Annotated in this window: 47 protein-coding genes and 1 pseudogene; 21 read left to right on the forward strand and 27 right to left on the reverse strand. The window is 63.6% G+C overall.

The window, feature by feature from the left end:
* Nucleotides 1-222: pseudogene (locus AAE027_RS36005) on the reverse strand (hypothetical protein); the annotation flags it as partial.
* A gap of 21 nt (nucleotides 223-243) precedes the next feature.
* Here AAE027_RS36005 and AAE027_RS36010 point away from each other — a divergent pair.
* The 4 genes from AAE027_RS36010 (at nucleotide 244) to uraD (ending at nucleotide 2,856) form a co-directional block, all read left to right on the forward strand.
* Nucleotides 244-522 carry a hypothetical protein gene (locus AAE027_RS36010; RefSeq protein ID WP_370989786.1) on the forward strand — a complete coding sequence of 93 codons (279 nt, stop codon included), beginning with the start codon at nucleotides 244-246 and terminating at the stop codon, nucleotides 520-522.
* 89 nt (nucleotides 523-611) lie between these two features.
* Nucleotides 612-1,025, forward strand: coding sequence for a DUF3830 family protein (locus AAE027_RS36015; protein WP_014493672.1), 414 nt, complete (start codon nucleotides 612-614; stop codon nucleotides 1,023-1,025).
* On the forward strand, nucleotides 1,026-1,961 hold the full coding sequence (puuE, locus tag AAE027_RS36020; RefSeq protein WP_370989780.1) for an allantoinase PuuE: 936 nt from the start codon (nucleotides 1,026-1,028) through the stop codon (nucleotides 1,959-1,961).
* 7 nt (nucleotides 1,962-1,968) lie between these two features.
* Nucleotides 1,969-2,856 carry a 2-oxo-4-hydroxy-4-carboxy-5-ureidoimidazoline decarboxylase gene (gene uraD, locus AAE027_RS36025; RefSeq protein ID WP_370989779.1) on the forward strand — a complete coding sequence of 296 codons (888 nt, stop codon included), beginning with the start codon at nucleotides 1,969-1,971 and terminating at the stop codon, nucleotides 2,854-2,856.
* A 200-nt stretch (nucleotides 2,857-3,056) separates the two neighbouring features.
* Here the strand turns inward: uraD and AAE027_RS36030 are convergent, their stop codons facing one another.
* Both AAE027_RS36030 and AAE027_RS36035 read right to left on the reverse strand, forming a co-directional pair.
* Nucleotides 3,057-5,783 (reverse strand): molybdopterin-dependent oxidoreductase, encoded by a 2,727-nt coding sequence (locus AAE027_RS36030; RefSeq protein ID WP_370989778.1) that lies wholly within the window; start codon nucleotides 5,781-5,783, stop codon nucleotides 3,057-3,059.
* A complete protein-coding gene (locus AAE027_RS36035) occupies nucleotides 5,780-6,607 on the reverse strand; it encodes an FAD binding domain-containing protein (RefSeq protein WP_370989777.1) in 828 nt (275 codons plus the stop codon). Before AAE027_RS36035 ends, AAE027_RS36030 begins: the two co-directional genes overlap by 4 nt.
* A gap of 153 nt (nucleotides 6,608-6,760) precedes the next feature.
* On the opposite strand from AAE027_RS36035, the gene AAE027_RS36040 reads away from it, so the two are divergent.
* On the forward strand, nucleotides 6,761-8,110 hold the full coding sequence (locus AAE027_RS36040; RefSeq protein ID WP_370989776.1) for an 8-oxoguanine deaminase: 1,350 nt from the start codon (nucleotides 6,761-6,763) through the stop codon (nucleotides 8,108-8,110).
* A 94-nt stretch (nucleotides 8,111-8,204) separates the two neighbouring features.
* On the opposite strand, the gene AAE027_RS36045 is transcribed toward AAE027_RS36040, so the two are convergent.
* From AAE027_RS36045 to AAE027_RS36060, 4 genes are all read right to left on the reverse strand, one after another.
* Nucleotides 8,205-9,281, reverse strand: coding sequence for a BMP family ABC transporter substrate-binding protein (locus AAE027_RS36045; RefSeq protein ID WP_370989785.1), 1,077 nt, complete (start codon nucleotides 9,279-9,281; stop codon nucleotides 8,205-8,207).
* A gap of 79 nt (nucleotides 9,282-9,360) precedes the next feature.
* Nucleotides 9,361-10,278 carry an ABC transporter permease gene (locus AAE027_RS36050; RefSeq protein ID WP_370989775.1) on the reverse strand — a complete coding sequence of 306 codons (918 nt, stop codon included), beginning with the start codon at nucleotides 10,276-10,278 and terminating at the stop codon, nucleotides 9,361-9,363.
* Complete coding sequence (locus tag AAE027_RS36055) at nucleotides 10,265-11,356, reverse strand: ABC transporter permease (protein ID WP_370989774.1); 1,092 nt, start codon at nucleotides 11,354-11,356, stop codon at nucleotides 10,265-10,267. Before AAE027_RS36055 ends, AAE027_RS36050 begins: the two co-directional genes overlap by 14 nt.
* Entirely contained in the window at nucleotides 11,340-12,911 is a 1,572-nt protein-coding gene (locus AAE027_RS36060; protein WP_370989773.1) for an ABC transporter ATP-binding protein, read from the reverse strand. The genes AAE027_RS36055 and AAE027_RS36060 overlap by 17 nt, the downstream gene beginning before the upstream one ends.
* A gap of 560 nt (nucleotides 12,912-13,471) precedes the next feature.
* Here AAE027_RS36060 and AAE027_RS36065 point away from each other — a divergent pair.
* Complete coding sequence (locus AAE027_RS36065; protein WP_370989772.1) at nucleotides 13,472-14,575, forward strand: hypothetical protein; 1,104 nt, start codon at nucleotides 13,472-13,474, stop codon at nucleotides 14,573-14,575.
* A gap of 77 nt (nucleotides 14,576-14,652) precedes the next feature.
* Here AAE027_RS36065 and AAE027_RS36070 read toward each other — a convergent pair whose 3' ends face one another.
* Genes AAE027_RS36070 through AAE027_RS36095 form a run of 6 tightly spaced genes read right to left on the reverse strand, consistent with a single transcriptional unit; the run spans nucleotide 14,653 to nucleotide 20,525 of the window.
* Nucleotides 14,653-15,138, reverse strand: coding sequence for a nucleoside deaminase (locus AAE027_RS36070; protein ID WP_370989771.1), 486 nt, complete (start codon nucleotides 15,136-15,138; stop codon nucleotides 14,653-14,655).
* 13 nt (nucleotides 15,139-15,151) lie between these two features.
* On the reverse strand, nucleotides 15,152-16,684 hold the full coding sequence (locus AAE027_RS36075; RefSeq protein ID WP_370989770.1) for an ABC transporter ATP-binding protein: 1,533 nt from the start codon (nucleotides 16,682-16,684) through the stop codon (nucleotides 15,152-15,154).
* A complete protein-coding gene (gene biuH, locus AAE027_RS36080; protein WP_370989769.1) occupies nucleotides 16,681-17,364 on the reverse strand; it encodes a biuret amidohydrolase in 684 nt (227 codons plus the stop codon). The genes AAE027_RS36075 and biuH overlap by 4 nt, the downstream gene beginning before the upstream one ends.
* 11 nt (nucleotides 17,365-17,375) lie before the next feature.
* Nucleotides 17,376-18,302: an ABC transporter permease gene (locus AAE027_RS36085; RefSeq protein WP_091897131.1), complete on the reverse strand. Its 927-nt coding sequence runs from the start codon at nucleotides 18,300-18,302 to the stop codon at nucleotides 17,376-17,378.
* A 1-nt stretch (nucleotide 18,303) separates the two neighbouring features.
* On the reverse strand, nucleotides 18,304-19,416 hold the full coding sequence (locus AAE027_RS36090) for an ABC transporter permease (protein WP_370989768.1): 1,113 nt from the start codon (nucleotides 19,414-19,416) through the stop codon (nucleotides 18,304-18,306).
* Entirely contained in the window at nucleotides 19,413-20,525 is a 1,113-nt protein-coding gene (locus tag AAE027_RS36095) for a BMP family ABC transporter substrate-binding protein (RefSeq protein ID WP_128938953.1), read from the reverse strand. The genes AAE027_RS36090 and AAE027_RS36095 overlap by 4 nt, the downstream gene beginning before the upstream one ends.
* A 410-nt stretch (nucleotides 20,526-20,935) precedes the next feature.
* Here AAE027_RS36095 and AAE027_RS36100 point away from each other — a divergent pair, with 410 nt between their 5' ends.
* The gene (locus AAE027_RS36100; protein WP_370989767.1) at nucleotides 20,936-22,219 is read left to right on the forward strand and encodes an allantoate amidohydrolase; all 1,284 of its coding nucleotides are present in this window, start codon (nucleotides 20,936-20,938) and stop codon (nucleotides 22,217-22,219) included.
* Nucleotides 22,220-22,292: 73 nt separating this feature from the next.
* On the forward strand, nucleotides 22,293-23,666 hold the full coding sequence (locus tag AAE027_RS36105; protein WP_370989766.1) for a hypothetical protein: 1,374 nt from the start codon (nucleotides 22,293-22,295) through the stop codon (nucleotides 23,664-23,666).
* Nucleotides 23,667-23,783: 117 nt separating this feature from the next.
* Here AAE027_RS36105 and AAE027_RS36110 read toward each other — a convergent pair whose 3' ends face one another.
* On the reverse strand, nucleotides 23,784-24,005 hold the full coding sequence (locus tag AAE027_RS36110; protein WP_128932527.1) for a hypothetical protein: 222 nt from the start codon (nucleotides 24,003-24,005) through the stop codon (nucleotides 23,784-23,786).
* Between the two features lie 354 nt (nucleotides 24,006-24,359).
* Here AAE027_RS36110 and AAE027_RS36115 point away from each other — a divergent pair, with 354 nt between their 5' ends.
* Nucleotides 24,360-24,542: a hypothetical protein gene (locus AAE027_RS36115; protein ID WP_370989765.1), complete on the forward strand. Its 183-nt coding sequence runs from the start codon at nucleotides 24,360-24,362 to the stop codon at nucleotides 24,540-24,542.
* Between the two features lie 25 nt (nucleotides 24,543-24,567).
* On the opposite strand, the gene AAE027_RS36120 is transcribed toward AAE027_RS36115, so the two are convergent.
* The 3 genes from AAE027_RS36120 to AAE027_RS36130 form a co-directional block, all read right to left on the reverse strand.
* Nucleotides 24,568-25,944 (reverse strand): vWA domain-containing protein, encoded by a 1,377-nt coding sequence (locus AAE027_RS36120; protein WP_370989764.1) that lies wholly within the window; start codon nucleotides 25,942-25,944, stop codon nucleotides 24,568-24,570.
* 5 nt (nucleotides 25,945-25,949) lie between these two features.
* Nucleotides 25,950-26,897 (reverse strand): AAA family ATPase, encoded by a 948-nt coding sequence (locus tag AAE027_RS36125; RefSeq protein ID WP_370989763.1) that lies wholly within the window; start codon nucleotides 26,895-26,897, stop codon nucleotides 25,950-25,952.
* A 147-nt stretch (nucleotides 26,898-27,044) separates the two neighbouring features.
* Entirely contained in the window at nucleotides 27,045-27,245 is a 201-nt protein-coding gene (locus tag AAE027_RS36130) for a hypothetical protein (RefSeq protein WP_091897156.1), read from the reverse strand.
* A 224-nt stretch (nucleotides 27,246-27,469) separates the two neighbouring features.
* Between AAE027_RS36130 and AAE027_RS36135 the strand changes: the two genes are divergently transcribed.
* Nucleotides 27,470-28,444 (forward strand): quinone oxidoreductase family protein, encoded by a 975-nt coding sequence (locus AAE027_RS36135; RefSeq protein ID WP_370989762.1) that lies wholly within the window; start codon nucleotides 27,470-27,472, stop codon nucleotides 28,442-28,444.
* Between the two features lie 40 nt (nucleotides 28,445-28,484).
* On the opposite strand, the gene AAE027_RS36140 is transcribed toward AAE027_RS36135, so the two are convergent.
* Both AAE027_RS36140 and AAE027_RS36145 read right to left on the reverse strand, forming a co-directional pair.
* The gene (locus tag AAE027_RS36140; RefSeq protein WP_370989761.1) at nucleotides 28,485-28,760 is read right to left on the reverse strand and encodes a hypothetical protein; all 276 of its coding nucleotides are present in this window, start codon (nucleotides 28,758-28,760) and stop codon (nucleotides 28,485-28,487) included.
* Nucleotides 28,761-28,860: 100 nt separating this feature from the next.
* Nucleotides 28,861-29,469 (reverse strand): S24 family peptidase, encoded by a 609-nt coding sequence (locus AAE027_RS36145; RefSeq protein ID WP_035705094.1) that lies wholly within the window; start codon nucleotides 29,467-29,469, stop codon nucleotides 28,861-28,863.
* 166 nt (nucleotides 29,470-29,635) lie between these two features.
* Here AAE027_RS36145 and AAE027_RS36150 point away from each other — a divergent pair, with 166 nt between their 5' ends.
* Together AAE027_RS36150 and AAE027_RS36155 are read left to right on the forward strand one after the other, a co-directional pair.
* Nucleotides 29,636-30,169, forward strand: a complete 534-nt coding sequence (locus AAE027_RS36150; protein WP_370989760.1) for a GcrA family cell cycle regulator — start codon at nucleotides 29,636-29,638, stop codon at nucleotides 30,167-30,169.
* A 61-nt stretch (nucleotides 30,170-30,230) separates the two neighbouring features.
* Nucleotides 30,231-30,806 carry a hypothetical protein gene (locus tag AAE027_RS36155; RefSeq protein ID WP_370989759.1) on the forward strand — a complete coding sequence of 192 codons (576 nt, stop codon included), beginning with the start codon at nucleotides 30,231-30,233 and terminating at the stop codon, nucleotides 30,804-30,806.
* 33 nt (nucleotides 30,807-30,839) lie between these two features.
* On the opposite strand, the gene AAE027_RS36160 is transcribed toward AAE027_RS36155, so the two are convergent.
* Nucleotides 30,840-31,196 (reverse strand): hypothetical protein, encoded by a 357-nt coding sequence (locus AAE027_RS36160; RefSeq protein WP_091897171.1) that lies wholly within the window; start codon nucleotides 31,194-31,196, stop codon nucleotides 30,840-30,842.
* 727 nt (nucleotides 31,197-31,923) lie between these two features.
* On the opposite strand from AAE027_RS36160, the gene AAE027_RS36165 reads away from it, so the two are divergent.
* Together AAE027_RS36165 and AAE027_RS36170 are read left to right on the forward strand one after the other, a co-directional pair.
* Nucleotides 31,924-32,109: a hypothetical protein gene (locus AAE027_RS36165; RefSeq protein WP_130216251.1), complete on the forward strand. Its 186-nt coding sequence runs from the start codon at nucleotides 31,924-31,926 to the stop codon at nucleotides 32,107-32,109.
* Between the two features lie 140 nt (nucleotides 32,110-32,249).
* Nucleotides 32,250-32,591: a phasin gene (locus tag AAE027_RS36170; protein ID WP_091897174.1), complete on the forward strand. Its 342-nt coding sequence runs from the start codon at nucleotides 32,250-32,252 to the stop codon at nucleotides 32,589-32,591.
* Between the two features lie 194 nt (nucleotides 32,592-32,785).
* Here AAE027_RS36170 and AAE027_RS36175 read toward each other — a convergent pair whose 3' ends face one another.
* The 3 genes from AAE027_RS36175 to AAE027_RS36185 all read right to left on the reverse strand — a co-directional run bounded on the left by AAE027_RS36175 (nucleotide 32,786) and on the right by AAE027_RS36185 (nucleotide 36,178).
* Complete coding sequence (locus tag AAE027_RS36175) at nucleotides 32,786-33,109, reverse strand: c-type cytochrome (protein WP_370989758.1); 324 nt, start codon at nucleotides 33,107-33,109, stop codon at nucleotides 32,786-32,788.
* A 292-nt stretch (nucleotides 33,110-33,401) separates the two neighbouring features.
* On the reverse strand, nucleotides 33,402-34,232 hold the full coding sequence (locus AAE027_RS36180) for an alpha/beta fold hydrolase (RefSeq protein ID WP_370989757.1): 831 nt from the start codon (nucleotides 34,230-34,232) through the stop codon (nucleotides 33,402-33,404).
* A gap of 149 nt (nucleotides 34,233-34,381) precedes the next feature.
* Nucleotides 34,382-36,178: a ShlB/FhaC/HecB family hemolysin secretion/activation protein gene (locus AAE027_RS36185; RefSeq protein WP_370989756.1), complete on the reverse strand. Its 1,797-nt coding sequence runs from the start codon at nucleotides 36,176-36,178 to the stop codon at nucleotides 34,382-34,384.
* Nucleotides 36,179-36,308: 130 nt separating this feature from the next.
* On the opposite strand from AAE027_RS36185, the gene AAE027_RS36190 reads away from it, so the two are divergent.
* Together AAE027_RS36190 and AAE027_RS36195 are read left to right on the forward strand one after the other, a co-directional pair.
* Complete coding sequence (locus AAE027_RS36190; RefSeq protein WP_370989755.1) at nucleotides 36,309-37,499, forward strand: FecR family protein; 1,191 nt, start codon at nucleotides 36,309-36,311, stop codon at nucleotides 37,497-37,499.
* Between the two features lie 63 nt (nucleotides 37,500-37,562).
* The gene (locus AAE027_RS36195; RefSeq protein ID WP_370989754.1) at nucleotides 37,563-40,304 is read left to right on the forward strand and encodes an EAL domain-containing protein; all 2,742 of its coding nucleotides are present in this window, start codon (nucleotides 37,563-37,565) and stop codon (nucleotides 40,302-40,304) included.
* Between the two features lie 24 nt (nucleotides 40,305-40,328).
* On the opposite strand, the gene AAE027_RS36200 is transcribed toward AAE027_RS36195, so the two are convergent.
* On the reverse strand, nucleotides 40,329-40,589 hold the full coding sequence (locus AAE027_RS36200) for a hypothetical protein (RefSeq protein ID WP_370989752.1): 261 nt from the start codon (nucleotides 40,587-40,589) through the stop codon (nucleotides 40,329-40,331).
* Nucleotides 40,590-40,855: 266 nt separating this feature from the next.
* On the opposite strand from AAE027_RS36200, the gene rocF reads away from it, so the two are divergent.
* Together rocF and AAE027_RS36210 are read left to right on the forward strand one after the other, a co-directional pair.
* Complete coding sequence (gene rocF / locus AAE027_RS36205) at nucleotides 40,856-41,833, forward strand: arginase (protein WP_249756838.1); 978 nt, start codon at nucleotides 40,856-40,858, stop codon at nucleotides 41,831-41,833.
* A 126-nt stretch (nucleotides 41,834-41,959) separates the two neighbouring features.
* Nucleotides 41,960-42,244 carry a hypothetical protein gene (locus AAE027_RS36210; protein WP_370989784.1) on the forward strand — a complete coding sequence of 95 codons (285 nt, stop codon included), beginning with the start codon at nucleotides 41,960-41,962 and terminating at the stop codon, nucleotides 42,242-42,244.
* Nucleotides 42,245-42,269: 25 nt separating this feature from the next.
* Here the strand turns inward: AAE027_RS36210 and AAE027_RS36215 are convergent, their stop codons facing one another.
* Together AAE027_RS36215 and AAE027_RS36220 are read right to left on the reverse strand one after the other, a co-directional pair.
* Complete coding sequence (locus AAE027_RS36215; RefSeq protein WP_370989783.1) at nucleotides 42,270-43,517, reverse strand: NRAMP family divalent metal transporter; 1,248 nt, start codon at nucleotides 43,515-43,517, stop codon at nucleotides 42,270-42,272.
* Nucleotides 43,518-43,843: 326 nt separating this feature from the next.
* A complete protein-coding gene (locus tag AAE027_RS36220; protein ID WP_091897192.1) occupies nucleotides 43,844-44,029 on the reverse strand; it encodes a hypothetical protein in 186 nt (61 codons plus the stop codon).
* 555 nt (nucleotides 44,030-44,584) lie between these two features.
* Between AAE027_RS36220 and AAE027_RS36225 the strand changes: the two genes are divergently transcribed.
* Together AAE027_RS36225 and AAE027_RS36230 are read left to right on the forward strand one after the other, a co-directional pair.
* On the forward strand, nucleotides 44,585-45,367 hold the full coding sequence (locus AAE027_RS36225; protein WP_370989750.1) for a nucleotidyltransferase family protein: 783 nt from the start codon (nucleotides 44,585-44,587) through the stop codon (nucleotides 45,365-45,367).
* Nucleotides 45,368-45,371: 4 nt separating this feature from the next.
* The gene (locus AAE027_RS36230; RefSeq protein ID WP_370989749.1) at nucleotides 45,372-46,094 is read left to right on the forward strand and encodes a metallophosphoesterase family protein; all 723 of its coding nucleotides are present in this window, start codon (nucleotides 45,372-45,374) and stop codon (nucleotides 46,092-46,094) included.
* 72 nt (nucleotides 46,095-46,166) lie between these two features.
* Here the strand turns inward: AAE027_RS36230 and AAE027_RS36235 are convergent, their stop codons facing one another.
* Nucleotides 46,167-46,418: a hypothetical protein gene (locus tag AAE027_RS36235; protein ID WP_370989748.1), complete on the reverse strand. Its 252-nt coding sequence runs from the start codon at nucleotides 46,416-46,418 to the stop codon at nucleotides 46,167-46,169.
* A gap of 11 nt (nucleotides 46,419-46,429) precedes the next feature.
* Between AAE027_RS36235 and AAE027_RS36240 the strand changes: the two genes are divergently transcribed.
* On the forward strand, nucleotides 46,430-46,705 hold the full coding sequence (locus AAE027_RS36240) for a hypothetical protein (protein WP_370989747.1): 276 nt from the start codon (nucleotides 46,430-46,432) through the stop codon (nucleotides 46,703-46,705).
* Nucleotides 46,706-46,972: the final 267 nt, after the last annotated feature.

Raw genomic sequence — 46,972 nt, forward strand, 5'->3', positions numbered from 1 at the left:
GTCATTGCGAGGAGCCCTTGCGACGAAGCAATCCAGAATCTTGCCGCGGAGGGATTCTGGATTGCTTCGCTGCGCTCGCAATGACGGCGTCGAAGCAGTTGCGTTCCCCGAATTCGTCTTGGCCCCCGCCCAGAGTGTTAGGCGCATGTCGGCTAAATATTCGGCAATCGTGCCCGCGGCGCCGATGGACTTGACCGCTGCAATCCGGTTCAATGGGGCCAATTGAGTTTCCAGGCGACAATGATGTCGAGATATCTGCTGGTCCTGCTGCTGATCGCCTCACCGGCGGCGGCGCAAGTGAAGATGACGCCGAAGACCACGGCGGCGCATCCCGACCCCTGTGCCCCGATCGGGCGTACCGCGGACGGCAAGCTGGTCTACTCCATGAAATGCGAGACCCTGCTGGCGCCGCCCCCGCCGCCGCAGGCGGAACTGAAGGAGATGCCTCCGACGGCGACCGCGGAGCCGGAGCCGGAGGTCCGGCGGAGCGGCATTTTCGGCTGGTCCTACGACCGCAGGTGAGGGCCGCGCCCCTTGCGCGAAGCCCGATGGAATGCTCTTTGCCGAGGAATCCACCGTGGGGCCCATCGCCCCCGACCCAGAGAGATGAGATGAGCAAACTCGTTATCCGCGCCGGCGATTTCACCTTCGATGCCCGCTTCGAGGAGCAGCTGGCGCCCAAGACTGTCGCCGCGTTCCGCAAGGCGCTGCCGTTCGAAAGCCACATCATCCATGTGCGCTGGAGCGGCGAGGGGGTGTGGATGCCGCTCGGCGACCTCGATTTCGGCGTCGGCTACGAGAACCACACAAGCTATCCCGCGCCCGGCCAGATCATCCTCTATCCCGGCGGCATCAGCGAGACCGAGATCCTGCTCGCCTATGGCGGCGTGCACTTCGCGAGCAAGATGGGCCAGCTCGCCGGCAACCATTTCATCACGCTGACCTCGGGCCTGGAGAATCTGGCAACGCTGGGCAAGAGCGTGCTGTGGAAGGGCGCCCTGCCGATCCGCTTCGAGGAAGTCTGAGTGACTGAGACCCGCTACCCGCGCGATCTCCGCGGCTACGGCCGCAACCCGCCGCATCCGCAATGGCCCGGCAATGCGCGGGTCGCGGTGCAGTTCGTCGTCAATTTCGAGGAAGGCGGCGAGAACAACATTCTGCACGGCGACCGCGCCTCGGAAGCCTTCCTGTCCGACGTGCTCGGCGCGCAGCCGTGGCCGGGCCAGCGCCACGCCAATATCGAATCGATGTTCGAATATGGCTCCCGCGCCGGCTTCTGGCGGCTATGGCGGATGTTCGGCGAACGCAACTGGCCGACCACCGTGTTCGGTGTCGCGACCGCGCTGAAGCGCAATCCGGAAATCGTAGCTGCGATGAAGGAGGCGGGCTGGGACATTGCCAGCCACAGCCTGAAGTGGATCGAGCACAAGGACATGACCGAGGCGCAGGAGCGCGCCGAGATCGCGGAAGCGATCCGCGTCCATACCGCGGCGACCGGATCGCGGCCGCTCGGCTGGTACACCGGACGCTCCTCGATCAACACCAACCGCCTCCTGATGGAGGAGGGCGGCTTCCTCTATCTCTGCGATTCCTATGCGGACGATCTGCCCTATTGGGTGAAGGGCGCGAACGGCAAGCAGCTCATCATTCCCTATACGTTGGACGCCAACGACATGCGCTTCATCAACCCGCAGGGGTTTGCCGAAGGCGAGCAGTTCTTCACCTATCTGAAGGATGCCTTCGACGTGCTCTATGCCGAAGGGCAGACCGCGCCGAAGATGATGTCGGTCGGCTTGCACTGCCGCCTCGCCGGCCGGCCCGGCCGCGCTGCGGGGCTGATGCGCTTCCTGGATTACATCGGCAAGCAGGAGCGCGTCTGGGTGCCGACGCGATTGCAGATCGCGCAGCACTGGCACGACAAGCACGCGCACCTTGCGGCCGATGCATTCGAGATCGGGTGAGTGAGCGATGTCGCAGATCTCGCTGGCCGATCTCAACGCTGCAAGCAAAACCGATTTCGTCGCGGCGCTCGCCAACGTCGTCGAATATTCACCGTGGATCGCCGAGCAGCTCGCCGGGAAACGGCCGTTCAACGGCATCAACCAGTTGCATGCTGCGCTGATGGCGGCGATCCAGAGCGCCGAACCGGACGTGCAGTTGGCATTGATCCGGGCGCATCCCGATCTCGCCAACAAGACCCAGCGCGCCGCCGGCCTCACGGCAGAATCGACCGACGAGCAGAACAGCGCCGGCCTCGACCGGCTGTCGGACGCCGAATACGCCGCGTTCGAGCGCGTCAACACCGCCTATCGCGACAAATTCGGCTTCCCCTACATCGTCTGCGTGCGTCGTCACACCAGGGATTCCATCCTGCGTGACTTCGAGACGCGGCTGCTCAACATCGTCAAGACCGAGATAAGGCGCGCGATCGAGGAGATCGGCCGCATCTCCGCGCTGCGGCTCGATCAGCTCGTCATGGCCGAGGACAAGCTGAAGGTGCACGGCCGGCTGTCGACGCATGTGCTCGACAATCACACGGGCAAGCCTGCGCGGGGCATCCCGGTTGAGCTGGTCGAGCTCGCGCGCCTCGGCGAGAGCCGCGTCATTGCCCGCACTGTCACCAACGCGGACGGCCGCACGGATCAGCCACTGATCGGCGGTCGCCCGATGCCGATCGGCCGCTACGAGCTCAGGTTCAGCGTTGCCAGATATTACGCCGAGCGTAACGTGCCGTTATCCGACCCGCCGTTCCTCGACGAGATCCCGCTACGTTTCGCCATCAGCGAGCCGGAGGGACACTATCACGTGCCGCTCCTGGTCACTCCATGGAGCTATTCGACCTATCGCGGCAGTTAGAGCATGTAGGTTCGGCGGGCTGTCCGTGGTTCACCTCTCCCCAAAGGGGAGAGGTCGGATTGCTGTGGCGCGCAATTGCGCGCCTGAGCAATCCGGGTGAGGGGCTGCGGCGCTCAGTGAGACCTAAACCCTCACCCGGACCGCATCTTCGATGCGCTCCGACCTCTCCCTACGGGAGAGGTGAACCGAACCATCCCGCTCTAGCCACCGAACTTGTCGAGCAGCGCCGGAAACAGCCGGTCCGGCTTGAAAGGCGGCGCGGTGAAGCGGACGCCGGTGGCATCGGCAATGGCGTTGCCGAGCGCGGCGGCGACCGGATTGTACGGACTCTCGCTCATCGACTTCGCGCCCAGCGGTCCGATCGTGTCGGACGTCTCGGCGAAGAACACCTCGGTGCGGGGCACGTCGGCGAAGGAGGGCAGGTGGTAGTCGCGGAACTTCGGGTTGGTGACCCGGCCGTCTGCGTCGATCACCATCTCCTCGTAGAGCGCGGCGCCGAGTGCCTGCGCGACGCCGCCCTCGACCTGTCCGCGGCATTGCATGGGATTGGCGACGACGCCGGCGTCCGCCGCCTGCACGCTCCTGAGAATCCTGAGCTCGCCGGTGCCCTTGTTCACGGCGACGCGAAAGCCCTGTACGTTGAAGCCGACCGAGCGCGGCGTGCCGGTGGAATTGCCGGTGCCTGCGAATGGCTGTCCGCGGTCGCGTGCGAGCCTTGCCAGCTCCACAAAGGACATGCGGCGCACGCCGCTGACGACGGCGTCAGCTTCGAGCGTGCAGATCGCGGCATCGCACAGCCAAGCGTCCGCGGCCGCCGCCTTCAGCTCGGTCGCAAGCTGGAGCGCCGCCGCATGAGTCGCCTTGCCCGCGACGAACATGCCCGCGCTGCCATAGGCGCCGGTATCGTGGCCGCCATGGGCGGTGTCGGACTGGCGCAGTTGGATCCTGTCGACGGTGGTCGCAAGCGTCGTCGCCGCGATCTGCCGGTGCACCGTGCTGGTGCCGTTGCCGAACTCGGCGGTGCCGACGGTAAGGTCGAAACCGCCGTCATCGCGCAGCACGATCATGGCGTCGGCGAGGTGGCCCGCCGGCGGCGCCGTGTCGATCATGGTCAGCGCGATGCCGTCGCCGATCAGCCATTCCGGCGGCAGCTCGGGCTGCGGGCCATCGGCCTGCATCGCGCGCTCGACAAGGTCGAGGCACTGGTCGAGCCCGTAGGAGCCATAGTCGACGTCGTGAAATTCGGACGGTGGCGGCGACAGCATGGGATCGCCTGGCCTGACGATGTTGCGCCGGCGCATCTCGTAGGGGCTGATGCCGAGCTGCTTGGCCAGCTCGTCGATCGCGGCCTCCACCGCGATCAGCGCCTGCGGCAGGCCATAGCCGCGAAACGCCCCCGCCGGCACGGTGTTGGTGTAGACGGCGGCGCCGTCGACCCGCTTGTTCGGGCAATTATAGACGCTGATGGACTCAGCCAGCGCGTGGAACATCACGGGCCCGGCGTGATTGCCGTAGGCGCCGGTGTTGGAGAGCACGTCGAGCTGGAGCGCGGTGAGCTTGCCGTCGGCATCGGCGCCGGCCTTGATGTGGACCCGCATCGGGTGGCGCGTCGAGGTCGCGATGAACTGCTCCTCGCGGGTCAGCTCCAGCCTCACCGGCCGCCCCGTCTTGAGCGCGGCAAGCACCAGAATGTCCTCGACGAACATCTCCTGCTTGCCGCCAAAGCCGCCGCCGACGCGCTCGCAGAACACGCGGACCTTGTCCATAGGAAGCTTGAAGATATCCGACAGCGCGCGCCGGGTCAGGAACGGCACCTGCGTCGAGGTGCGGACATTGAGCACGCCGGCGTTATCGAGCCAGGCGAGGCCGCCATGGGTCTCCAATGCGGCATGCTGCACACGGTGACTGTGGAAGGTGCCCTCGTAGGTGACGGCAGAGGTGGCGAGCGCAGCCGCGACGTCGCCGAATTCGCCATGCGTCTCCGCGACGAGGTTGCGCTGAGCATCAGTGACCCGGTTCGCGATGGTGCGATCAGGATGAATGACGGGCGCGCCCGGGGCCATCGCCTGCTCCGGATCGATCAGCGCAGGCAATATCTCGTAGTCGACCCTGAGCCGCCGGCACGCCTCCTCGGCGGCGGCTTCGCTCTCGGCGACGACGGCGGCAACCTTCTGGCCGATGAAGCGGACGACGTTATCGAGAATGCGGGTGTCCTCAGGATCCATCCACTCCTTCTCATGCCGCGCGGTCGACATCAGGACCGGCGGCGCATCCTCATGCGTCAGCACGGCGTGCACGCCGGCGACGCGAAGGGCTTCCGACGTGTCGATCGCCACGATCCTGGCGTGCGCGTGCGGGGAACGGAGCAGCTTGATGTGCAGCAGTCCGTCGATGGCGGTATCGAAGGTGTAGCGCGCCTTGCCGCGCACGATGTCGGGACCCGCGGGGGCCGGAAGGCTACGGCCAAATGCGGCGCCAGCCTCGACACTCGCCTCGACATTGGTGTTGCCGAGGATCGCGTCCTCGATCGAACGATAACCGGTGCAGCGGCAGATATTGCCCTTCAAGGCCGTGCCGAGATCGGTGCGCTGCGCCTGGTTCAGCGAGGCGCAGGTCAGGATCATGCCGGCGGTGCAGAAGCCGCATTGAAAGCCTTGCGCATCGAGGAAGGCCTGCTGCATCGGATGGGCGCCGTGGTCCCCACCGAGACCTTCGATCGTGGTGACGCTGCGCCCCTCGGCGCGGAACGCCGGGATCAGGCAGCTATGGACCGGCTCGCCATCCAACAGCACGGTGCAGGCGCCGCAATCACCGGCATCGCAACCCTTCTTCACGCCGAAATGGCCGAGCTCGCGCAGAAACGTACGCAGGCACTGGCCGGCGCGCGGCTCTTGCGAAAACGCCTTGCCGTTGATCTCGAAGCTCATGACGGCACTCCGCCCAGGAGCTCGCCGCGGATCTCCTCGGCGAGCCGCAGCGTCATGTGCTTGCGCCAGAGCGGCTTGCCATGGATGTCGGTATGGTACAGGTCGTCCGTGATCTGCTGCACGATCACATCGCGAAGCGCACTCGCGTGGAGGGCCTTGCGAAAGGTCAGCTGGATCGGCCGCACCGTCGACGCAGTAACCGTTAGTGTCAGCGTGCCATCCGGATCGAGACTACCGATCAGAAGCGCCGCAGAGCGGCCGACGGACGCCAGCGAGATCTGGCGAAAGGCGGTGCGGCGCCTTAATGCGGCAATCGGGATATCGATCTGCCGGATCAGGTCGCCTGGCGTCAGGCGGTTGCGCTGGTTGCCGGTGACGAAGTCGGCGACGGAGATCCTCTGTTCACCACCGCCGGCCTTCCAGATGATGCAGACGCCGTCGAGCGCCGAGGTGAGCGAGATCATCGGTCCCGCCGGCAGCGACATGCAGAGATTGCCGCCGACCGTTGCCGTCTTCCAGATCTTGAACGAAGCAAGGAAGGCCCGACAGCACTGGCCGATCAGCGGCGCGGCGAGCCAGTCGGACGGGCAGGCGAGACCATCGAGCTCCGCGATGGTGCAGGTGGCGGCGATGCTGAGATGGCTCGCGGTGATCGTCAGCGCCGGCCATTTCAGGTCGGTGAGATCGATCAGCCGCCTCAGATGCGTTTGCGGCTCCGAGAACAGCCAAGTGCCGCCCGCGAGCCAAGCATCACCTGCCGTCCAGGCAGGGAGCTGCGCGCGTGTTTGCGGATGGGCGACTGCTGTGATGGTATTCAAATCCATGGCTGCGCCAACGCTTCCGCCGGGTGAATCGGACAAGAGAAAGTCTTGCAAGACCGGAGCCAAGTCGCAACAACAAGTCGCAGCCAAGAACGCGATCGGACCGGCCTCCGCCTTGCAGGCCTGCCGTCAGCGGAGGTGAGGAGAAGCAGGATCATGACTGACGCAAGTCCGATCTGGATCAGGGATCCCCTGGCCATCCTCGCCGACGGGGCCGAGCGCGGGATCGTGGTGAAGGATAGCCGGATCGTCGAGCTGGTGCCTGCCGGCGGGATGCCCGCGACTGCAAATATCGCGGTGTTCGATGCAGGCGACCACGTCGTGCTGCCTGGCCTGATCAACACGCACCATCACTTCTACCAGACACTGACGCGGGCCCTGCCGGCGGCGATGGATCGCGAGCTGTTTCCCTGGCTCCAGGCGCTCTATCCGGTGTGGGCGAAGCTGACGCCGGAGGCGCTGGAACTCGGCGTCACCGTGGCGATGTCCGAGCTGCTGCTGTCAGGTTGCACCACGACGACCGATCATCACTACGTCTTCCCGGCAGGACTCGAGGACGCCGTGGATATCGAAGTGGCGGTGGCGCAGCGGCTCGGTGTGCGCGTGCTGCTGACGCGCGGCTCGATGAACCTGTCGCAGCGCGACGGCGGCCTGCCGCCTGATAGCGTCGTGCAGGACGAGGACACCATCCTCGCCGACAGCGCGCGCGTGGTCGCCAAGCATCACCAGCGTAGCGCGGATGCGATGGTGCAGATTGCGCTCGCGCCGTGCTCGCCCTTCTCCGTGACGACCTCGCTGATGCGCGCCACCGCCGAACTCGCCGAAAAGCTCGACGTGCGCCTGCACACCCATCTCGCCGAGACCGAGGATGAGAACAAATTCTGTGAGCAGATGTATGGCTGCCGCCCGCTCGATTATCTCGAACAATGCGGCTGGCTCAATGCGCGGACCTGGCTCGCTCACGGAATCTTCTTCAACGCGGACGAGATCAAGCGGCTCGGCAAGGCCAGGACGACCATCAGCCATTGCGCGTGCAGCAACCAGCTGCTGGCCTCCGGCTGCTGTCCCGTCTGCGAGATGGAGGAGGCCGGGGTCGGCATCGGTATCGGCGTCGACGGCTCGGCCTCCAACGACGGCTCGAACCTGATGCAGGAAGTGCGTGCCGCCTTCCTGCTGCAACGAGCCCGCTACGGCGTGACGAAGGTCAGCCACAAAGACGCTCTGCGCTGGGTCACCAGAGGATCGGCCGCGTGCGTCGGTCGACCCGAGCTCGGCGAGATCGCCGTCGGCAAGGCCGCCGATCTCGCGTTGTTCAAGCTGGACGAGCTGCGCTTCTCAGGCCACGGCGATCCCCTGGCCGCCCTCGTGCTGTGCGGGGCGTATCGGGCCGACCGGGTGATGGTGGCGGGAAAATGGGCCGTGGTCGACGGCGCGATCCCGGGCCTCGATGTGGCGGACCTCATCCGCCGCCACAGTTCGGCGGCGCGGAGCATGCAGCTGGGATAAAAGAGGGGGCAGCCACAAGTGCCGGGTGCTTCTGGCCACCCCCTCCGAACCTCCTCCGGGAGGAGCAGGTGATCTGGTCAAAGCAAGAAGCGTGCTACTTGCCCGGAAGCTTGTCGTCGATGCCCTTCACGTAGAAATTCATGCCGAGGATCTGGCCGTCATCGAGGTGATCGCCCCCCTTGCACTCGACCGGCTTGCCGTCCTGCCCAACGATCGGGCATTTGAACGGATGCAGCTTGCCTGCTGTGATCGCGGCCTGGGCATCCTCGGCCATTTTCTTCACGTCGTCAGGCATGTTGGTATAGGGCGCCATCGCGAACATGTGGCTGTCGAGGCCGCCCCAGGTGTCCTCGGACTTCCAGGTGCCGGCGAGCTCGGCCTTGACGCGCTCGATGTAGTAGGGGCCCCAGGTGTCAAGGATCGAGGTCAGCTGGGTCTTGGGACCGAACTTGATCATCTCGGAGTCCTGGCCGAAGGCGAGCTTACCGCGTTCGCTGGCGATCTGCATCGCGGCTGGCGAATCCGTGTGCTGCATGATCACGTCGGCGCCCTGGTCGATCAGCGCCTTGGCGGCGTCGGCCTCCTTGCCCGGGTCGAACCAGGTGTTGGCCCAGATGATCTTGACCTTGATGTTGGGGTTGATGGTCTGCGCCGCCAACATCGTCGCGTTGATGCCGGAGACGACCTCGGGAATCGGGAACGAGCCGATATAGCCGAGCACGCCGGACTTCGACATCTTGGCCGCAATCAGGCCTTGAATGTAGCGGCCTTGATACCATTTGGCCGAATAGGTCGACATGTTCGAGTTGCGCTTGTAGCCGGTGGCGTGTTCGAAATGCACGTTCGGATACTTCTTGGCGACCTTCAGCGTCGGATCCATGTAGCCGAAAGAGGTCGTGAAGATCAGCTTGTTGCCGGCGCGAACGAGCTGCTCGATGGAGCGTTCGGCGTCGGGACCTTCGGGCACGTTCTCGAGATAGGTGGTCTCGATCTTGTCGCCCAATTCCTTCAGCAGCGCCTGCCGCGCGAGATCGTGCTGATAGGTCCAGCCGAGGTCTCCGATCGGACCCAGATAGATGAAGCCGACCTTCAACTTGTCGGCGGCGGAGGCTGCACCGACGCTCCCGGCCAACAAAAGCCCGGCGGCCAGCGCAAGAAGTGATTTCCTCATCATCAATCTCCAAACATCAGGGGAAAGCCACGATCCGCAACGCGCGCGCCCCATCGCGCACGCTGCGGAAATGAAAAACTCAGCGGTCAGGCACGAACACGCTGCCGAGCGCGGCCGGCGCGGTCGAGCCGCCAGTGCGCGCGCGGGAGAGCAGGACCAGGACGATGACGGTAGCAAGGTACGGCAGCGCCGACATGAACTGCGAGGGGATGCCGACGCCCCAGCCCTGCGCATGCAGTTGCAGGATCGTCACCGCGCCGAAGAGGTAAGCGCCGACGACGAGCCGGCCCGGCCGCCAGGACGAGAACACGACCAGCGCCAGCGCGATCCAGCCGCGGCCAGCGGTCATGCCGGGAATGAAGAACGGTGTATAGGCGAGCGGCAGATAAGCGCCCGCAAGTCCCGCGCAGGCGCCGCCGAACATCACGGCGAAGGTGCGGATGCGCAGCACGGGATAGCCGAGTGCATGCGCGGAGACATGATTGTCGCCGCAGGCGCGCAGGATCAATCCCGCGCGCGAGCGGTACAGGAACCACCAGACGCCAACGATGAGCGCGACCGAAAAATAGACGAAGGCGTCCTCGCCGAACAGCACCCGGCCGATCAGGGGGACATCCGTGAGGCCGGGAATGGTGAGGTGCACTGCCGGCGTGATGCGCTCGCCGACGAAGCCGGCGCCGATCAGCCCGGAGAGCCCGATGCCGAGGATGGTCAGCGCGAGACCCGTTGCGACTTGGTTGACGGCGAGCCCGAGCGTCATCAGCGCGAAGATGAGCGACATCAACGCGCCCGCCACAATGCCGAACAGCGCTCCAATGAAGATCGAGCCGGTCAACCAGGCGCCGGCAAAGCCGCAGGCCGCGCCAACGATCATCATACCCTCGACGCCGAGATTGAGCACGCCGGAACGCTCGGTCACGAGCTCGCCGGTCGCCGCGATCAGCAGCGGCGTCGACGCGGCGAGCACCGCCAGGATGATGGCCTCAACCAGCTCCACGGGTCACCTGTCGGTTCGCGAAGATCAGCTTGAAGCGGTAGAGGATGAGGGAATCGCAGGCGAGCACGTAGAACAACAAAATGCCCTGGAAGACCTTGGTGACGTCCAACGGGATCTTCATTGCGATCTGTGCCTGCTCGCCGCCGATAAAGGTCAATGCGAGGAAAAGGCCTGCAATTAATATTCCAAGCGGGTTCAGCCGGCCGAGAAAGGCGACGATGATCGCAGTGAAACCGTAGCCGGGCGAGATGCCGGGCTGGAGATGCCCGACGGGTCCTGCGACCTCGATGATGCCGGCGAGGCCTGCCAGCGCACCGGAGACCGCGAAGGTCAGGATGATCAGCTGGTCGGCATTGAAGCCGCCGAACCGCGCGGCACGCGGCGCGGCTCCAACCACGCGGATCTCAAAGCCCTTGATGGTGCGTGCGAGCAGGATCGCGGCTGCAGCGACGACGAGCAGGGAGATGATCGAGCCGAGATGCAGCCGGCCGCCCTCGATCAGCAGCGGCACCGTTGCCACCGGATCGAACTCGGCCGTGGTCGGGAAGTTGAAGCCGTGCGGATCGCGCCAGGGGCCGCGCACCAGATAGTCGAGGAAAAGGTCGGCGACATAGACCAGCATCAGGCTGGTCAGGATCTCGCTGGCGCCGAACTTCACCTTGCAGATCGCGGGGATCAGCGCATAGAGCGCGCCTGCGGCCGCGGCGAGCACGAGCATGGCCGGCAGCACCCAGGCGCCGGCATCGGTGCCCTGCGTCTTCACCGCAATCCAGCTTCCGGCGACGGCGCCGATCAGGAATTGTCCCTCGGCGCCGATGTTCCAGGCATTGGCGAGATAGCAGAGCGACAGCCCGATCGCGATCATTACCAGCGGCGTGGCCTTCACCGCGATCTCCTGAAGCGAATAGCCGTCGGTGAGGGGCGCGATGAAATAGGCATGCAAAGCGAGCAGCGGATTCTTGCCGAGGATCGCGAACAGGATGACCATGGTCACGATCGTGAGGCCGATCGCGATCAGTGGCGAGATCAGCGCGATCGTATTGGAGCGTTCGGCGCGCTTCTCAAGCACCAACTGCATGCGTGGCCTCCTTCGGCTCCAGGCTGCTGCCGCCCATCAGAAGACCGAGCTTTTCGCGGCTCGCCTCGCTGGCGGCGAGCGGAGCCGACAGCCGGCCGTGAAACATCACGGCGATCCGGTCGGCGATCTCCGTGAGTTCGTCGAGATCCTGGCTGGTCACGAGCACGGCGGCGCCCGCGGTTGCGAGATCAAGCAGCGCCTGGCGGATCACGGCGGCAGCGCCGGCATCGACGCCCCAAGTCGGCTGGCTCACCACCAGCACCGCCGGATTGCGCAGGATCTCGCGTCCGACGATGAATTTCTGCAGATTGCCGCCGGAGAGGGATGCTGCTTCCGGATCGCGTCTGGCCTTGCGGACGTCAAACGTTTCGGTCGCGCGGTCGACCGTCTTCAGCGTTGCCGCGGTGTCGATGAAGCCGTGATGGACCATACCGCTGGCGGCATGTCCAGTGAGCAGCGCATTCTCCGACAGCTTCATTCGCGGTGCGGTGCCGTGGCCGAGCCGCTCCTCGGGCACGAAGGCGGCGCCGAGCTTGCGCCGCTGCGTGATCGAGAGGTGGCCGGCGGCGATGCCTTCGATCACGACGGTGCCGGGGTCCTTCGACAGGCGCTCGCCGGAGAGTGCGGCGAACAGCTCGTCCTGGCCGTTGCCGGCGACGCCGGCGATGCCCAAGATCTCGCCGCCCTTCAGCTCGAACGAAATGTGCTCGAGACGTACGCCATGCGCTTCGCTTGGAGCGAGCGAGAGATCGTTGACGACGAGCCGCGGCACGGTCGTCTTACGGCCGGATGCGGCCTTCACTTGCTTGATCTCAGCCCCGACCATCATGCGCGCGAGCGAGGCGGCGGTCTCGCGCCGGGGATTGCAGGTTTCGACCTTCCTGCCGCCGCGCAGGATCGTTGCGGTGTCGCAGAGCCGCTTCACTTCCTCTAACTTGTGGCTGATGTAGAGGACGGCGCGACCTTCGGCCTTGAGCCGCTCCAGCACGATGAAAAGCTGGTCGGCTTCCTGAGGCGTCAGCACTGCGGTGGGCTCGTCCAGGATCAGGAATTTCGGATCCTGCATCAGCGCGCGGACGATCTCGATACGTTGGCGCTCGCCGACCGACAATTGCCAGACCTCGCGTCGGGGATCGAGCGGCAGTCCGTAGGTCTTCGAGACCCGCTCCAGCCGCGCCGACATGTCCTTGAAGGATTCCTTCCCGTCGAGACCGAGCGCGACGTTCTCGGCGACGGTGAGATTGTCGAACAGCGAGAAATGCTGGAACACCATGCCGATGCCGCGCCTGCGCGCGTCCGAGGGACCGGACAGCACTAGTCGTTCGCCCTGCCAGTGAATCTCGCCGGCGCTGGGCTGGATCAATCCGTAGATCGCCTTGACCAGCGTCGACTTGCCGGCGCCGTTCTCGCCCAGCAACGCGTGGATTTCCTTCGGCCGGATCTCGATGTCGATGGCATCGTTGGCGAGGAAATCGCCATAGCGCTTGGTGAGCCCGATCGCCTGAAGCAGAGGGGGCTCGCCGGAATGCAGGCCGTTAGGCGTCTGATCTAACATTCGCTGATGCGCTGGCATGGATGAAGTGCCTCAATTGTGGGCTAGTTTGAGCCGTCGCGTAAGATGTGAAAAAGCGTCATCCCTTGCTCAACGCTGCGGCAGGTGCGGCGGTGCCGGTTGAGTCGTTCCACGCTTTTGAGTGCAAACACGGACAGCGGAAGCAATCGCGGTTTCGAGCCGCGCCTGTTGCAAATTTGTGACGGTTCAAACCAAATCGGAACCCTCTGTGCAGGCTTGACGCCATGTTGAGCAATCATGCGCCGGTCCGTCCATCGCTTGCAGCGCAGCGATCGCGACGCCTACTCCAACTCGGCGTCGCATCGGGGCGCGATCAGAAAATCCGAATAAAAACAATCGGGAATGTTCGGCAATAGCGATCACTTGCCTCCCGTGCTCGCCGCGTGCGGGCACTCTGCAATCTCCTCCATGGCTCGTCGCGTGCTGCCGAAACAAGCGGCACGCCGTGTGAAAAGTTGAGGCTTCTCACTCCGGAAGATCGGCGCAAGTGTCGCACCCAGGGGACGTTCATTTTTACGTGTCCAAACTTGGGGGTATTCAGGATGTCGTTTCGTTACACGGCAATGGCAGCAGCGGCGCTGTCACTTGCTACGCTGGCCACCGGTGGCCTGGCTCAAGCGGCGGATCTGCCGGTCAAGGCGGTCAAGAAGGCGCCGGACCTTCCGTTCTTCCTGGTCATCGATAACCGCGTCACGTTCTCGTACATCTTCAACGCCTCGCAGCCGGGCGCGTGGTCATTCCGGCCGGATGGATCGATCAACAGCAAGACCACCAAGCAGGTCTATTCGTTCACCCATTTCGACCTCTGGGCATACGGCACGAACTTCTTCACCATCTCCATGTTCAAGTCGGATCACAATGACCCGGCGGGACCCTGCACCAACGCGGGCACGATCTTCGGCGCGCCGGCATCCTGCGCCGGAGCGACCGAAATCTATGGCCTGTTCCGCTCGACCTTCGGCTGGAACGAGCTCTTCAACACCAAGGCTTTCACCGCGGGGCCGCTGCACAACATCTCGTTTGAAGTCGGCATGGATGCCAATACCGAGAACAGGTATTTCGGGGCTGCCAAGCGCGACGTCGTCGGCGGCCTGCAGTTTGCGTTCGACCTGCCCTACAAGGGCTACATCAACGTCGCGCCGCTGGCCTATTGGGAGTTCGCCAACCACAATTCCTTCAGCCAGTGCGGCCTGTTCGGTCCGGGCGTTCCCGGAGTGACGTGTCTCGCGGACGGCAACACGTCGTTCAAGCCAACCTGGGCTGTCGAAGTCAACTACTACATGGACCTCGGCTTCCTGCCGCCGAACATGCAGTATTTCTCGATCAGCGGCCGTGCCGGCTGGTACGGCAAGAAGGGCACCGACACCGAGCCGCTTCCCTACAGCCCGGCGAATGGCGTCTACAACACGGCGGTCGAGTTGAATTCGGAACCCATCCGTCTGACCTTCGATGCCTCGAAGGCGGCCTGGGGTGACAAGTACTCCCACTTCGTGGACGTCTGGGTGGCCTACCGCTACTGGCAGAACAAGTTCGGCCTCGATCACAACCTTGCCGTCGGCTGTACCACGGCCGTCGGTGGCCGGACGGTGAGCACCGGCTCCTGCACCGAGTCCTCGCTCTATTCCGGTATCACCGTGAAGTTCTAACCACCTGACCTTCTGCAGGTGAAAGACGATGGCGCCGCGTCAAACCTCCGCGGCGTCATCTCCTTTTGGATGTGCTGCTACTTCGTCCACGCGCCCTGGTGCAACGCTTCGGCCTCATCCTCCAGCAACGGCCCGACCACCTCGGTCGGCCTCTGCCCGCTGGCAAAGACCTCGCGGCAGGGCAGGTCGAGCGTCGGATTCTCCGGATGGTTGCCGGTAACTCCGCGCAGGCGGTGCTCGCTGAGACCATAGACCACGCGGCCGATGCCGGCCCAGTAGATCGCGCCGGCGCACATCGCGCAGGGCTCGGCGGAGGAATAGAGCGTCGCCTTCGCCAGCACCTCGCGACTGAGCGTGCGGCAGGCCTGCGTGGCCGCGAGGCGCTCGGCATGCGCGGTGCCGTCGTGATCCGGCATGTAGCCGTTCTCGGTCTCGATCAGCACGTTGCTATCCGCATCGACGACGATGCAGCCGAACGGGTGGTTGCCATGGGTGAGGGAGCGGCGGGCGATCGCGAAGGACAGACGCAGGAAGTACTCGTCCCGCTCGGATGTGCCGCCCATCGCTGTTCCCTGGTCAGTGTCCCGCCATGTGCCGGCCGACCACGGTGAGGTCGGCCTCGCTGGTCCGTGCTTCATACACGAATTCGCCGTGGAACATCACCACCAGTCGGTCGGAGAGTTCGAGCAATTCGTCGAGATCCTCGCTGACGAGCAGCACGGCGGCGCCGCGGTTGCGGGCGGCCATGATCTCGGCGTGGATCTGCGCCACCGCTGCGAAGTCGAGGCCGAAACAGGGATTGGCCGCGATCAGTACCTCGACGTCGCTGCCGAGCTCGCGGGCGAGCACGGCACGTTGCACATTGCCGCCGGACAGTGCCGAGATCGGCGTATCCGGCGTGCGGGTCTTGATCTTGTATTGCGCAATCTTCGTCCTGGCGTCGTCTCGAAAGGCGCCGCGATTGAGCCACCAGCCGCCACGGGCGAAGGGCGCACGGTCGAATTCGCGGAAGGCGATGTTGTCGGCGACGCTCATGCCGCCGACGCAGGCGTTCTTCAACGGCTCCTCGGGCAGGAGCGACATCTTGTGGCGCCGCATCTCCTCGCGGCTGGCGCGGTAGGGATCGCCGGCAACACGGATCTCGCCGCTTTCGGCCTCGCGCTGGCCGGCCAGCACCTCGACCAGCTGGCGCTGGCCGTTGCCGGAGACACCGGCGATGCCGACGATCTCGCCGGCCCGCACAGTGAGCGAAACGTCATGCACGGCGACTGCGCCGGCATCGTCGAGTGCACGGAGCTTTTGCAGCTCGAGCCTGGCTTGGCCAGCCTTACCGGTGCGCGGCGGCTGCACCGTCAACTCCTCGGCGCCGATCATGGTGCGAGCCATCGCGTCCGGCGTGAGCTCAGCCACCTTGCCATGACCCGCCAGCTTGCCGCGGCGCAGGATCGTGACGTCGTCGGCGAACGCCATGACCTCGCGGAACTTGTGCGTGATCATCAGGATCGTCAGCTCACCCCTAACGACCAGGCCGCGGAGCATGCCGAGCACCTCGTCGGCCTCCGCCGGCGTCAGCACCGAGGTCGGCTCGTCCAGGATCAGGAAGCGACGCTTCAGGTAGAGCTGCTTGAGGATCTCGCACTTTTGGCGTTCGCCGGCAGAGATGTCCGAGACTTTGGCGCCGAGCGGCACCTTGAAGGGCATGCGGCTCAGAAACGCCTCGAGCTCCTTCATCTCCTTCGGCCAGTTCACCACCGCCGGCACATCGTCGCGGGCCAGCACGAGGTTTTCCGCGACCGTCATCGCCGGGACCAGCGTAAAATGCTGGTAGACCATGCCGAGCCCGAGCGCGTGAGCGTCCTTCGGATTGCCGATCGCCTGCTCGCGCCCGCCGACGAGGATGTCGCCCTCGGTGGCGTGGTAATAGCCCATGATGCATTTGACGAGGGTCGATTTGCCGGCGCCGTTCTCGCCGAGCAGCGCGTGGAACGAGCCCGGCCGCACCTTCAGCTCGACATTGTCCAGCGCCAGGAAATCGCCGAAGCGCATGGTCATGGCGACGGCATCGACGCCGAAGGCGCCGGAGGGCGGTGGCGTTTCACCGATGATCACGAAATCGCTCCGATGAAGGCGTCCGACGTCGAGACCGCGCCGAACACGCCGCCCTGCATCTTGATCATCTTCAGCGCGTGGTCGTGGTTGCTCTTGTCGGTCGCGCCACAGCAATCGTGCAGCAGCACGCATTCGAAGCCGCGATCGTTGGCCTCGCGCATGGTGGTGTGAACGCAGACGTCGGTGGTGATGCCCGTGAGCACGATGTTCTCGATGCCGCGCACCCGCAGGATCAGCTCCAGGTCGGTGGCGCAGAACGAGCCCTTGCCCGGCTTGTCGATGATCGGTTCGCCCGGCAGCGGCGCCAGCTCCGGGATGATGTCCCAGCCGGGCTCGCCGCGCACCAGGATGCGGCCGCAGGGGCCGGGATCGCCGATGCCGGCGCCGATCTGGCGCGAGCGCCAGCGCTTGTTGGCGGGAAGATCGGAGAGATCGGGGCGGTGGCCTTCACGGGTATGGATGATATGGAAGCCTTGGCTGCGCATCATTGCGAGCAGCTTCCTGATCGGCTCGATCGGTGCCCGCGTCAGCGAGAGGTCGTAGCCCATCTTGTCGACATAGCCGCCGACGCCGCAGAAATCGGTCTGCATGTCTATAATGATGAGCGCGGTGTTTTCGGGACGGAGGTCGCCGTTATAGGGCCAGGCATAGGGCTCGGACTTGATGTGTCGCTCGGGCATGATCTTGCTCTCTAGCGTGTGATCGACAATTCGGCCGGGGCTCCGGTCAGTGTGCGTTTGGGCGAGCAGGTGATGATCATGATCGCCAGCGTCAGGATGTAGGGCGCGGCATTGAAAAGGTGATAGCCGGAGGTGACGCCGACCGATTGCAGCGCCGGCCCCAGCGCCGCGGCGCCGCCGAAGGCGAGCGAGGCCCAGAGGCAGAGCAGGGGATCCCAGCGCGCGAAGATCACGAGCGCCACCGCCGTGATGCCCTGGCCCGAGGACAATCCTTCATTCCAGCTGCCGGGATAGAACAGCGACAGGAACGAGCCGCCGATGCCGGCGAGGAAGCCGCCGACCATGGTGGCGCGCAGGCGGATCAGCAGCACCGAGTGGCCCATCGCGCGCGCGGCATCCGAGCTCTCGCCAGCGGTGCGGATGAGCAAGCCCCAGCGCGTGGTGCGGAAGGCCCAGTACAGGATTGGTGCGAGCGCGACGCCGATCAGGAAGAGCACGTTGACGCGCAGCGCGGCGCGGACCTGGGGGACGTCGCTCCACCAGCCGAAATCGATCGCGGGCAGGCGCGGCGCGGTGGGCTCGATCAGCGGCTTGCCGAGATAGAAGGCAAGGCCGGTACCGAACAGCATCAATGCAATGCCGACTGCGACGTCGTTGACGCGCGGCAGCGAACAGATGCCAGCGTGCAGCGCGCCCAGCAGCGCGCCGGTGATGCCGGCTGCGAGCACGCCCAGCCACGGAGAGCCCGAAAGGTACGAGACACCGTAGGCGCTCATCGCGCCCATCACCAGCGTGCCTTCGAGGCCGAGATTGATACGGCCGGAGCGCTCGGTGATGCATTCCCCCAGGCTCACGAACAGGAACGGCGTGGAGACACGAATGGCGCCGCCGAGCACAGCGAGCGGGACGGTCCAGAGTCCGATCGATCCGTCTGCCATCTCAGGATTTGCCCTTCAGGAATCCGATGCGGCCGTAGAGCGCATCGCTGGCCAGCACGAAGACGAAGATGATGCCCTGGAGCACCAGCACGGACGCGTCCGGAAGTCCGAGGCGCCGTTGCAGCAGGCCGCCGCTGGCGCTGATGCCGCCGAGCAGGATCGCTACGGGGATGATGGCGAGCGGATTTTGCCGCGCGAGGAAGGCGACGAGAATACCGGTGAAGCCGTAGCCTGCAGCAAGATTGGCATTGGTGCGTCCCTGTACGGCGGCGACCTCGACCATGCCGGCAAGGCCTGCGGCGCCGCCGGCGAGAAAGCAGATGGTCAGGATCAGCTTGTTGACGCCGAGGCCGACGATTTTCGCGGCGCGGATGTTGCCGCCGGCAACCCGCGCCGCGAAGCCGAACACAGTGTGATAGATCAGGATGTAGGCAGCAATGGCGGCGATCAGACCGAACACCAGGCCCCAATGCACGTCGGTGCCGGGAATGGTGCCGATCATGTTGGCGGTGCCGATCTCGCGCGTCGAGGGCTTGTTGAGGCTGGCGGGATCGCGCATCGCGCCTTCGACGAGATGGTTGAGGATTGCAAGCGCGATGTAGACGAGCAGCAGGCTCGATATGGTCTCGTTGACGCCGCGATACTGTCGCAAGCCGCCCGACAGCATGATCCACACGCCTCCGCCGGTCACGCCGGCGATGACCATGACAATTTGCACGGCGAGCGGCGGCATGCCTTGAAGCGCCAATGCGGCGCTGGTTGCCGAGAGTGCGCCGATCAGGAGCGCGCCTTCGCCGCCGATGATGACCATGCCGAGTTGCGCGGGCAACGCGGTGCAGAGTGCGGTGAGGATCAGCGGCGCCGCGCGCGTCAGGGTGTTCTGCCAGGAGAACCAGGTGCCGAACGCGCCGTAGTACATGTAGAAATAAAGGTCGAGCGGATTCTTGCCGAACATCGCGACGAAGATGCCGAACACCACGAGCGCGCCGACGAGCGCCGCGCCCGGGATAAGAATGTATTCAATCGTTGCGCCATGGCGCTGGAGAAAGCCGGGATCGGCGGCCGGGGCAATCGTCCCGGCCGCATCAGTGGAATCCACAGCTTCCGTCGTCACGAAGTCGCTCCGATCACGCCTTCGACGAGGTAGTCCATCTTCTCCAGCTCGGGATCCTTCTGGCCGCGATCGGTGCCGGCCGCGATCACCGTCTTGCCCTTGTTGTCGACCAGCCCGCCCTTGAAGATGGCGTAGCCGTCAGCCGAGAGGAATTTGGCCTTGACGTCGTCGGCATGCTTGCGGGCTTCTGCGGAAACCGCTTCGCCATAGGGCGATGTCTTGACGATCTCTTCCTTGAGGCCGCCGCGATAGAAGTTCGGGATGCTCTCGCCGGCGGCGATCATCTTCACGAACTTCGGATAGAGCGCTTCCCAATTCCACTCCGCGCCGGTGAGATACGCCTTCGGCGCGAGCGGCGACTGGTTGGTGTGATAGCCGCAGACGAAGGCGCCGCGGCGCGCCGCGTTCTCGACCATGGTCTTGGGGCCGTCGACATGGCAGGTGAGCACGTCAACGCCCTGGTCGATCAAGCTGTTGGTGGCTTCGGCTTCCTTGACCGGCATCGACCAGTCACCGGTGAAGATGACTTGCGTCGTCGCCTTCGGATTGGCTAGCCTGGCCCCGAGCGTGAAAGCGTTGATGTTGCGCAGCACCTGCGGGATGGGCTTGGCCGCAACGAAGCCAAGCTTGCCGCTCTTGGAGGTGTAGCCGGCGACGATGCCGGAGATGTATTGAGCTTCGTCGATATAGCCGAAATAGCTGCCGGCGTTCTTCGGGTCCTTGTCGCTCCACAGGCCGCCGCAATGCTCGAAGCGCAGCTTCGGGTACTTGTTGGCCATCTTGACCATGTGCGGATTGTAGTAGCCGAACGATGTCGGGAAGAGCAGGCTGGCGCCGTCGAGATTGATCATGGATTCGATCGTCTTCTCGACCGCGTCGGTCTCCGGCACCTTCTCTTCCTCGACGACCTTGAGGCCGGGAATCTTCTTCAGTGCCGCTGCGCCCTGCGCATGCGCCTGGTTGTAGCCGTAGTCGTCACGCGAGCCGACATAGATGAAGCCGATGGTCGTCTCGGCTGCGAAGGCCGGGCGGACGCCAGCCGCGGCGCCGAGGGTCAGGGCCGCGCTGCCTTGCAACAAATGCCGTCGTGAAATCCTGCCAAAATCCATTGCTTGCTCCCCTTGGCGGATGCCCCGCCTCAATCTCGCGGCTACCGCCGGTCTGGCGGAGCTTGGAACAAGTGTCGCAAGCTTCGTGCCACAGGCTGCGGATCGTTCATTTGAGTGTAAGCTATTGAAAATAATGGAGCTTGAGCGCTGCCCGAATCCTGGTCAGGGGATCGACAGATTAATTTATGGGCAGTAACTCCCCAATTGTATGCAATGGAGTTAAGCAGCCTTAACCGGTTCGTGCGGGTGCATGAGGGGAGCGGGACGGTCGGCCGGCCACTCGCATTCATGCTAACCACGTGCGGATTGGGACGGCGCCGGATGCGTGATTTTCGCTGGCACCGAACTTGTATCGATCGTCATCAGAACCGCCGCTGCTGCGGTCCGCGAGAGATGGAAAGCCCGCCGAGATGGTTGCTGGGAACGCCGTTCAGACGACATCGCTCGGCGAAGAGATCGGGCGCCGCATCAACGAGCTCGGCGCGATTTCGGAAGAGGTTGGCAAGCTCACCCGCATCTATCTCAGCAAGGAGCTGCGCGAGGCTGCGGACCTCATCCTGGGTTGGATGCGCGAGGCCGGCATGAGCGCGCATCTCGATGCGATCGGCAATGTCTGTGGCCGCTACGAAGGCGAGCGGCCGGGTGCGCCCTGCCTGATGCTCGGCTCGCACTACGACACGGTGCGCGATGCCGGCAAGTGGGACGGGCCGCTCGGCGTGATCACCGCGATCGCCTGCGTCGCAGACCTCAACCGCCGCGGCAAGCGCCTGCCGTTCGCGATCGAGGTCGTCGGCTTTGCCGATGAAGAGGGGGTACGTTTCGCCTCGACGCTCCTCGGCAGCCGCGCGGTGGCCGGCACATTCGAGGAGAGCGTCCTGAACACGCGCGACCGTGACGGCTTGTCGATGCGCGATGCGCTCATCACGTTCGGCCTCGACCCCGATCATATCGGCGCGGCTGCGCGGGCGCGAGGCGAACTGCTTGCCTATCTCGAGCTGCACATCGAGCAGGGGCCGGTGCTGGAAGCGCAGAACCTGCCCGTCGGCGTCGTCACCGCGATCGCAGGGGCCACGCGCCTTGCCGCGCGGCTGACCGGCATGGCCGGTCACGCCGGCACGGTGCCGATGGCGCTTCGGCGCGACGCACTTGCCGGCGCCGCCGAATGCATCGGCGCGATCGAGCAGTTTTGCCGGACCGACGAGGGCGGGCTGGTCGGCACCGTCGGATACATCCAGGCAAGGCCCGGCGCGACCAACGTCATCCCGGGCGAGGTGTCCTTCACCATCGACATGCGCGCACCGACCGACATGCATCGCAAGCGTGCAGTCGCCGACATCGTCCGCCAGATCGAGGCGATTGCCAAGCGCCGGCAATTGGTGCTTCAGCTCGATGTCACGCACGAGAACCGCACTGCACCTTGTGCGCCCTGGCTCAAGGAGCAGATCGCCAAGGCGATCGGAGCGGAAGGTTTTTCCGTATTCGAGCTGCCGAGCGGGGCAGGGCACGACGGTATGGCGATGATCGACATTGCCGATGTCGGCATGATCTTCGTCCGCTGCCGCGGCGGGATCAGCCATCATCCTGACGAGCATGTCGAGCTCGCCGATGCCGACACCGGCGCGCGGGTGCTGCTGCGGGTGATCGAGAATTTCAGGCCGCGGGACGGTCAGTTGAGCCCGCAAGTCACCGGATAGAGACACGAATCAGACACGCCTAAAATAGTGACGGCCTTCCGCCGGGACCACGAGGCACAATTCGACGAGACATATGAACAGCAACATTTCTTTTCCGCGCCATCGTGAAAGCCGGTTCTATCAGGGCGTGACCGCAACCTTTGTCGCCAACGCGCTTCAGGCGATGAATTTTCTCGGCGATCGATTCCTGAGGCAATCGCATCATCCGTTCACTGCCATTGCGGACCTTTACCGGCACTCGATGGACAGCGCCTTTTCGGTGACCGAGGCATTCCTCGTCACGGGGGCGCCGCACGCTTCCGCGTACTATCCGCGCGACTTCGCCTGGTTCTATCCCGACGTTCTCGATCCTGAAACCATCATGGATTCGCAGGACGCGGTGCGACGGGCCCGTCTGCTCGAAAAGAGCGTGCGTCTGTTGCTGGAGGCGGTTCGCGCTGGCGTCGTCACCACGACCATCGTGCCGGCGGGACGCGGTCGGTATCTCGGAGTGAACTATTTCTCGCGGCCCTCGGATACGCTGCTCGGTATCCTTGCCGGTCTCCAGCAGATGATGTCCGCCGAAGACAGGGCGTCGTCCTTTCTGGCAATGTCACAATGCGCGCATGCCGGCCGCCTGCTGCTGGCCGACTATGGAGCCGACCTGAAGCGGGCGATCCTCCAGCTCGCAAGCGAGCTGGAGCCGTTCGAGGCTGACGGCACCAGATATTTGCTGTGCGATGCCCGCGCCCCGCGCTCTGCGGCAACGGACACGCGTGCGGAACGCCGGCGGTTCGTGACCAATGCCTGCATCTACACGACGTTCGTGTGGGGCGTGCAACTCGGAATCGTCGACGAGAACGAGCTGAAACGGCTGCTCGGGCGCGACCTCGCGCAGCACAAGAGAGACCTGCTCCGGCTGTTCGGCAAGGACGGCTATATCAGACATTCCCTGGACGGCCCGGCGGCTACGCCAGCGTCCTCCGTTGCGCTGGATTTCGTCAGCGTGCATCGCGGCTTCTGGGACCTGAACCAGGAAAGCGAGCGCGCGCTGTTCGCGGCCACGGCGGATTTGATCATTGCGGAGCCGCGCTTCCGCATCCCCAGCACGTTCCACTTCCTGGTGTCGGCGGATAATCCGCGGACCAAGATGATCCACAAGATCGCGGCTCCCGCCTACCAGGGACGTTCATCCTGGCCGACATTCAACGTCGAGTTTGCGGATCGCATGTTGGACTTCGACGAATTCTCGGGGAGCGGCACCTACCGGGCCTGCGCCCAGGGAATATTGGATGCCATTCGGGCTGCAACCGAGGTCCACGGCGGCTATCAGGAACTGATCTCGGAGCAGGGCCTGAAATATCGCACCTGGGCTTATAAGGGCGCCGTGGCTCATTCCTGGTTTCCCCGCTTCCTCTCTGTCTGGAGGAGGGCATATGGAACGCCGCTCCTCCGGTGGGATGACTGATCCAACGTCGGTTAACCAGTTGGCGAGGGCCTCCCGCGCGCACTTTTGCTGCCACGGTCATCTAGTTCCGATTTCGGCGAGAACTAATGTTCGGGCGAGGGGCCAACCGTCGTCGCGCTACGCCACGAGATCCAGCAGCCGGCACGATCCCCGCACCAGCACCTTGCGTCCGGTGGGCGTCATCTCAGGCAAGCCATCATTGACGACAACGAGGCCGAGCTTGACGAGGCTTTCGAGGAGGTAGGCCTTCGAGAGGCGACCGTTCGATGCCGGATTGCGAAGTGTGCGTAGCGCTTCCCATTGATCCGGCGAAAGATCGAAGTCGACGTCGTTGCTCATGTTGCCTCAAGCGATAGGTACCGTTCGCGCGTCTCTGTTAGCGACGCTGCATGAACACCATGCGACGACAATGAGTCGGGAATTCGGTGAGCTGTTTGGAACGTCTCTTCACAAATTGCCGCACTTCGTTGCGCCACAAGAGTTAAGATCGCTCTGCCGCGAATATCGTTCCGGACCTCGATCACTTATTGATGATGTTGGCTTGATGTTGCGCTGCGAACTGCCGCGCTGCACGGGAAGTGCTGCTGTCCCATTTCGCGTCGCAATATGCACAGAAACAATGAGACGGAGCGTTCGGGACTCTGTTAGCCTCGTTCGCAGGGAATGGCTTCACAGGCAGGAGGAGTGGAGTGCATGAAGAGGCTGGTCGAAATCCGCAGTCAGGAATCCCTGTGCCGAGAGCGGGCCGCGCTCGATTTCGAGCGCCGCGTTTTCTGGCTCGCGCAGGCGGAAGAGTGGAAGCAGCGCGCTATCGACGAAATCGCGCATCACTTTCGCGAGTGCAATCTTGCTCACGCCGAGCTGACCGCCGCCTGACGATAGAGGCGGGTGCGATCGCCGCTTATTGATAACTGGCCACGATGTCGGACACTGCGCGCTCGAGCTGCTGCGCGGTGGCACATTGGCGCACGACGCTGCAAAAGGTCGCATAGCGCGGCATCTCGGAATCGCCAAAGCCCCAGGCGAGCCGTCCTTCCGGATTAAGCCAGACCAGTCGCTTCGACCGTTCGGAGATGCGGCGCAGAATGTCAGCGCGCGGGTCGAGATTGTTGCTGCGGGCATCGCCGAGCACGATCACCGTGGTCTGCGGCGTCAGCGTGCTCATGAACTCTTTCTCGAAATCGACCAGCGAGGAGCCATAGTCGGACGAGCCGAAGCCGACCTTGGACATGATCTCGGCCATCGCCTCTTCCGGCGAGTTGTTCTCCAGGATCTCGCTGACTTCGATCAGATGGGAGGAGAAGGCAAACGAGCGGACGTCGTCGACCACCTCGTGCAGCGAGTGGATCAGCAGCAGGAAGAAGTCGGAGACCTGAGCGACCGAGCCGGAGACGTCGCAGAGCGCCACGATCTTGGGCCGGTCACGATGCTTGCGCTTCCATGCGGTGAGGAACGGTACGCCGCCCCAGGCCGCGTTGCGGCGGAGCGTGCGGCGAACGTCGAGATGGCCGCGGCGCTGGCGCTTGCGCGGCTTCGAGTAGCGCTCGCGCAGCCGGCGGGCGATCTGGCGGATGAGAGCGCGCATCTCGGCGACCTGGCGCCGCTCGATGCGCGCGAGCGGCGCGTTGCGCAGGATCTCGTTGCGGAGGTTTTCGGCGTCCTCGCGGGCGTAGAGCGCGAGCCCCTGCGAGACCGTGTCGCGCACCGCTTCGCGCAAGGCATCGAGCGCGGCGCGCAGACGCTCGGCCAGCGACGGGTTGGTCACGGTCAGTTGGTCCAGATCGTCCCGCAGGCGCTGGAGGCCCATGGCGTCGAGGATGCGGCTGGAGAAGATGCCGCGCTGGGTGGAATAGCGGATATCGGACAGCGAGGCGGCACCGGAGGCACTGGCGATCGCCGCCGCGATCGCATTGCGATCCTGCGACAGCAGCCTCTGCGCAAGAGGGCCGAGTTCCTGGGCGGGCTGACCTTCACCAGCTTCGCCGGCCGCGTCCGATGAGGACGACTGATCTGAATCCTGCGAAGCGTCGTCGCTGCCCGCCTCGGGCTGATCCTGCCGCGGTTCGGGCTGGCTGAAGAAGAGATCGAAACAGTCGCCGAGTGCGAGTTTTTCGTCCTGCGACTTGGCGAGTGTCAGCAGCAGGGCGTCGCGCAAGATGGCGCGGTCGGAGAAACCGACCTGCTTCACCGCGCGCATCGCATCGATGCTTTCGGCGGGCGAGACATGAACGCCGGCGCCGCGCGCCGCCCGAAAGAAACGATGGAGGTTCTCGCGCATCGGCGTCAACCGAAGACGTTGGACCGTGCCGCCTTGGCAATGAAGGTCGTAACTTGCGGCACTGCTGCCTCGATGTCGGCTTCGTATTTCAGGAGCACGTTGAGCGTGTCCTTGACGATCTCGGTGTCAAGCTCCGGAGCCTGGAGCAGCACCAGCACCCGCGCCCAGTCGATGGTCTCGCTGACCGAGGGCAGCTTTTTCAGATCCAATGAGCGGATCTCGTGGATGAAGCCGACCATCTGCCGGCGCAGCGTCTGCGAGATGCCGGGCACGCGGCTCTCGACAATGCGCTCCTCCAGCCGCTGCTCGGGGAAGCCAATGTGCAGATGCAGGCAGCGCCGCTTCAGGGCATCGCCAAGATCGCGCTCGCTGTTGGAGGTGAGGATCACGGTCGGCGGCGTAATCGCCGAGACGGTGCCGAGCTCGGGGATCGTGACCTGAAAGTCGGACAGGATCTCCAACAGCAGCGATTCGAACTCCGCGTCCGACTTGTCGATCTCGTCGATCAGGAGCACGCAGCCGCCCCGCTGCTCCAGCGCCTGGAGCAGAGGGCGCGGCTCGACGAATTCCTTGGAGAAGAACACGTCACCGAAATCATGGAGCTGGTCGAGCGCGGCATGCAGTGTCTGCGCACCGCCCAGGACTTCGCCGAGCTTGTCCTTCAAGATCTGCGTATAGAGCAGCTGCTTGGCATACTTCCACTCGTAGAGCGCCTTGGCCTCGTCGAGGCCTTCATAGCATTGCAGGCGGATCATTTTCATGCCGCGCCAGGCGGCGATCGCCTTGGCAAGCTCGGTTTTGCCGACGCCCGCGGGGCCTTCGACCAGGATCGGCTTCTCGATCTGTTGCGACAGATAAACGGCGGTCGCGATCTGCCGGCTCGCGATATAGCCTTGCGCGGCAAGGCCGCTCTCCACTGCCTCGATCGAGGTCGAGGCCTTCTGATCAGCCACGAAAGGGCGCTCCCAAAGGTCTTGCTTGAGGCTTGTTCTGCCTGCGTTCCGGGCAAAGAACAAGCCTCGTTTGGGAGACATCAGACCCGCGCGAACTGCGTTTTTTCCGCTTAACGCAAATAGTTGAGCGGTCCGCGGGCCCCGCGATCAGTGCCGCAGCTGCTCCGGCTTGCGGATGGTTTGTCTGACCTCGGCGCCGCAATCGGCGCATTCATAGACAAAGTCGATCTTGGCAAGGCTCCAATGCGGTTCGACCTCGCGCACATACATCGGCAGGAACCCCATGCAGGTGGGGCAATTCACTGGCGCGATTTCGACATCCTGATGATGCTGAACATAAGCTGGCATCTCGGCTCTCCTTCGCAGGCGACTACCAAACCCCGCGTGAAGGCTACTGCCACTCGCCCCAGGCCCGTCATCAACTCTTCCGAACAGAGACGGAACGGCGGGCGTTTGTCGTCCGTTGTGACATTCTTGTTACGTGTCTGTACTGTAACGGCCGGACCAAATGCCTATTTCACGGGACGATCAGGTGCTCTGAACTTCACTGCAACGATAAGGGAGTAACGCCCATGACGCATGCCATTCGCTTTCACAAAACCGGCGGCCCGGAAGTCCTGGTCTGGGAGGAGGTCAGCGTCGGCAAGCCCGGACCGGGCGAGGCGCGCATCCGCCACACCGCCGTCGGTCTCAATTTCGTCGATATCTACAACCGCTCCGGCTTGTATCCGGCGCAACTGCCGAGCGGGCTCGGCAGCGAGGCGGCCGGCGTCGTCGAGGAGGTCGGCCCAGGTGTCACCGATCTGAAGCCGGGCGATCGTGTCGCCTATGGCGCCTCGCCGCTCGGCGCCTATTCCGAGGCCCGGCTGATTCCCGCCGACCGCTTGTTGAAGCTGCCAGACGGCGTCGATGACAAGACCGCGGCGGCGATGATGCTCAAGGGGCTGACGACGCAGTATCTGATCCGGCAGACTTATCGGGTGAAGGCCGGCGACACCATCCTGCTCCACGCCGCAGCCGGCGGCGTCGGTCTGATCCTGAGCCAGTGGGCCAAGCATCTCGGCGCGACCGTGATCGGCACCGTCAGCAACGACGAGAAGGCGAAGCTTGCCAAGGCGCATGGCTGCGACCATGTCATCATCTACACGCGCGAGGATTTCGTGAAGCGCGTCGACGAAATCACCGGCGGCAAGAAGGTGCCGGTCGTCTATGATTCCGTCGGCAAGGACACGTTCCTGAAATCGCTGGACTGCCTCGCGCCGCTCGGCGTCGCCGCGCTGTTCGGCCAGTCCTCCGGCGCGGTGGAGCCGCTCAATCTCGGCCTGTTGGCCCAGAAGGGCTCGCTCTACGTCACGAGGCCGACGCTGTTCACTTATGCCGCCAAGCGTGAAAGTCTGGTCGCGATGGCAGGCGAACTGTTCGACGTCGTCAAGTCCGGCGCAGTCAAGATCGAGGTGCACCAAACCTATCCACTGAAGGACGCCGCCAAGGCGCATGCCGATCTCGCGGCGCGCAAGACTACGGGATCGACCGTGCTCGTGGTGTGATATTCACCCGAGACGGTGGGCCAGAGGCTGCCGGCTTCCGTCACGTCCGCTCGTGCTTGCGCAGATCGCGGGCGTGATCGAGGCGCTTTGCCTGGAGGTCGATGTCTTCGGGCGGTATCGGGGGCAGCGCAGCCTCGGCCAGGATGGCCTCGGTCACGTCCTCGACCGAATTCTCGCCGATTTCGTGGATGAATAAGACGTTCTGGTATTCGCCCGAAACGATGCGCGAGATGACCTCGCGCCTTGTGATTTCGGGATCGACGACCGCCTCGCGACCACGCCGCCCGTAGTCGATCATCACGACGAAATATTGCATGGAATGAACCTGCCGCACCCCCGAGTCGGGACTGCGGCAGAGTATTTCCGAAAATCAGAAGTCAGTCAAGGCGAACTTCCAAAAATCGGAAATCCGGACCCTATTTGCCCTTCTTGCGGGGGCGGGCCGACTTGGCGCGCAGCCGCTCGAGCTGTCCCTTGGGCATGGAGAGACAGATCTCTCCGACCCAGTCGAGCTTGACGCCGACGATCGGCTTGGCGTTGAAGCTGGTGAGATTGACGACGGACGGGCTTTTCCCGCGCTCGATGGTCTTCAAATAGCGCTCGCCGGTCTTGAGCCGGACCACGGCCTCTTCGCCATAGAAGCTCGACAGCGGATGGCGCTGGTCCTTGTAGACCACGATCACGTCGCCGCTCTCGTACTTGGGCAGCATCGAATCGCCCACGATCTCGAAGGCGACCGTCTCTTCCATGATCGGGAAGGGCAGCGTGATGTCGCCGAGTCCCTCCGGCGGAACCTGTTCATAATCGGGCTCGATCACGGCGCCGGCGCCGACGCGGCCCATGATCGGCGCGAGGTTGAGCTCGAGATATTCCATGATCGGAATGATCTCCGAGGCCTTCACAAGGCGCTCGCCGCCGAGAATCTCCGAGACCGCGCCGGGCCGCACGCCCATGGCCGCCGCCAGGCCGCCCTTGCTCTTGCCCGTCTTTTCCAGGCCCCGCTCGATCATTGCAACGTCCAACATGGTGATTCCCTCGATTGCGCACCGTCTTGCCTCTTATAATCCGAAATTCGGAATTGATGCAATTATGAATATCAGAATTATCCCTTGACTTTCGATTCGGAATACCGGAATGTGCCTTCCCGCCACCGATCGTGCGATCGGAGCAGGCGCATCACAGGACAGCAGCATGGAACCGGGTCATTGGCCGTCGGAGCACTCCGACGCGCTTCGCGACTATTTTCTCAAAGGAATGTCTTACGCGGCAATCGCAACGGAGATTAACGCAAGGTTTGGAACGGCTTACACGCGCAACGCGGTGGCTGGCCGCGCCAAGCGGCTGGGAGTCGCCGCATTGGCACGGATGACGAGCCCGCCGATCGTGCCGCCTTTGCCGGGCGAGGCCTGTCTGCCTTCGCTGCGCCGTCCGGCGTTACCAAACCTGAACCTGCCGCCAAAATCCGCGATGAAACCTGCGGCGCGCGTGAAGTTGCGCTGTGTCGGCGTCCGGCCACGCCTGATCCCGCTGCTCGAACTGGCGCGAGGCGACTGTCGCTATCCCTATGGCGGCGACAAGGACGGGGAGGAGATCACGTTTTGCGGCCATCCGCGTCAGCCCGGCTCCAGCTATTGCGCGCCGCATGCAGGTCTGACGCGGCCATCCGGGGTTGCGTCCGCCCGCGTCGTCGGTCCCGTCGTGTTGCGGCTGGTCTCGGCCGGCTGAGGAGGCGGCCGCCCGTTCGACTATCGATTTTGCAATCGCCAACTTTGCAAGGAGTATCCGAGTGGCACGTGCTCGACGCAATAAATCTTACAAATTGGCTGGAATCTACGACCGGCGGTCCCGCGACGTGCCGTTCAATGCCGATGTGGCGGAAGTCGAGGTCGACAATCCGCTGGCGCTCGATGCCGGCGAGAAGATCGTGGCCGTCCGGTCCGTCCGTAGTGACCCGCTCGGCCGGCTTCACGCGCACCATCAAATCGACGAAGCACAATATCGCGGCGGGCGCGCCTTCCAGAGCGATTGGGAGAGAGCGGAGAGGGGCCCTCAGGCGATGGATCCGACCCGCGAATATGTCGATGGCGCGCGTACGCGCGAGCCGGTCACCGAAAGCCAGCGCCAGGCGGTGTTGCGGCTGAACCGAGTCGAACGCGAACTCGGCACCGACGGCGCAGCATTGGTGCACGACGTGCTCGTGCTGGGCTTGACCATGGATCAGATCGGGCAGCGGCGCGCCGTTCGTACGCAGCGCTGGAACGACTATTTTGCGCGGCGTTTTCGTGAATGCCTGGACCGGCTGGCGCTGATCTACGGTTTTGCGACGGAAACGGGGACACCACGGGCAGAGCAGCGCAAATGACGACGGCACGCCCGCGGGCATGCCGTCTGCTGCTTACGGATGCGGTACGATCTGGTAAGGCGTGGAATACGGCTCGACACGGAGAGAAGCGTTGGCCAAAAGCCCGATCTTGGCGGTCGGCGCCTGCTGCAATTCGCCGTTCGGGCCGCGGTGCACGCTGTACTGCCAGACGGTGAGGTCGCCTTTCTGCGCCAGCGCATGCGCAAGCGCGCTCGCGTCATTGCCGCCGAGCGCCTGAAGCTCCTCCGCCGACAATCCGACGATGATTTCGTCCTTGATGGTGACGATCTTGAACAGGTTCATCCTGGTCTCCTGCGCCCATGCGCCTTGTATCGAGAGGGTAAGAAGCGCGACCGCGGCGCCCTTGATCAGATCGCAGCGAGAAAGCATGCCGTCGTCCTTTGGTGGTGACACGCGCCCAAATCATGAGTCTATCAGCCATGGCGCCGTCGTCCGCGTGGCCGTTCCGCAACCGCTTTGTCGTTCGCTCCTGAACAACGGTTCACGGCCGGAAAACATATCGGAACCGATGAGGCTCGCTGGGAAAAGCGCCAGCGGGGCGCATTCCGACGAGATGAGGAAGGCGACCGATCCCAAGGCGCTTGCCGCGTTGGTCGGCTTCACCGGCGCCCCAATCGGAACATTGAAGACCTGGCGTTCATGTCGCTCACGATACAACCGCTGGGACGCTACTCAACAATTACGTGTATATGCTGCCGAGGCGCCAGTTCGTCTCCGCAAATGTCTGTTCACATCGGAAACAAGGCGAAACGCAGCGCCGATTGGCAGCGATCTCGGCTGTATGCGTGATTGATGCCGCTTCTTGACGCAGGTGGGTGACGGCGCTCGATATTCCTGTTATCCGGAATTGCCGTGGCGCGATGCGGGCGAAGCATCGCTACGCCGGGCTGTTGGGCTTGCCGGATCGGTTGTTCCTTGGCATAATTGCAACCTGTTCGGTTGGGCCCATCCGTTCGGCTAATGGAATTCGGCCTGCTAGCCCGCCGGGACCTGCCGGCCGGAGCTGATTGTCGCCATTGTATTGGGTTGCGGCGTTCGCTCCTCGAGTGCGACTTCGACGCAAGAACTGAAGGCCGATGCTTGTCATAGGTGCGGGATGAAGAACCTCAATTTCGCGGCTGAACTGCACCTCAAGCTTGGCGCGCCTGCGAGCGGCACCGTCGAAAGCCTGCGCCTGCTCCGTGCGTTCCTGAAGCTCGAGGCTCGGCAGCGTTTCGAGGTTATCAAGCTCGTCGAAGACCTCGCCACCGAAGAAACTCTTCCCGAACACCCCCTGTCCTGAGTCTGGCCGCGCCGGCCTTACACCTCGTCCCTCGTTTCCTGCCAGATCCGGCCCACCGGGCAACCTTTTGCCCGGGGCTGGCCGCTGGAAGGCGATCCGGCAAGTGTGGTATTCAGTCAGAAAAAGGGAGGAAGGCGATCATGATCGAACCGAAACTCGAAGTTCCGGCCGAACTGCGCGACTTGGCCGAAAAGACGATTGACCAGGCGGAAAAAGCATTCGGCATGTTTTTCGAAGCCGCCACCAAATCGATGTCGTCCGTCCCGGGCGCGGGGACGGACGTGTCGAAGCAGGCGCTCGCTTTCACCGAACAGAACATGAAGTCGGCGTTCGAGCACGCGCGCAAGCTCGTTCACGCCACAGACCTTCAGGAAGCAATGCGAATTCAGTCCGACTTCCTGCGCAGTCAGTTCACCAGCGCCGGGGACCACATGCGCCAGATGACCGGCAGTTTCATGCAACCGGGCAAGGACAAGTCCTGATTCTGTCGGTGCCGTGCGGCATGCCACAAATTGATCTTGCGCGGCGGCGAGATGCGCATTCTGATCCTGGTGCAGGTCCATGATGGGCCACCGAATGGATCCCCATTCGCCGTCCATCATCCTTTCTGCTGATCCCTGTCGGTCTTCCGGCAGGGATTTGCAGTTTTTTAGCAGGCTCGCGATTGACCGGGGTTCTATTGGCGCAGCGATCCGATATAGGCCGCGATGTCGCCAGCTTCGGTCCGGCTCAAGGGAAAGTTCGGCATCTTCGGGTGCGGGTCGAGCAGGAAGAAAGCGAGCCGCTCCGGACTGAAGTCCGGCCGGCGCGCAACGGATGCGAAGGAGGGGACGTCGGGGCTAGCCTGCGTCTGACTGCTCGCTACCACGTGGCAACTCGCACACCAGCGCTTGGCGAGATCGGCGCCGTGCTCGGCATCGGCGGCGAGGGCAGGCGACATGCCGAAGCCCGCGGTGGCGCCGGCAAGCAACAGGAAAATTCGTCTCAAACATCGGTGCATCGGGCAACCTTCATGCATGCGCTTGCGGCCGACGTGCTCACCCGCAACACGATCCCGGAAATTGCGAGAGATCGATGCGGGCGATGATCGACCGCAGCAGCCTGCGGGTCGAACGATAAAAGTGCCGTACGAACGCCGGCGTCCTTGCCACGGGCAATCCAAGGCTCTTCGTATCAAGGCTCTTCGTATCAAGACTTTCGGTATAGTGCGACACGTGCCTCTCCGAGATGGCAAGGCCCTTCCTATCGTGGCCGGCTCGGAGCTGCCTTGATCTGCCGCAAAGGGTTTCCGGCTAATAGTCGCCGGGGTTCATGATCATCGGGCTCTTCGTATCGGCCGGCGCGAGCGCGCTGCTGGCGCTGTCACGCAGGAAGCGGTCGAGCGTCGCCTGGATCTTCTCCTTGACCGCGTCGGGACCGCGATCGCTCATCTCGGTGTGCTGTGCACCAGTATGGACGATGTCGATGCCGCGAGCCCTGGCCTCCTCCGGCGTCGGCAGTACGCCGGGATCGGTCACGAAATGCGGATCCTTCGAGCGGAACGACAGGATCTTCATATGGTCGCTGAGCACGAAGGGCACCCGCAGATTGTCGAGCGTGATCACCTTCGATACCAGCTCCGGGTGCTGATGGGCGACATACATCGAGACATCGCCGCCGTTGGAATGGCCGACGAGGGTGATGTGGTCGTAGTCGGCGTTCTCTCGCCGCCTCTTCAACTCGCCCAGCACGAACAGAATATTGGCCTCGCAGCGAATATAGACTTCACGCCGGCCGACATATTGCTGGCCGGCATGGGTCATCAGCGGCGGATCGCTCGGAAGATCTTGCTGGATGCTGGCAACCAGATAGCCGCGTGCGGCGAGCACGTTGGCCAGGAAGGAATATTCGGTCGCCCTGACGGTGTTGCCGTTGCTGATGATGGCGAGCGGGAGCTTCCAGAGGCCGAGATTGGCCTTGGTCTCATAGTCACGCCGCACCGCGATGTCGACCGAGATCGGCCGCTGGCGCGAGGCGTCGAACAGGGGCAAGGTTTCATGGTGGATTGCGAACCGGCTGACGATGAAATACTGGCCGACGGCGAGGACGCAGAGAAAGACCAGGATTGCAAACACCCTCTTCATGCTTCGTCTCAAATCACGTTTGGCTGAACATGGTCATTGGGAACTCGCGGATCGAGCGATCGTGAGCAAGTTACGGGATTAAATTTAGGCAAGTCTGTGAGCAAGCCGCAAAAGCGCCGCATGCAGGTCTGTGGGGCGAAGCGCAAGGGCTAGAGACAGCCGGCCTTGCCTCGTTCAGGGCAGAGCCGGAGCGCGCTCGACAGTGTGAGCAGGAAGCGCGGGCTGCGGCGCTCGTTGTCCGGCGCCCTGTAGCTCAAGGGAACGGCTACGCCGAGATCGACCTGGAGATCGTCCGGCAGGAAGAACCGCACACCTACCCCGGCCGAGGTCAGCGCGAGGCCGTCGCTCAGGCGGTAACCGTCGTTCCAGACCGCGCCGGCGTCGCCGAAGGCGTAGAGTTGATAGCCGGTCCAGTAGCGAAAATTGAGCTTCTGGTCGAAGCGCAGTTCGAGCGAGCCGGCAAGACCGTTGTCGCCACTGATCTCGGCCGCGCCATAGCCCCGGCCGAAGGCGGCGCCGCCGAGATAGAATTGCTGCGAGGTGAACAATGGCCGCGATGTCGTCTGGCTCGCCGCCGAGAGCTTGAGTGACCAGGCGTCGTTGAGTGTCTGATAGCGCGTGAACCAAAGGTTCAGCACCGAGAAGTTCGATGACGCGCCGACGCGCGACAACTGATCGTCGTCGAAATGCGAAGCGCCGAAGATGTCGAGGCCCTGCCGGTAGCTCAGAGTCGCGAAATTGGTGCCGCCGAAGCGATCCTGGAGCCTGTAGTCGGCGGTCAGGCTCGCCGTCCTGATGTGGTCGTTATACCAGGGGCCGTAGAGGTCGTGCTCAGATACATTGCTGAAGGTCGTCGCGGCAGTCAGGGCCAGCGAGGAGGACAGCGACTGCAATGGGACGACGCTGGCACGCAGCTCGAACGCCTCGGTGGTGGTGATGTCGCTGTCGAGACGACGAGCATCGCCAGGCCGGACTGCGCTGTACAGGATCGAAGCGCCAAGGCGCACGCCATCGACACCGACCGGTGCGTCATAGGACATCCGCGCGAAACCGAGCTCGCGCGGATCATTGGCGATGGTCGACAGGTTGACCGCGAGCGTGTCGCCGGGCGTGAGGTAGGAGTTGAACGTGCCGGTCGCGTAGGTCTGCCACGGACCGACTGAGGAAGATCCGAGATTGTCCATGCCGAACGATGAGAAGACGTGCCAGGTCTTCAAATAGACGATCAGGCGGAAGCGGCCGGTCGCTCCGCCAATCTCTTCCAGCGCGGTGTCGGTGATCCGGACGCCCGGCCTGCCGTTGATGAGGAAGAGCTGGCGTTCGAGCGTTGCCAGGCGCGACGGCTGCTCGGCCAGAATCGGCCCGAGCATCGGCCTTACGCCGAACTGTTCGGCGCCGTCGCCTTTCAGCTCGGCCTGCACGATGGCGCCTTCGATCACCTGGATCCGAACGCGGCCGTCGGCGATATCCTGCGGTGGCACGATCGCGCGGCTCAAGTGGAATCCGGCTTCGCGATAGAGATCGCTGATCGCGCCGGCAATCGCGGCGAGATCCGCTTGCGAGACCTTCTTTCCAAGATAGGATTGATAGGCTGTAGCGATGCGATCGCGGGAGACGGCGTGGGCGCCGATGACGTCGATTCCGCGCAGCACGAATTGCGGCTTGGTATCACCGCCGGTGTTGGGTTGGCCGACCGTCGGTAGCCTGACCGGGGGGCGGTTCAGCGTTTCCCGCTCGGTTTGGTTTTCAAAGTACTTCTCGGGCTGGCGCGGATCAAAGCCTGGCTGGTTCGCCTGCTGCGCGAAGGACTGCGGAATTCCCGTAAAAATCGTTGCCAGCAGTACCGATGTGGTAAGGAAGTGTCGCTTCCCAATACGCGGAGTGAACGCGTCTCCGTAGTTTGACGGGGATTTGCCCATAAGGCGGTAAGGGTTCGTTAGCCGCATGATTTTCCATAGTTTTTCATGGTCAATGATTGGTTAATGCGGCTTCTCGGCTCGCCACTTCGCGCTAATTTTCTCTTGAGTGATTTCGGATACGCCTCAGGTCTGGCTGTAACGCGGACTGAGGATTGTCATGTTCGGTAGAGTTGGAGTGTGGCGCGCCTTGCTGGCAGCGCTGATCCTTGGAACTGCATCCGGTGCATTTGGCGCGGAGAATGGCGCCTGGTCGGTCAGCAAGGCCACCGGCGAGGTCTGGGTCGCCACCAACGGCGCGCAGCAGGTGTCGTTGAATCAGGAGGAGGCGCTCAAGCCTGGCGACACCATTCGCACCGGCCGCAACGGCCGCGTGCTGCTCGTCCGCGGCGAGGAAACGATCCTGATCTCTCCCAACTCGGTCGTCGGCTTGCCTGCCGAGAAGAAGGAGGGATTGTCGACCACCATCATCCAGCAGGCGGGTTCGATCCTGCTCGAGGTCGAGAAGCGTAACGTCAAGCATTTCGAGGTCGAGACGCCTTACCTCGCCGCCGTCGTCAAGGGAACGCAGTTCAGCGTCACGGTGGGTGCGGGCAGCACCAAGGTCAGCGTGCTCCGCGGCCAAGTTGAAGTTTCCGACTTCAAGACCGGACAGATCGCCCAGGTCATGCCGGGGCAAGTGGCCGCCGTCTTCGAACATGGCAAGCCTGGTCTCAGCCTGAGCGGTGCGGGGACGTTCAATCCGATCGAGCAGGGTAAGCCCCGCGCCTCCACCATCGAGCGCATTCCCGTGCCGAAATCGGGATTATCCGCACCGCGCAATGCCGCAAATGGTCATGCGATCCATGCGCTAGGTCCGATCGACAAGGGGATCAAGATGGTCGGTGCGCCGATGAGGTCGCATCAGGCGACTGGCGGGCACGCCCCCAAGGCCGGCGTCGTGCGCATCTCGAGCTCGCTCGGCGAGGTCAAGCTGAATTTCCAAAAAGTGACGCGCGGGCTCGCCCATGGCGCGGTTGCCCCCGGGCAGGTGCGCAGCGCGAATGTCAGCACGGCTACCGAGACGATCTGGAGCGATGGCAAGGCCAGCACGCAAGCATCCAACAGTGTCGTCCAAACCGCGGCAACGACTAGTGCTGCCGCAACAGCTGGCAGCAGTGCCTCGTCGGGCGCAAGCGCAGCGATAGCCGCAGCTAATAACGGAAACTCCGGTGGCAACGGCAATTCCGGTAATGGCAGCAACAATAATGGCAACGGCAACAATGGCGCCACCGGTAACGGCAGGGGCAACAACGGCGATGGGCGTGGCGGCGGTAACGGCAGCAACGGCCACGGCTACAACAGACACTAAGGCGATTTCCTAGGGGATGAGGGGGGCTCGCCGGTTGAAGCGGCGGGCGCGGGGGAGGATTGGGTGAAACGCTATCGGCCGCATATTCTGGTTGTGATCGCGCTTGCGGTCGTGCTGTCCACGGGGTGGCATTGCGCGCTCCGCAATGCGCTCACCGACATGCGGTTCGCCTGGCAATCGCGTGCTGCCAGCGGCAATGTCGTCGTAGTGGCCATCGACGCGCCCTCGATCGACCAGATCGGGGTGTGGCCCTGGCCTCGCCGGCTGCACGCGGAGCTTCTGCATAGGCTTGAAGCCGCCGGCGCGCAGGATGTGGCCTTCGACGTCGATTTCAGAACGCCGTCGGATCCGGCCTCTGACGAGGCTTTCGTCAAGGCGCTTCGGGACGTCGGCGGCTCGACGGTTCTGCCATCCTTCAAGCAGCCGGCGCCGAATGGCGGCGCGGCTTACATCAATCATCCCCTGAAGCCGTTCAGCAACCAGTCTTGGCCAGCCGTCGTCAATGTCGCGGTCGAATCCGACGGACTCGTGCGCCGTTATCCGTTCGGCGAAAAGCTCGGTGACGCCTTGTTGCCGTCGATGGCCGTCGTGTTGGCTGGGCAGGACGCCAATCGCCGGCCGCCCTTCCTGATCGACTTCAGTATTCGGGCGGCTTCGATCCCAAGTGTCTCCTATGTCGACGTGCTGCGCGGCGATGCCGCGACCCTGGACAAGGTGAGAGGCAAGAAGATCATCGTTGGTGCGACGGCGCTCGAACTGGGCGACCGGTTCAGCGTTCCGAATGGCCGCATCGTCTCTGGACCCGTCCTTCAGGCGCTCGCCGCGGAATCGATCCTCCAGAACCGGACGCTGCGCTGGACCTCCGATGCCGGCATGATGCTCGGCCTCGGCCTGATCTGCCTCTTGATGATCTATTCGTGGCGCCGCTTCGCACCGGGACTTCGCGTCGCAATCCTGATCGCAGCCGGCGCTGCCATCGAACTGGTTGCGACCCTTGTGCAGGCGAGATGGCCCTTCGTCATCGATACGTCGCTGTTCCACATTGCGATCATCGCTTATCTGACGGCGATTGCGCTGGACGAGATCGATTTCCGCAGTCTCCTGGGTCGCATCGCCGAGAGCCGCTTCCACCGTATCGCGATGTCGCTGGGCGATGGTCTCGTCTGCACCGACGAGGATCATCGGATCACGGTTTGGAATCCCGGCGCGAGCGCCATCTTCGGCTACATGCCGGCCGAGATGATCGGTCGCCCGTTCGAAACGCTGTGCGCGGTGCCTGCGGACGGCGACGCGAGGCCGATCATGCACGATGCCGCGCGCCAGTCGCTCCTGGTTCCCGGTGGCTCCGTCGTCGTCGAGTTCGAAGGGCGACGCAAGAACGGCGAGACATTCCCGGTCGAGGCGAGCTTCTCAGGCTGGCAGGGAACGGACGGCTTCCAGTATGGAGCGATCCTGCGCGACATCTCGGTGCGCAAGCGCGAGGCCGAGCGCGTCAGGTATCTCGCCGAACATGATGCGCTGACAGGTCTCGCCAACCGCAACATGCTACATGCGTCGCTCGCCAGTCTGATCACCGCGGCAGAGCATCGGTCTTCCAACGTCGCACTGCTCGTGCTCGGGCTCGACGGTTTCCAGCAAATCAACGACATGTTCGGGCATGCCGCGGGCGACCGCGTGCTGCGGGCGGTCGCCGAGCGCTTGACGGCCGAGGCCGGCGCCGGGGCGATCGTCGCGCGCCTCAGCGGCGACGAGTATGCCGTCGCGCTAGATTGCGCGGACGCAAGCGAGCCGATTGCCGAATTCGCCGAGCGAATCGCGCGCGCGTTCGAAACGCCGCTCGCAACGGGCACAAGGCAGCACCGGGTCAGAATCAGCATCGGCGTTGCCGTCCATCCCGACGGCGGGCGCAATGCTGATGATCTCCTGAGCAACGGCCACCTTGCGCTGACCAAGGCGAAGCTGACGCGGCGCGGCAGCCACCTGATCTTCGAGAGTGCGATCAGGCAGGAGCTGGAGAACCGGCTAAGGCTCGAGAGTGAATTGGCGCTTGCCGCGGATCGCGACGAGTTCGAACTGTTCTACCAACCCCAGGTTCGTCTGGTCGACGGCAGCCTGGTCGGAGCCGAAGCACTCATCCGTTGGCGGCACCCCGTGCGCGGCTACGTCTCGCCTGCGGAGTTCATGCCGGTGGTCAACACTTCGGCCCTGTCCGAGCGGATTGCGAACTGGGTGATGGAGACCGCCTGCCGCCAGGCGCGCGCCTGGGAAATATCCGGCAACGAGGTCCGCGTGGCGATCAACCTGTCGCCGTCCCAGCTTGATTCCGGTGACCTCGCGCGTTCGGTTGCCGAATTGCTCGATGCGACGGGGCTGGCCCCCTCGCTGCTCGAGCTCGAAGTCACCGAGGACATCCTGTTACACGACGAGGCCCGCGTGCTCGACATGTTCAAGCGGATCCAGGAGCTCGGCGTCCGCGTCCTGTTCGACGATTTCGGCACCGGCTATGCGAGCCTGAGCTATTTGAAGAAATTTCCGCTCGATGGGCTCAAGATCGACAGGTCGTTCGTGCTCGACCTGCTCACCGATTCCGATGATGCCGCGATCGTCGGCTCCACCATCGGTCTCAGCAGGCAGCTTGGGCTCACGGTCGTAGCTGAGGGCATCGAGAACCGCGCCACGGCCGACTTCCTGATCAGCATGGGATGCGCGGAAGGGCAGGGCTACTTCTTCGGCCGCCCTATGCCTTCCGAGGCGTTCGAACGGAAGTTCCTCACGATCGAGCGCGCCATCGTCAGCGCCGCCTAGACAGGCGCCTATCCGGTAAGGTCGCTAACGCCGGCGCGCCACCGCGACGCCGAACAGGAAAGCAACGAACAGGCTGGTGAGCGGCGCTTCGCGCGTAATCGCCGCAACCGTCGAGAGCGGTCGGCCCGGCCTTCGCGCTTCCTCGATCGCAGAGGTAAGACGGTCGACCGCTGCATGCAGGCCTCCGGCGACTTCACCGATCGTGCGGGATACATCCGTCGCTGCATCGATGGCGCGTTCGGCCATGCCGGGTTGGGGATTGGACTGCGGTATTTCCGTGCTCAAGCGTGCGATCTCCGGGCCCGATGATGGAGGCCGGCACCTTTGGCTATCCGCGCGAGCGCTCGTTTTGAACAGCGGGTCTGACGACCTTTGGCTATCCGCGACAGGCGCCGTGGTTTACGTTTACGGCGGGTGCCGGCCTTGGATAGGCAATTCGGCGCGGGGGATTTTGTTCCGGGATGATATGCCCACAGCAGACCTCCCCGGGAAACGACGGGTGCGAATCTCTGTTAGGCTGACGGTAGCCTTACTGACGTCAGGAGATTGCGGTGACCGATCGGACCGTGACGGATCGAACCCGGCGGATCGCCTTGCTCGGCGCTCCCATCGACATGGGAGCTTCGCAGCGTGGTACCTTGATGGGCCCTGCTGCGCTCCGCACCGCGGGCCTTGCGACACTGCTCGAGAGCCTCGATTTTGACGTCGTCGACTACGGCGATCTTTCCGTGGCCGAGGTCAGGGACCTCGCCGACAAGCCGCCCGAGAAAGCCAATCACTACCGCGAGATCCAGCGCTGGACGCGCGTGCTGAGTCACAGAGGCTATGAGATCGCGAAAACCGGCGCACTGCCGATCTTCCTCGGCGGCGATCACACGCTGTCCATGGGGTCGGTCAATGCGATGGCGCGTCATTGGAAGGAACGCGGCCGCGAACTGTTCGTGCTCTGGCTCGATGCCCATACCGATTACAACACGCCAGAAACGACGATCACGGCCAATATGCACGGCATGTCGGCCGCGTTCCTGTGCGGGGAGCCTGGCCTCGACGGATTATTGGGCGATGATCCGCGCGCCTCGATCGACCCCGATAGGCTCGATCTGTTCGGCGCGCGTTCGGTTGACAAGCTCGAAAAGGAGTTGATGCGCGCGCGCCGGATCAGGGTCATCGACATGCGCCAGATCGACGAGTTCGGCGTCGCCGTGCTGATCCGGCGCGTCATCGAGCGCGTGAAGGCGAGCGATGGCGTGCTTCATGTCAGCTTCGACGTCGATTTTCTCGACCCGTGCGTGGCTCCGGGAGTCGGCACCACGGTGCCCGGTGGCGCAACGTATCGCGAGGCGCATCTGATCATGGAGCTGCTGCACGATTCAGGGCTGGTGGGGTCGGTGGACATTGTCGAGCTCAATCCGTTCCTCGACGAGCGCGGCCGGACCGCGCGTACCGCGGTCGAGCTGATCGGTAGCCTGTTCGGTCAGCAGATCACCGACCGGCCGACGCCGAGCAATGCCATCGCGCCGGGCGAGTGAAACCGGTTTGAACCAGAAAGGAGCGTATGTTCCCCGGCCTGGCCGGGAACTTACCGGAGCCAGGACGGGAACCAGCGGGGCGCAATTGAATTAACCTGCGATAGGATAATTGCGGACCTTCTGATGATGACGGCTGATCGTTTCGCGGATTCCATCTCTACGGCGCTTCGTCATCCCGGCGTAATCGCACTGATCGTGGCGGGCGTGACGATTGCAGCGATGCTGATCGTCGACCACGGCCCTTGGAGCCGCGCCAAGACCCAGCCGGCCCATATCGCGATGTACGCGACCACCGGGGAAGCTGCGCGCGCCGCGGGCGCTGCCGTGCTTCCGACCGAACCGAAGTCGCCGGTCGAGCCGGCACGGCCGGGGCCGAAGACGTCGTCGACCGTCAATCCCGTGACACCGTAGCCTTATCGACGTTGTCCCTCTCTCGTCAGCCGATCACGGACGAGCCGAGCAGGGCGAGGACGGCGAGCGCCATCAGTGCGGTGCCGAGCCAGCCGAGCGCGATCAGCCATAAGCGGGCCTTGAAGCGGCCCATGATCGTACTGCTCGAGACGATCAGCATCATCATCGCCATGATCGGGACGGCGACGATACCGTTGAGCACCGCGCTCCACACCAGCATGTGTATCGAGTCGATTCCGGTGAAGCCGAGGCCGAAACCGATGATGGTTGCGGCCGCGATGATCGTATAGAAGCCGACCGCCTTCTCGGGCTTCGCCTCCAGCGTGGCGCGCCAGCCGAAGATCTCGGCGACGCCGTAAGCCGCCGAGCCCGCCAGCACCGGGATCGCCAAGAGGCCCGTGCCGATGATGCCGAGCGCGAACAGTGCGAAGGTGAAGTCGCCGGCGAGCGGCCGCAGCGCTTCGGCGGCCTCCGTCGCCGAATTGATCTTGGTCACGCCGTTGGCATTCAGCACCGATGCGGTGGTCAGGATGATGAAGAAGGCGATGCCGTTGGCCAGCAGCATGCCGGAAATGGTATCGGCCCTGATGCGCGCGAGCTCGGGATCGCCGCCGCTCGGCAGATCGCGCAGCGGCCTGTCGTGCTTGCCCCGGTTCATCTCCTCGACCTCCTGCGAGGCCTGCCAGAAGAACAAATAAGGGCTGATGGTGGTGCCGAGCACGGCGACGACCATCAGAAAATAGTCGGCGCTGATATTCGCCTTGGGCCACAGCGCGGCGAGCAGCGCCGTGCTCCACGGGATCTGCACGGTGAAGGCGGTGGCGACATAGGCAAACAGCGCCAGCGTGAGGAATTTCAATACCGGCGAATAGCGGCGATAGGGCAGGAAGATCTCGAGCAGGGTCGAGCCGGCCGCGAAGATCAGCGCGTGTTCGTGGTGGAGCCCGCCGATCACGAGCGCCAGCGCCTCCGCCATCGCGGCGATGTCGGCCGCGATGTTGAACGTGTTGGCGACGACGAGCATGGACACGAGCGCGAGCACCGCCCAGCGCGGCGCCAGCTGCATGACGTTGGCAGCGAGACCCTTGCCGGTGACCCGGCCGATCCGGGCGCTGACGAGTTGAATCGCGATCATGAACGGCGTGGTCAGAAACACCGTCCACAGCAGCCCGTAGCCGAATTGCGCGCCGGCCTGCGAATAGGTGGCGATGCCCGACGGATCGTCGTCGGCCGCCCCGGTGATCAGGCCCGGCCCCAGCCTTTTCAGCAGCACCGGCACGGACTTGGTCGAGGCGTCGGCGCTGCCATGCTTGGCGGGGCGGTGTTTTGATCGGGTCGACAGGGGCAGGCCTTCCGCAATTTCGAAATCAACGATTAAGCCCGATTATAGCCGGAAAGTTCCCGCAGCGGGACCTCTGAGGATTTGATTCTGATAATGCGAATTTCGTTTGACCCGTCGGGCAAAACAGGTGTAGAGTGCCATCATCGCAGAAATAGCCGATGCCCGCGCCGTCCCCGGCCGCGGGCTTTCTGTTGCGGCGCGATGTCTTGTGTTCGCCTGGCCCGCTCGCAAGACGGAAGCCAAGTCGTGGCCGGGTGCTATTTGATGCTGACGAACATGCCCCAGGCTGCGGCCAGCGCTGCGCCCGCGAAGACGAGCACCGGATTGTCGCAGAACGCGCTGCCATAGCGGCACACGTCTGCGCCGAACTGGCCGAGCTCGTGACGGCCCGCGGAGTAGAACAGTCCCGACAGCCCCAGCAATGCAGCGGCGACGTAATACATCGGTGGTCTCTCCGAATCTGTCCCGATTGCGTCTTTCGCAACGGGAGCAAAAGCGACATGTCCCAGCATGGCGCGAAGAGCTTTCATTCCGCCAAATCCGATGTGCTGGATTTAGATAAAGTTTGACGGGAGTGCCGATTTTTCCCGACGCCGCTTAGGACAATGACTCATGAGCGCAGGCGTTGGGCCGCTATCCGCCCGAAACCAGACCTACTATGGCTCACATTGAGTTTTGTCGAGTGTGACCCATAGCTGACATTAACCAGCTATCGCGCCGCTATCAGGGGTATAGCGGACCTCACCGCATACGCCCATGTGGTCGACCGCCGTGCGCAGATGTTTTGACGCGCTTCTCTGGCTCGCTGAAGACGTACCGAATTTGAAGACGAATCAATTCCTCAACGTCGCCAAGGCACGCTGAAAGCGAAGTCCATCGACCATTGCGAACCGGTTTGTTGCCGGTGGGACCTAGGGCGCGCGGAACTTTGCATGGTCTATTCGATTGTCGAACAGGGACCCTCATGGCCGAAGCCGATGAGCTTCGAGTGAACTATTATGGCCAAGGAGACCACTGGATCGATAGAGACGATCGCTGCGGCCGCCGAGCCGACCGTGCCATCGGCCCGCGCCGAGGTGTTTTACACTCAGGCCTTGCGCGAGCTCGCGAAGCTGGATCTGCCGTTTCTTTTGGCCGGCACGTATGCGCTCAGCGCCTATACCGGCGTGGTGCGCGCTACCAAAGATCTCGATATCGTGTGCAAGCCGACTGACTATCCACGTGTTCTCAACCACTTCCGCAACCTCGGGTACACCGTCGCAATCGAGGACGAACGCTGGCTCGGCAAGGTCTTCCAGGACGAGCACTTTTTCGATGTGATCTTCGCTTTCTGGCATGGCATGGCTCCCGTGACCGACCAATGGTTCGAATCCGCGCCGCGCATCGAGGTGTTCGGTACGCCGATGCGCATCATCGCCCCGACGGAGTTGATCTGGTCCAAGGCCTTCGTCCAGCTGCGGCACCGTTACGATGGCCCGGATATCGCGCATCTCATTCTCAAGCAGCACGATCAGATCGACTGGCGGCGTCTGCTTGCCTACATGGAGCTGCATTGGGAGGTGCTTCTGGCACATCTACTCAACTTCCGCTGGGCCTATCCGAGCGAGCGCGATTGCCTGCCGCGCTGGCTGATGGACGAACTGGTCGCCCGCCTGAAGACCCAGTTCGAACTTCCTCCTCCGCGCGTGAAGATATGTCGGGGGCGCCTGTTTTCGCAGGTCGATTATGCCCCGGCCGTTGAGGAATGGGGCTTTGCCGACGCAGACCAGGATAGCGAGTAGCGCGATGTCCGAAAAACCCGACACGCTCACCTTCGCTGCCATTGGCGATCTTCACGTGAAGGAGGACCGCACGTTGTCCTTCCGGGAACTCTTTGCCGAGCTCTCGACCAAGGCCCGGGTGCTCGTCCTTTGCGGCGACCTCACTGACCTCGGCAAGCCGTCCGAAGCGGAACTTCTGGCGGAGGATTTGCGCGCCTGCTCCATTCCCATTGTCGGCGTGCTCGGAAACCACGACTACGAGTCCGGGCAGACTGAAGACGTAAAGAGCATTTTGAAGGGCGCCGGAATGCACCTGCTCAACGGGCAGTCGTACGAAATCGATGGCGTCGCCTTCGTCGGCGTGAAGGGCTTCATCGGTGGGTTCGGCCGCCGCATGCTCGCTTCGTTCGGCGAGGCCGTCGTCAAGAGCCTGGTCGCCGAAGCCGTCAACGAAGCGACGCGCCTCGAAAATGCGATGCGCGCGGTGGCGAGCAAGCAGGCTGTTGTCGTCCTTCACTATGCGCCGATTCTCGATACGGTTGAAGGCGAGCCGCTGGAGATTCTTCCGTTCCTCGGCTCGTCACGCCTCGGCGAAACGATCGATCGATTTACGGTGAGTGCGGTCGTTCACGGTCATGCTCATCAGGGCCGCTATGAAGGCCGCACGCCCGGAGGCGCGCGGGTTTACAACGTGGCGCGGTCAATCGAGAAGCCCAGCGGTCGACCCTACGCCTTGATTCAGGTTTGAGGCGGGCTGCCACGGCGAAGCCCGGTGGCTCCGAGCTCTTTGACGCTATGGACCTCGATATTGGGCGTTTCGTTAATGCGCAGTGTCGAAGTTGGCCTGCTCGACCCGACCATTCTTGACCGTGATCTCGCCATAGAGCGCCGCGGTCGCGCCGAAAACGATTCCGCTCTCGGCGACAAACGTGCGCGCGGGAGCAGCAGTTTTTTGCAGGGGGGCGTGCGCAGTCATGAGTGTAAGCGAAGCGGATTGTTTCGAGGTGCTGTCCTCAAAGGGACTCACGTAGAAACAACGGCTCGGTGAGTTCGCGGCCATCATTGCGTACATTGGAGGGTCTCATGGGATTCATTCTCCGTGTTCTCGCCGCATCCGTGGTTCTCGTCTTCTATCTTCCCGTAATCTCGGGAGTCACGCTTGCGATTGCTGATGCGACTGGCGGGTTGCCGGGCACTCTCACCGGCTGGTGGAAGTATATCGGCGATGTGATCGCCGAAGGCGCTGGCTTTTCTGCAAGCTACAAAGAGAACATGTTCACTATATGGGGCATCGCGGCGCTCCTCAGCGTCATCGGTCACACACTGCTTTCGATTTCGAGGGCGTGGATGCATCGATGAGGAATTTCGGGAAACCCCGCTGCTTGCCTGAACGTAACCGAAGGGAATGACTGCGCGGTCGTGTACCAGATCGCTCGCGGCCTGCGAGGCTGTCCGCTTCTGGCCCAACTGCGAAGTTGCGTCAGAGCTGACTGAGGTCCGCTCATCGCGGCAGAGTGGACCAGATTTGATCAACCTTAGTTCTTCGCAGTTTGACCCACAGCCGACTTGCGCGAAGTTTCAGAGGGGCGCTCTCGCCTTCATCAAAACGAACAGGTGAGAACCGGC

Origin of the sequence: Bradyrhizobium sp. DN3, assembly GCF_041357655.1 — a bacterium.
Lineage (GTDB): Bacteria > Pseudomonadota > Alphaproteobacteria > Rhizobiales > Xanthobacteraceae > Bradyrhizobium.

What these genes read in the sequence shown, in the direction of transcription:
- AAE027_RS36185 (WP_370989756.1), bottom strand. Translation starts at nt 36,178, where the DNA reads ATGCGGCTAACGAACCCTTACCGCCTTATGGGCAAATCCCCGTCAAAC.
- AAE027_RS36210 (WP_370989784.1), top strand. Translation starts at nt 41,960, where the DNA reads ATGACGGCTGATCGTTTCGCGGATTCCATCTCTACGGCGCTTCGTCAT.
- AAE027_RS36225 (WP_370989750.1), top strand. Translation starts at nt 44,585, where the DNA reads ATGGCCAAGGAGACCACTGGATCGATAGAGACGATCGCTGCGGCCGCC.
- AAE027_RS36095 (WP_128938953.1), bottom strand. Translation starts at nt 20,525, where the DNA reads ATGGATTTTGGCAGGATTTCACGACGGCATTTGTTGCAAGGCAGCGCG.
- AAE027_RS36030 (WP_370989778.1), bottom strand. Translation starts at nt 5,783, where the DNA reads ATGAGCTTCGAGATCAACGGCAAGGCGTTTTCGCAAGAGCCGCGCGCC.
- AAE027_RS36180 (WP_370989757.1), bottom strand. Translation starts at nt 34,232, where the DNA reads ATGAAGAGGGTGTTTGCAATCCTGGTCTTTCTCTGCGTCCTCGCCGTC.
- AAE027_RS36040 (WP_370989776.1), top strand. Translation starts at nt 6,761, where the DNA reads ATGACTGACGCAAGTCCGATCTGGATCAGGGATCCCCTGGCCATCCTC.
- uraD (WP_370989779.1), top strand. Translation starts at nt 1,969, where the DNA reads ATGTCGCAGATCTCGCTGGCCGATCTCAACGCTGCAAGCAAAACCGAT.
- AAE027_RS36105 (WP_370989766.1), top strand. Translation starts at nt 22,293, where the DNA reads ATGAACAGCAACATTTCTTTTCCGCGCCATCGTGAAAGCCGGTTCTAT.
- AAE027_RS36220 (WP_091897192.1), bottom strand. Translation starts at nt 44,029, where the DNA reads ATGTATTACGTCGCCGCTGCATTGCTGGGGCTGTCGGGACTGTTCTAC.
- AAE027_RS36065 (WP_370989772.1), top strand. Translation starts at nt 13,472, where the DNA reads ATGTCGTTTCGTTACACGGCAATGGCAGCAGCGGCGCTGTCACTTGCT.
- AAE027_RS36100 (WP_370989767.1), top strand. Translation starts at nt 20,936, where the DNA reads ATGGTTGCTGGGAACGCCGTTCAGACGACATCGCTCGGCGAAGAGATC.
- AAE027_RS36130 (WP_091897156.1), bottom strand. Translation starts at nt 27,245, where the DNA reads ATGCCAGCTTATGTTCAGCATCATCAGGATGTCGAAATCGCGCCAGTG.
- AAE027_RS36235 (WP_370989748.1), bottom strand. Translation starts at nt 46,418, where the DNA reads ATGTACGCAATGATGGCCGCGAACTCACCGAGCCGTTGTTTCTACGTG.
- AAE027_RS36135 (WP_370989762.1), top strand. Translation starts at nt 27,470, where the DNA reads ATGACGCATGCCATTCGCTTTCACAAAACCGGCGGCCCGGAAGTCCTG.
- AAE027_RS36120 (WP_370989764.1), bottom strand. Translation starts at nt 25,944, where the DNA reads ATGCGCGAGAACCTCCATCGTTTCTTTCGGGCGGCGCGCGGCGCCGGC.
- AAE027_RS36145 (WP_035705094.1), bottom strand. Translation starts at nt 29,469, where the DNA reads ATGTTGGACGTTGCAATGATCGAGCGGGGCCTGGAAAAGACGGGCAAG.
- AAE027_RS36115 (WP_370989765.1), top strand. Translation starts at nt 24,360, where the DNA reads ATGAAGAGGCTGGTCGAAATCCGCAGTCAGGAATCCCTGTGCCGAGAG.
- AAE027_RS36110 (WP_128932527.1), bottom strand. Translation starts at nt 24,005, where the DNA reads ATGAGCAACGACGTCGACTTCGATCTTTCGCCGGATCAATGGGAAGCG.
- AAE027_RS36010 (WP_370989786.1), top strand. Translation starts at nt 244, where the DNA reads ATGTCGAGATATCTGCTGGTCCTGCTGCTGATCGCCTCACCGGCGGCG.
- AAE027_RS36165 (WP_130216251.1), top strand. Translation starts at nt 31,924, where the DNA reads ATGAAGAACCTCAATTTCGCGGCTGAACTGCACCTCAAGCTTGGCGCG.
- AAE027_RS36170 (WP_091897174.1), top strand. Translation starts at nt 32,250, where the DNA reads ATGATCGAACCGAAACTCGAAGTTCCGGCCGAACTGCGCGACTTGGCC.
- AAE027_RS36060 (WP_370989773.1), bottom strand. Translation starts at nt 12,911, where the DNA reads ATGTTAGATCAGACGCCTAACGGCCTGCATTCCGGCGAGCCCCCTCTG.
- AAE027_RS36070 (WP_370989771.1), bottom strand. Translation starts at nt 15,138, where the DNA reads ATGGGCGGCACATCCGAGCGGGACGAGTACTTCCTGCGTCTGTCCTTC.
- AAE027_RS36045 (WP_370989785.1), bottom strand. Translation starts at nt 9,281, where the DNA reads ATGAGGAAATCACTTCTTGCGCTGGCCGCCGGGCTTTTGTTGGCCGGG.
- AAE027_RS36240 (WP_370989747.1), top strand. Translation starts at nt 46,430, where the DNA reads ATGGGATTCATTCTCCGTGTTCTCGCCGCATCCGTGGTTCTCGTCTTC.
- AAE027_RS36150 (WP_370989760.1), top strand. Translation starts at nt 29,636, where the DNA reads ATGGAACCGGGTCATTGGCCGTCGGAGCACTCCGACGCGCTTCGCGAC.
- AAE027_RS36035 (WP_370989777.1), bottom strand. Translation starts at nt 6,607, where the DNA reads ATGGATTTGAATACCATCACAGCAGTCGCCCATCCGCAAACACGCGCG.
- biuH (WP_370989769.1), bottom strand. Translation starts at nt 17,364, where the DNA reads ATGCCCGAGCGACACATCAAGTCCGAGCCCTATGCCTGGCCCTATAAC.
- AAE027_RS36175 (WP_370989758.1), bottom strand. Translation starts at nt 33,109, where the DNA reads ATGCACCGATGTTTGAGACGAATTTTCCTGTTGCTTGCCGGCGCCACC.
- AAE027_RS36190 (WP_370989755.1), top strand. Translation starts at nt 36,309, where the DNA reads ATGTTCGGTAGAGTTGGAGTGTGGCGCGCCTTGCTGGCAGCGCTGATC.
- AAE027_RS36015 (WP_014493672.1), top strand. Translation starts at nt 612, where the DNA reads ATGAGCAAACTCGTTATCCGCGCCGGCGATTTCACCTTCGATGCCCGC.
- AAE027_RS36230 (WP_370989749.1), top strand. Translation starts at nt 45,372, where the DNA reads ATGTCCGAAAAACCCGACACGCTCACCTTCGCTGCCATTGGCGATCTT.
- AAE027_RS36160 (WP_091897171.1), bottom strand. Translation starts at nt 31,196, where the DNA reads ATGCTTTCTCGCTGCGATCTGATCAAGGGCGCCGCGGTCGCGCTTCTT.
- AAE027_RS36140 (WP_370989761.1), bottom strand. Translation starts at nt 28,760, where the DNA reads ATGCAATATTTCGTCGTGATGATCGACTACGGGCGGCGTGGTCGCGAG.
- AAE027_RS36085 (WP_091897131.1), bottom strand. Translation starts at nt 18,302, where the DNA reads ATGGCAGACGGATCGATCGGACTCTGGACCGTCCCGCTCGCTGTGCTC.
- AAE027_RS36055 (WP_370989774.1), bottom strand. Translation starts at nt 11,356, where the DNA reads ATGCAGTTGGTGCTTGAGAAGCGCGCCGAACGCTCCAATACGATCGCG.